55 protein-coding genes and 2 pseudogenes (2 of these 57 cut by a window edge) are annotated in these 55,892 nt (G+C 62.8%); 31 read left to right on the forward strand and 26 right to left on the reverse strand.

What is annotated here, in order from left to right:
* Positions 1–836, forward strand: partial view of an HNH endonuclease gene (locus ACQ4WN_RS09380; protein WP_436551285.1) — the 3' portion only. The gene continues 34 nt to the left of window position 1, outside the view; the window shows 836 of its 870 coding nt (coding positions 35–870); its start codon lies beyond the left edge, outside the window; its stop codon occupies positions 834–836.
* Positions 837–980: 144 nt separating this feature from the next.
* Positions 981–1,886 (forward strand): ankyrin repeat domain-containing protein, encoded by a 906-nt coding sequence (locus ACQ4WN_RS09385; protein ID WP_436551286.1) that lies wholly within the window; start codon positions 981–983, stop codon positions 1,884–1,886.
* An 8-nt stretch (positions 1,887–1,894) separates the two neighbouring features.
* On the opposite strand, the gene ACQ4WN_RS09390 is transcribed toward ACQ4WN_RS09385, so the two are convergent.
* Positions 1,895–2,440, reverse strand: coding sequence for a hypothetical protein (locus tag ACQ4WN_RS09390; protein WP_436551287.1), 546 nt, complete (start codon positions 2,438–2,440; stop codon positions 1,895–1,897).
* A gap of 637 nt (positions 2,441–3,077) precedes the next feature.
* Positions 3,078–3,320, reverse strand: a pseudogene (locus ACQ4WN_RS09395) (IS481 family transposase); the annotation flags it as partial.
* Between the two features lie 235 nt (positions 3,321–3,555).
* Here ACQ4WN_RS09395 and ACQ4WN_RS09400 point away from each other — a divergent pair.
* Both ACQ4WN_RS09400 and ACQ4WN_RS09405 read left to right on the forward strand, forming a co-directional pair.
* Positions 3,556–3,678 (forward strand): hypothetical protein, encoded by a 123-nt coding sequence (locus ACQ4WN_RS09400; protein WP_436551288.1) that lies wholly within the window; start codon positions 3,556–3,558, stop codon positions 3,676–3,678.
* Positions 3,679–3,986: 308 nt separating this feature from the next.
* The gene (locus tag ACQ4WN_RS09405) at positions 3,987–6,218 is read left to right on the forward strand and encodes an NADP-dependent isocitrate dehydrogenase (RefSeq protein WP_436551289.1); all 2,232 of its coding nucleotides are present in this window, start codon (positions 3,987–3,989) and stop codon (positions 6,216–6,218) included.
* A 93-nt stretch (positions 6,219–6,311) separates the two neighbouring features.
* Here the strand turns inward: ACQ4WN_RS09405 and ACQ4WN_RS09410 are convergent, their stop codons facing one another.
* From ACQ4WN_RS09410 to ACQ4WN_RS09435, 6 genes are all read right to left on the reverse strand, one after another.
* A complete protein-coding gene (locus ACQ4WN_RS09410) occupies positions 6,312–6,755 on the reverse strand; it encodes a DUF411 domain-containing protein (protein WP_436551290.1) in 444 nt (147 codons plus the stop codon).
* A gap of 57 nt (positions 6,756–6,812) precedes the next feature.
* A complete protein-coding gene (locus ACQ4WN_RS09415; RefSeq protein ID WP_436551291.1) occupies positions 6,813–7,157 on the reverse strand; it encodes a hypothetical protein in 345 nt (114 codons plus the stop codon).
* 48 nt (positions 7,158–7,205) lie between these two features.
* Positions 7,206–8,549 (reverse strand): sensor domain-containing protein, encoded by a 1,344-nt coding sequence (locus tag ACQ4WN_RS09420; RefSeq protein ID WP_436551292.1) that lies wholly within the window; start codon positions 8,547–8,549, stop codon positions 7,206–7,208.
* A gap of 193 nt (positions 8,550–8,742) precedes the next feature.
* Positions 8,743–9,861, reverse strand: coding sequence for a sulfotransferase family protein (locus ACQ4WN_RS09425; protein ID WP_436551293.1), 1,119 nt, complete (start codon positions 9,859–9,861; stop codon positions 8,743–8,745).
* Between the two features lie 34 nt (positions 9,862–9,895).
* Complete coding sequence (gene cysC / locus ACQ4WN_RS09430; RefSeq protein WP_436551294.1) at positions 9,896–10,525, reverse strand: adenylyl-sulfate kinase; 630 nt, start codon at positions 10,523–10,525, stop codon at positions 9,896–9,898.
* Between the two features lie 21 nt (positions 10,526–10,546).
* Positions 10,547–12,262 (reverse strand): methyl-accepting chemotaxis protein, encoded by a 1,716-nt coding sequence (locus ACQ4WN_RS09435; protein WP_436551295.1) that lies wholly within the window; start codon positions 12,260–12,262, stop codon positions 10,547–10,549.
* Between the two features lie 422 nt (positions 12,263–12,684).
* Here ACQ4WN_RS09435 and ACQ4WN_RS09440 point away from each other — a divergent pair, with 422 nt between their 5' ends.
* Entirely contained in the window at positions 12,685–14,292 is a 1,608-nt protein-coding gene (locus ACQ4WN_RS09440) for a hypothetical protein (protein ID WP_436551296.1), read from the forward strand.
* A 92-nt stretch (positions 14,293–14,384) separates the two neighbouring features.
* Here the strand turns inward: ACQ4WN_RS09440 and ACQ4WN_RS09445 are convergent, their stop codons facing one another.
* On the reverse strand, positions 14,385–15,749 hold the full coding sequence (locus ACQ4WN_RS09445; protein WP_436551297.1) for an amino acid permease: 1,365 nt from the start codon (positions 15,747–15,749) through the stop codon (positions 14,385–14,387).
* A 190-nt stretch (positions 15,750–15,939) separates the two neighbouring features.
* On the opposite strand from ACQ4WN_RS09445, the gene ACQ4WN_RS09450 reads away from it, so the two are divergent.
* Positions 15,940–16,623, forward strand: coding sequence for a YoaK family protein (locus ACQ4WN_RS09450; RefSeq protein ID WP_436551298.1), 684 nt, complete (start codon positions 15,940–15,942; stop codon positions 16,621–16,623).
* Here the strand turns inward: ACQ4WN_RS09450 and ACQ4WN_RS09455 are convergent.
* Positions 16,620–17,162, reverse strand: coding sequence for an acyl-CoA thioesterase (locus ACQ4WN_RS09455; protein WP_436551299.1), 543 nt, complete (start codon positions 17,160–17,162; stop codon positions 16,620–16,622). The genes ACQ4WN_RS09450 and ACQ4WN_RS09455 overlap by 4 nt on opposite strands.
* A 44-nt stretch (positions 17,163–17,206) precedes the next feature.
* Here ACQ4WN_RS09455 and ACQ4WN_RS09460 point away from each other — a divergent pair, with 44 nt between their 5' ends.
* The 3 genes and pseudogenes from ACQ4WN_RS09460 to ACQ4WN_RS09470 form a co-directional block, all read left to right on the forward strand.
* Positions 17,207–17,932 carry a GntR family transcriptional regulator gene (locus tag ACQ4WN_RS09460; RefSeq protein WP_436551300.1) on the forward strand — a complete coding sequence of 242 codons (726 nt, stop codon included), beginning with the start codon at positions 17,207–17,209 and terminating at the stop codon, positions 17,930–17,932.
* Positions 17,925–18,662: an SDR family NAD(P)-dependent oxidoreductase gene (locus ACQ4WN_RS09465; protein ID WP_436512321.1), complete on the forward strand. Its 738-nt coding sequence runs from the start codon at positions 17,925–17,927 to the stop codon at positions 18,660–18,662. Before ACQ4WN_RS09460 ends, ACQ4WN_RS09465 begins: the two co-directional genes overlap by 8 nt.
* An 8-nt stretch (positions 18,663–18,670) precedes the next feature.
* Positions 18,671–18,808 (forward strand): annotated as a pseudogene (locus tag ACQ4WN_RS09470) (aspartate racemase); the annotation flags it as partial.
* A gap of 12 nt (positions 18,809–18,820) precedes the next feature.
* Here ACQ4WN_RS09470 and ACQ4WN_RS09475 read toward each other — a convergent pair.
* On the reverse strand, positions 18,821–19,303 hold the full coding sequence (locus ACQ4WN_RS09475) for a heme-degrading domain-containing protein (protein ID WP_436551301.1): 483 nt from the start codon (positions 19,301–19,303) through the stop codon (positions 18,821–18,823).
* 94 nt (positions 19,304–19,397) lie between these two features.
* Here ACQ4WN_RS09475 and alkB point away from each other — a divergent pair, with 94 nt between their 5' ends.
* Positions 19,398–20,060 carry a DNA oxidative demethylase AlkB gene (alkB, locus tag ACQ4WN_RS09480; RefSeq protein ID WP_436551302.1) on the forward strand — a complete coding sequence of 221 codons (663 nt, stop codon included), beginning with the start codon at positions 19,398–19,400 and terminating at the stop codon, positions 20,058–20,060.
* 79 nt (positions 20,061–20,139) lie between these two features.
* Here the strand turns inward: alkB and ACQ4WN_RS09485 are convergent, their stop codons facing one another.
* Positions 20,140–20,496 carry a VOC family protein gene (locus ACQ4WN_RS09485; protein WP_436551303.1) on the reverse strand — a complete coding sequence of 119 codons (357 nt, stop codon included), beginning with the start codon at positions 20,494–20,496 and terminating at the stop codon, positions 20,140–20,142.
* A gap of 163 nt (positions 20,497–20,659) precedes the next feature.
* Between ACQ4WN_RS09485 and folE2 the strand changes: the two genes are divergently transcribed.
* From folE2 to ACQ4WN_RS09515, 6 genes are all read left to right on the forward strand, one after another.
* Positions 20,660–21,583 (forward strand): GTP cyclohydrolase FolE2, encoded by a 924-nt coding sequence (gene folE2 / locus ACQ4WN_RS09490; RefSeq protein WP_436551304.1) that lies wholly within the window; start codon positions 20,660–20,662, stop codon positions 21,581–21,583.
* A gap of 21 nt (positions 21,584–21,604) precedes the next feature.
* Positions 21,605–21,772, forward strand: a complete 168-nt coding sequence (locus tag ACQ4WN_RS09495; protein ID WP_436551305.1) for a hypothetical protein — start codon at positions 21,605–21,607, stop codon at positions 21,770–21,772.
* An 86-nt stretch (positions 21,773–21,858) separates the two neighbouring features.
* Positions 21,859–22,677, forward strand: a complete 819-nt coding sequence (gene blaOXA / locus ACQ4WN_RS09500; RefSeq protein ID WP_436551306.1) for a class D beta-lactamase — start codon at positions 21,859–21,861, stop codon at positions 22,675–22,677.
* Positions 22,674–23,069 carry a hypothetical protein gene (locus tag ACQ4WN_RS09505; protein WP_436551307.1) on the forward strand — a complete coding sequence of 132 codons (396 nt, stop codon included), beginning with the start codon at positions 22,674–22,676 and terminating at the stop codon, positions 23,067–23,069. The genes blaOXA and ACQ4WN_RS09505 overlap by 4 nt, the downstream gene beginning before the upstream one ends.
* A gap of 74 nt (positions 23,070–23,143) precedes the next feature.
* On the forward strand, positions 23,144–25,609 hold the full coding sequence (locus ACQ4WN_RS09510; RefSeq protein ID WP_436551308.1) for a penicillin-binding protein 1A: 2,466 nt from the start codon (positions 23,144–23,146) through the stop codon (positions 25,607–25,609).
* Between the two features lie 39 nt (positions 25,610–25,648).
* Entirely contained in the window at positions 25,649–27,190 is a 1,542-nt protein-coding gene (locus ACQ4WN_RS09515; RefSeq protein ID WP_436551309.1) for a cryptochrome/photolyase family protein, read from the forward strand.
* A gap of 27 nt (positions 27,191–27,217) precedes the next feature.
* On the opposite strand, the gene ACQ4WN_RS09520 is transcribed toward ACQ4WN_RS09515, so the two are convergent.
* The 5 genes from ACQ4WN_RS09520 to ACQ4WN_RS09540 all read right to left on the reverse strand — a co-directional run bounded on the left by ACQ4WN_RS09520 (position 27,218) and on the right by ACQ4WN_RS09540 (position 30,386).
* Complete coding sequence (locus ACQ4WN_RS09520; RefSeq protein ID WP_436551310.1) at positions 27,218–27,952, reverse strand: hypothetical protein; 735 nt, start codon at positions 27,950–27,952, stop codon at positions 27,218–27,220.
* Positions 27,949–28,515 (reverse strand): hypothetical protein, encoded by a 567-nt coding sequence (locus ACQ4WN_RS09525; protein ID WP_436551311.1) that lies wholly within the window; start codon positions 28,513–28,515, stop codon positions 27,949–27,951. The genes ACQ4WN_RS09520 and ACQ4WN_RS09525 overlap by 4 nt, the downstream gene beginning before the upstream one ends.
* A gap of 81 nt (positions 28,516–28,596) precedes the next feature.
* Positions 28,597–28,884 (reverse strand): putative quinol monooxygenase, encoded by a 288-nt coding sequence (locus ACQ4WN_RS09530; protein ID WP_436551312.1) that lies wholly within the window; start codon positions 28,882–28,884, stop codon positions 28,597–28,599.
* 71 nt (positions 28,885–28,955) lie between these two features.
* On the reverse strand, positions 28,956–29,417 hold the full coding sequence (locus tag ACQ4WN_RS09535; protein ID WP_436551313.1) for a GNAT family N-acetyltransferase: 462 nt from the start codon (positions 29,415–29,417) through the stop codon (positions 28,956–28,958).
* Positions 29,418–29,465: 48 nt separating this feature from the next.
* A complete protein-coding gene (locus ACQ4WN_RS09540; protein WP_436551314.1) occupies positions 29,466–30,386 on the reverse strand; it encodes a LysR family transcriptional regulator in 921 nt (306 codons plus the stop codon).
* Positions 30,387–30,537: 151 nt separating this feature from the next.
* Between ACQ4WN_RS09540 and ACQ4WN_RS09545 the strand changes: the two genes are divergently transcribed.
* The 6 genes from ACQ4WN_RS09545 (at position 30,538) to ACQ4WN_RS09570 (ending at position 36,719) form a co-directional block, all read left to right on the forward strand.
* Positions 30,538–31,752 carry a 3-hydroxybenzoate 6-monooxygenase gene (locus ACQ4WN_RS09545; RefSeq protein WP_436551315.1) on the forward strand — a complete coding sequence of 405 codons (1,215 nt, stop codon included), beginning with the start codon at positions 30,538–30,540 and terminating at the stop codon, positions 31,750–31,752.
* The gene (gtdA, locus tag ACQ4WN_RS09550) at positions 31,749–32,801 is read left to right on the forward strand and encodes a gentisate 1,2-dioxygenase (protein ID WP_436551316.1); all 1,053 of its coding nucleotides are present in this window, start codon (positions 31,749–31,751) and stop codon (positions 32,799–32,801) included. Before ACQ4WN_RS09545 ends, gtdA begins: the two co-directional genes overlap by 4 nt.
* 21 nt (positions 32,802–32,822) lie before the next feature.
* Positions 32,823–33,530, forward strand: a complete 708-nt coding sequence (locus ACQ4WN_RS09555) for a fumarylacetoacetate hydrolase family protein (RefSeq protein ID WP_436551317.1) — start codon at positions 32,823–32,825, stop codon at positions 33,528–33,530.
* Positions 33,531–33,597: 67 nt separating this feature from the next.
* Positions 33,598–34,953: an MFS transporter gene (locus ACQ4WN_RS09560; RefSeq protein WP_436551318.1), complete on the forward strand. Its 1,356-nt coding sequence runs from the start codon at positions 33,598–33,600 to the stop codon at positions 34,951–34,953.
* Positions 34,950–35,594: a maleylacetoacetate isomerase gene (gene maiA, locus ACQ4WN_RS09565; RefSeq protein WP_436551319.1), complete on the forward strand. Its 645-nt coding sequence runs from the start codon at positions 34,950–34,952 to the stop codon at positions 35,592–35,594. The genes ACQ4WN_RS09560 and maiA overlap by 4 nt, the downstream gene beginning before the upstream one ends.
* Positions 35,595–35,618: 24 nt before the next feature.
* Entirely contained in the window at positions 35,619–36,719 is a 1,101-nt protein-coding gene (locus ACQ4WN_RS09570; protein WP_436551320.1) for a porin, read from the forward strand.
* 7 nt (positions 36,720–36,726) lie between these two features.
* Here ACQ4WN_RS09570 and ACQ4WN_RS09575 read toward each other — a convergent pair whose 3' ends face one another.
* Positions 36,727–37,761, reverse strand: coding sequence for a helix-turn-helix transcriptional regulator (locus tag ACQ4WN_RS09575; RefSeq protein WP_436551321.1), 1,035 nt, complete (start codon positions 37,759–37,761; stop codon positions 36,727–36,729).
* A 207-nt stretch (positions 37,762–37,968) separates the two neighbouring features.
* Here ACQ4WN_RS09575 and ACQ4WN_RS09580 point away from each other — a divergent pair, with 207 nt between their 5' ends.
* The 5 genes from ACQ4WN_RS09580 to ACQ4WN_RS09600 all read left to right on the forward strand — a co-directional run bounded on the left by ACQ4WN_RS09580 (position 37,969) and on the right by ACQ4WN_RS09600 (position 44,492).
* Positions 37,969–39,978: a glycoside hydrolase family 3 protein gene (locus tag ACQ4WN_RS09580; RefSeq protein WP_436551322.1), complete on the forward strand. Its 2,010-nt coding sequence runs from the start codon at positions 37,969–37,971 to the stop codon at positions 39,976–39,978.
* Positions 39,979–40,103: 125 nt separating this feature from the next.
* Positions 40,104–41,912: a DUF885 domain-containing protein gene (locus tag ACQ4WN_RS09585; protein WP_436551323.1), complete on the forward strand. Its 1,809-nt coding sequence runs from the start codon at positions 40,104–40,106 to the stop codon at positions 41,910–41,912.
* Between the two features lie 101 nt (positions 41,913–42,013).
* Entirely contained in the window at positions 42,014–42,469 is a 456-nt protein-coding gene (hpaR, locus tag ACQ4WN_RS09590) for a homoprotocatechuate degradation operon regulator HpaR (RefSeq protein ID WP_436551324.1), read from the forward strand.
* A 344-nt stretch (positions 42,470–42,813) separates the two neighbouring features.
* The gene (locus ACQ4WN_RS09595; protein ID WP_436551325.1) at positions 42,814–43,980 is read left to right on the forward strand and encodes a porin; all 1,167 of its coding nucleotides are present in this window, start codon (positions 42,814–42,816) and stop codon (positions 43,978–43,980) included.
* 104 nt (positions 43,981–44,084) lie between these two features.
* Positions 44,085–44,492: a hypothetical protein gene (locus ACQ4WN_RS09600; RefSeq protein WP_436551326.1), complete on the forward strand. Its 408-nt coding sequence runs from the start codon at positions 44,085–44,087 to the stop codon at positions 44,490–44,492.
* Here ACQ4WN_RS09600 and ACQ4WN_RS09605 read toward each other — a convergent pair.
* Positions 44,420–45,187: an SDR family oxidoreductase gene (locus ACQ4WN_RS09605; RefSeq protein ID WP_436551327.1), complete on the reverse strand. Its 768-nt coding sequence runs from the start codon at positions 45,185–45,187 to the stop codon at positions 44,420–44,422. The genes ACQ4WN_RS09600 and ACQ4WN_RS09605 overlap by 73 nt on opposite strands.
* A gap of 123 nt (positions 45,188–45,310) precedes the next feature.
* Between ACQ4WN_RS09605 and ACQ4WN_RS09610 the strand changes: the two genes are divergently transcribed.
* Both ACQ4WN_RS09610 and ACQ4WN_RS09615 read left to right on the forward strand, forming a co-directional pair.
* Positions 45,311–46,234, forward strand: a complete 924-nt coding sequence (locus tag ACQ4WN_RS09610; protein WP_436551328.1) for a LysR family transcriptional regulator — start codon at positions 45,311–45,313, stop codon at positions 46,232–46,234.
* A gap of 16 nt (positions 46,235–46,250) precedes the next feature.
* On the forward strand, positions 46,251–47,003 hold the full coding sequence (locus ACQ4WN_RS09615) for a DUF4303 domain-containing protein (RefSeq protein ID WP_436551329.1): 753 nt from the start codon (positions 46,251–46,253) through the stop codon (positions 47,001–47,003).
* A gap of 10 nt (positions 47,004–47,013) precedes the next feature.
* On the opposite strand, the gene ACQ4WN_RS09620 is transcribed toward ACQ4WN_RS09615, so the two are convergent.
* The 7 genes from ACQ4WN_RS09620 to ACQ4WN_RS09650 all read right to left on the reverse strand — a co-directional run bounded on the left by ACQ4WN_RS09620 (position 47,014) and on the right by ACQ4WN_RS09650 (position 54,323).
* Positions 47,014–48,135 carry a metallophosphoesterase gene (locus ACQ4WN_RS09620; RefSeq protein WP_436551330.1) on the reverse strand — a complete coding sequence of 374 codons (1,122 nt, stop codon included), beginning with the start codon at positions 48,133–48,135 and terminating at the stop codon, positions 47,014–47,016.
* A 76-nt stretch (positions 48,136–48,211) separates the two neighbouring features.
* Positions 48,212–49,726, reverse strand: a complete 1,515-nt coding sequence (locus ACQ4WN_RS09625; protein WP_436551331.1) for an ATP-binding response regulator — start codon at positions 49,724–49,726, stop codon at positions 48,212–48,214.
* A complete protein-coding gene (locus tag ACQ4WN_RS09630; RefSeq protein WP_436551332.1) occupies positions 49,713–51,536 on the reverse strand; it encodes an ATP-binding protein in 1,824 nt (607 codons plus the stop codon). Before ACQ4WN_RS09630 ends, ACQ4WN_RS09625 begins: the two co-directional genes overlap by 14 nt.
* A complete protein-coding gene (locus ACQ4WN_RS09635; protein WP_436551333.1) occupies positions 51,533–52,627 on the reverse strand; it encodes an ATP-binding SpoIIE family protein phosphatase in 1,095 nt (364 codons plus the stop codon). Before ACQ4WN_RS09635 ends, ACQ4WN_RS09630 begins: the two co-directional genes overlap by 4 nt.
* The gene (locus ACQ4WN_RS09640) at positions 52,624–53,049 is read right to left on the reverse strand and encodes an ATP-binding protein (RefSeq protein WP_436551445.1); all 426 of its coding nucleotides are present in this window, start codon (positions 53,047–53,049) and stop codon (positions 52,624–52,626) included. The genes ACQ4WN_RS09635 and ACQ4WN_RS09640 overlap by 4 nt, the downstream gene beginning before the upstream one ends.
* A 10-nt stretch (positions 53,050–53,059) precedes the next feature.
* Positions 53,060–53,422 carry an STAS domain-containing protein gene (locus ACQ4WN_RS09645; RefSeq protein ID WP_436551334.1) on the reverse strand — a complete coding sequence of 121 codons (363 nt, stop codon included), beginning with the start codon at positions 53,420–53,422 and terminating at the stop codon, positions 53,060–53,062.
* Between the two features lie 7 nt (positions 53,423–53,429).
* The gene (locus tag ACQ4WN_RS09650; protein WP_436551335.1) at positions 53,430–54,323 is read right to left on the reverse strand and encodes an STAS domain-containing protein; all 894 of its coding nucleotides are present in this window, start codon (positions 54,321–54,323) and stop codon (positions 53,430–53,432) included.
* 225 nt (positions 54,324–54,548) lie between these two features.
* Between ACQ4WN_RS09650 and ACQ4WN_RS09655 the strand changes: the two genes are divergently transcribed.
* Complete coding sequence (locus ACQ4WN_RS09655) at positions 54,549–54,875, forward strand: hemerythrin domain-containing protein (RefSeq protein WP_436551336.1); 327 nt, start codon at positions 54,549–54,551, stop codon at positions 54,873–54,875.
* A 33-nt stretch (positions 54,876–54,908) separates the two neighbouring features.
* A protein-coding gene (gene hmpA / locus ACQ4WN_RS09660; protein ID WP_436551337.1) for an NO-inducible flavohemoprotein crosses the window boundary here: on the forward strand, positions 54,909–55,892 show its 5' portion. The gene runs 198 nt beyond the window's last position; the window shows 984 of its 1,182 coding nt (coding positions 1–984); its start codon is at positions 54,909–54,911; its stop codon lies beyond the right edge, outside the window.

A 55,892-nucleotide genomic window follows, 5' to 3' on the forward strand; every position in this document is an offset into this window, starting at 1 on the left:
ATTTATGTTCCATTGTTGATGGAATATTAAAGAACAGGTTTGAGCATATCGTGGCTTTGGAGGCATTTCATTGCGATGGGCAATGGGCAGGATGGTTTGCTCCCTACAAAAAATATTCCGTATTCCATCAGTTCATTGAATTTGTTGTCCGGAATGTTCACTCCGAACAGGCGGAAGAGGTGGAGTTGCCCTCTTGCCATAGCATGACAGATTTAGGCAGAAAGATAGTCACGAAATTTGGTGATTCTTATGCTTGCAAGCTTCCAATTGAAAATGCCTTTGATCGTCACGGTATTGATTATCAGAGCTTTTCGGATCATTTGGCCGATTTGGGCAAGTCATACCTTGATGCCGATGACGATGATGTCTATGATTTCATGAATGAGATATGGTTGTCTGAGTCATATGAAAAGCTTATGGATCAAACGGTTGGAGAAATCTTCCATGTGTTGTTTCAAAACCGGCAATTGTTATTAGATTTCAATGATTACATGTCGAGCATTCTGAGTGTCGCCACCGTCGAGGATGCGGAGGATTTGGATCATACATTGCTTTCTCCTCGAGGAACTTTGCTTCGAGTTAGGCCGCCAAAGTGGGCGCAACGCGCCGTTTTCTATCGAGACCGTGGGCGCTGCGTCTTGTGCGACAGTGATTTATCTGGTTTGGCGAATATCGAGAATGTGGAAAACTATGATCACATTGTTTCTCTCGCGCAGTTCGGACTAAATGACGTCAGCAATTTGCAATTGCTCTGCGTGCATTGCAACCAAATTGAAAAAAAGGACGGGGCCGCCATTACTTCTGGGCGCTATCAATCATGGTATTCCACCGACTAATGTTTGGATGGCTTGGTCTGACTCCGCGCCTGGTAGGGCGACAACTATAGCTATTATGGGTTTTCAATCTTGGCTGGACAACGTGACGCCTATGGAACTTGGCCGTTTTCGAGCCAACCGGACGGCCGCCCTATGGACATCTGCGTGGCCATCCTAACGGGCCGGCTTACGGGCGTGTCCGAGCGCCTGACTATCCACGAATTTGGCGGGCGGGCCGCAGTTGCGTCGTCCAAAGCTTTCCACGACGCCGAGCGATCTGAGTTGGATGCCACGGTGCGCGGTGACTCGTATTCGCGCACGACAGGACGAGGTTTTTGCCAGCTATATTATAGGGGGGGGCTGATGGTCAACATTAATGACGATAAATCTTTCAAGTTAGCTTTGATCACCGAAGACTTGCAAGGCGACCAGTCCAAAGACGATTTCGCTGCCGTGTGCGAGCAAGCGCGGGCGGCGATGAGCCCGCACGATATTGGCAGCGATTTCCGTCGTGCCTACTTCAGTTGCATGAGCGATCCTAAGATCCTTATGAGCCAAATCCAGGCCGACATGATGGACAACTACATGGTCGCCGCCTTCGCATGCATTGAGCTGGGCGTCCCGAAGCATTTTCCATTGATCGCATGGGCCGCGCTGAATAAGATGGACTTCGAGGGCCTGCAAGGTGAGATTGCCTGCATGCGCACGCTGATGTGGGGTGGCTTCGACGTTAACAGCCAAACACCGGAAGGCGGCATTTCTGCGCTCCATGCAATGTGCAATTTGAAATGGGGCAGGGGAGCACATCCTAGGGCTGTCCATCACCTCATTGAGAACGGTGCAGACGTAAACATTCAATCTGCCACGGGCGACACGCCAATGATCACTCTATGCGGCCATGCGGCTTGGAACGAAGACATCGACAGAACGTTTTATTTACTGTTCGATGCTGGTGCGGACTTGGAGGTGGAGGCCGAGGATGGCGTTTCAGCATGGCTCTTGCTTCAAGGCCAGCAGAAGGAAAATCCACATCCACTGCGTGAGCAGCTTATTTCTGAATTGTCAGAATAGTTCCGAGCTCAGCCCGTTCGGAAAAACTCGACCTCTGACACGAGGTTGAGATTGCGTCGATCGACCGTGTGTTCGAACTCTTGGAGATAGATGCTGTGCGAGGATGGCCCCGCGATGATTGATGCGCACGGGGCCGTCGTGCTGAGAACGACACCACCTTTTCCGACTTTGTTTAAACCCCCGGCAAACATTTGAGCCGTTTCAAGTTTTGGTGTCCAGCCACTCCCGACAGAGCCATCTTCCCAACGCTCGATGCTTTCGCCTCTATACAGGACTTGGTCCTGTCCAATGTAAGCCGGCAACCAAATTCTCAGCATATCCAGAAGCAAATGGTCATTGGCCACTAGCTCGCGTATTTTGTGAGCGCTCTCCGTCCACCTGACGTGAAAGGTCTTTGAGTCCCCCGGTTTCATAGGAGGCGTGTTTATCATCTGCCCCATGAGCTCTTGCCAGCGCTGCTTAGTCTTCGCTTTGTCCGGATTTTCAATGTGAGGGTTGTAATACATTCCTTCCAAGATGTTGGAAAGGAGAGGGGCGTATCCATTCTTGAGCATATTTTTTGATGTGTCTGGTGCGCGTGAGAAGTCGGTCTGGCCTAGCGATCTTAGGCGCCCAAGGTTTATTTAGGCCGCAACCAGTATCCATGGTGATAGCTCAAAAGGCAACCGAGGTCCAGATGCCTGCCGTGTTAGTCCTTGGCCACGTGGTATCAAGAAGTGTCACCCGGCTTTGCCGTTGAGGCAGCACGGCGTCGCCTATGTAGGCAGGTGAGGAGGCGACGCGGCGTCGCCCTGTAGGCAGGTGAGGAGGGGGCGCAAATTCAATTCGACAAACATTCCACCAAAATGATATTATCTGGCTGCGCTTAGCGCATGTTTCCCCTATGAAGGCGACCAATCTGCGCACCCCATTCACACTGCAGGGGTCGCAAGTTCGAAACTTGCACTTCCCACCAAGAATTCGCTGTAAAATCAAATGCTTATATTAAAGCCGCCTGTCATTGATAGGCGGCTTTTTTTATGGGTGTGATTTCCGGGTGTGATTTATTTTTTCTGAACCAGTGCAGAAAGCTCAACGAGCGCCGCTCGTTGAGCATCGATCTGCAAGTGGGCATATCGCCGCACTCGGCCGCATCGATGTGATGGTTTTTGGTTAGCCGTGCAGGAGATGCCCTTGGCTGCAAAACGCAAAGGGCAGCAGCAAGGTTTTGCGCAGTTCGATCACGATCAGTTCCTGCTCTGGCGTGAGCGTCGTTTTCAGCGTCTTTGGGCAATGCGAACCATCGTCCGGGCTGGCGCGATCCTGCCATTTGCGGATCGTTTGCCGCGTGACGTTGTAGAGTCGGGCCAGTTCGGCTTGTGGTAACGTCGATTTCTTGATTTCCTCGCGGATCAGGTGGCCCGTTCGCGCTTGGCTGTGGAGGGCTTGGGTCATCAGGCTGCCAGTAAAAGATCAGATTGGAACAGTGTACGCAAAGCCTGCCTGGCCTTGAAGAGTGGCCAGCTACGCATGGGTACATGATCCCACGAATCTACACAGCTAAGCTCTTCGCAAACGGGAGGCGCCACCTCCGAATTCATCGAATGATTGCCATGGCCGGCCATCGCCGCTTGGTTGCTTGGTGGGTTCGCGCATGGCTGCGCGGCGCTTTGCCGGGTTTTGGGTTTTCTTGGTCAGCAATGTGCTGTGGGTCTGGTGGGGCTGGCAAGACGAGGCCTGGGCCTTGATCGTGCTGAACGTTTGCCTGGCGCTCACGAATGTGCGCGGCATCGTCAAGAACGAGCGGGCGTGACATCGCCTCCACTTGAATATTGCCAATATTGAATGATTCTCCGTGGCCGCATACATGCCTTGCTATTGTCCTGCGCCCATTCCAAGGAGGAAAATGGCCGTTCGGGCCTGGCAGCTTCAGATATTTGCTGTCTTATATAAGATTCGTCGCCATCGGATACACAAACAGCGGCAGGACAGTCTAAAATACGTGGTGGGCAAGCACGGCGTCACCGCCGGCACACTAGCCGTCCAAAGCAAGGCTAACCGCTCTGTGTTTGGACTGAAGAAAGTTAACCACCAGGCATCACCGCATACAAGGGAATGAACATGGCAACACAAAAATCCAAAATCATCTACACGCTGACTGACGAGGCGCCGCTGCTCGCGACGTATTCCCTGCTGCCGATTATCAAAAAATTCACCGCGCCGGCTGGCGTGGATGTCGTTGCCACTGATATTTCGGTGGCGTCGCGTGTACTGGCTGAATTTCCCGAATTCCTGACGGACGCGCAAAAAGTCCCGAATACCCTGGCTGAACTGGGCAAATTGACCCAGAATCCGGACACCAACATCATCAAACTGCCGAACATCAGCGCTTCCCAAGGTCAATTGATCGCTTGCGTGCGCGAATTGCAAGGCCGTGGCTACAAGCTGCCGGATTACCCGGAAGATGCGAAGACGGACGAAGAAAAGGCCTTGAAGGCCCGTTATGGCAAGTGCATCGGCAGCTCGGTCAACCCGGTCCTGCGTGAAGGCAATTCTGACCGTCGCGCACCGAAGGCTGTCAAAGAGTATGCGCGCAAGCACCCGCATTCGATGGGCGAATGGAGCCAGTCGTCGCAAACCCACGTGTCGCATATGCACCATGGTGACTTTTACCATGGCGAAAAATCGCTGACCCTGGAAAAGGCTCGTGATGTCAAGATGGAACTGGTCACCGCCTCGGGCAAGACCATCGTGCTGAAACCGAAGGTTACGCTGCAAGCGGGCGAAATCATCGACAGCATGTTCATGAGCAAGAAAGCGCTGCTGGAGTTCTACGAGAAGGAAATCGACGACGCCTTCAAGACGGGCGTGATGTTCTCGCTGCACGTCAAGGCGACCATGATGAAGGTCTCGCACCCGATCGTCTTCGGCCACTGCGTGCGTATTTTCTACAAGGACGCGTTCGCCAAGCACGCTGAACTGTTCGACAAGCTGGGTGTGAATGTCAACAATGGCATGAGCAACCTGTACGACAAGATCGAAACGCTGCCAGCGTCGCAAAAAGACGAAGTGCTGAAAGATTTGCACGCCTGTCACGCGCATCGTCCGGAACTGGCCATGGTCGATTCGGCCAAGGGCATCACCAACTTCCATTCGCCGAACGACATCATCGTCGACGCGTCCATGCCCGCCATGATCCGTATCGGCGGCAAGATGTGGGGTGCCGATGGCCGTCCGAAGGATGTCAAGGCAGTCATGCCGGAATCGACTTTCGCGCGTATCTACCAGGAAATGATCGGTTTCTGCAAATGGCATGGCAACTTCGATCCGAAGACCATGGGCACCGTGCCGAACGTGGGCCTGATGGCGCAGCAAGCGGAAGAGTACGGTTCGCACGACAAGACCTTTGAAGTGCCAGAAGGCGGCACCGCCAACATCACCGACCTGGAAACGGGCGAAGTGCTGCTGACGCAAACGGTGGAAGAGGGCGATATCTGGCGCATGTGCCAGGTCAAGGACGCGCCGATCCGCGACTGGGTCAAGCTGGCTGTCACCCGTGCGCGCAACTCGGGCATGCCTGCCGTGTTCTGGCTCGATTCCTACCGTCCGCACGAGAACGAAGTCATCAAGAAGGTACAGGTTTACCTGAAAGATCACGACACCAAGGGCCTGGACATCCAGATCATGTCGCAGACGCGCGCCATGCGCTACACCCTGGAACGCGCCTTCCGCGGTCTGGACACCATCTCGGTGACCGGCAACATCCTGCGCGATTACCTGACCGACCTGTTCCCGATCCTGGAACTGGGCACCAGCGCCAAGATGCTGTCGATCGTGCCGTTGATGGCCGGTGGCGGCATGTACGAAACGGGCGCCGGCGGTTCGGCACCGAAACACGTCAAGCAACTGGTGGAAGAAAACCATTTGCGCTGGGATTCGCTGGGTGAATTCCTGGCCCTGGCCGTGTCGCTGGAAGACATGGGTATCAAGACGGGTAATGCAAAGGCCAAAATCCTCGCGAAAACCCTGGATGAAGCCACCGGCAAGTTGCTGGACAACAGCAAGTCGCCATCGCCACGTACCGGCGAACTCGACAACCGCGGCAGCCATTTCTATCTGGCGATGTACTGGGCGCAAGCGCTGGTAGCGCAGAAGGACGATGCGGAACTGGCAGCGCACTTCGCGCCATTGGCAAAAGCCCTGGCCGAGAATGAAGAGAAGATCGTCGCCGAGCTGAAAGCAGTGCAAGGCAAGGAAATGGATATCGGCGGCTACTATCTGCCCGATCCGGCCAAGACGGAAGCGGTCATGCGTCCTAGCGCCAGCCTGAATGCTGTGCTCGACAGCATCTGATGCAGTCCTGACAGGCAGTAAGTTCTTTGCTGCCTGATAAAAAACAACGCCGCCGGGAGTGATCCTGGCGGCGTTTTTCATTTCCCCTCAGTTTTATTTATAGTGCTTGTAGACCTCGGTGCTGCCATTGTTCTTGACCAGCAAGACGTCATACGCATCCTTGCGCGGTCCTTCCATGCCTGGCGAACCCATCGGCATTGCCGGCACGGCCAAGCCTTTCGCCTTGGGTTTCTCGCGCAACAACTGCTTGATCTCGCTGGCAGGCACGTGGCCTTCGATGGCGTAGCCGTTGACGAGGCCCGTGTGGCAGGAACCGAGCGCATCGGGAATGCCGGCCAGCTTGCGGTATTGCGCCGGCAGCTCGACATTTTTTGCGCGTACCGTAAAACCGTTCGCTTCCAGATGCTTGATCCATTCGGAACAGCAGCCGCAGGAGGCGCTCTTGTAGACTTCAATGACGGGCAGGGCCGCCATGGCGAACGTGGGCAAGCCCAGCATGGCGGCGAAGGCGCCACGCAATAGGAAATGTTTGATCATGTGTTGCTTTCAGATGGAATAGGGCTATCGTGGCCACACGGGTGGCCTGCTTGGAATTTAAGTGGAAAGCGGTCTCGGCGGCCGGCGCGGGCTGTCGGGAATGAATCCCGTCAGCAAGGTGGCCGTTGCGATGGTGACTTGCTGCGCGCCGGTGCAGGCTGCGGCAGGAACGGTGAGGCAGGGCGGCATCAGTGCGCCCAGGCAAAAACTGGAACAGGCACCGCACGCCGGGTGCCTGGCAGGAGTCTTGTTTTCTTCTTGCGTGCCGGTGCTGTGCGGCACGGCGGATGACTGCGCAGCGTGATGCTGGCAGTTCGCTGCCATCATGGCGGCAGCCACCGCCTGCAGCGGCACCGCCGTGATGAACAGCAGGATCAGCCATGTTTTGAAGAGTCTTGGCATCGAAGGAAAATATAGCATGGGGGCAATGTCGCCAGAAGCAGGCATCCGCTAGCGCGCGGCGGCGGCGGCGCGCGTCTTCGATGCGTACATGGCCCGGTCCGCATGGCGCAGCAGCTGCTGCATGGTATCGCCGTCGTCCGGATAGTGGGCGACGCCGATGCTGACGGCGATGTGCAATTGCTGGCCGTTGCCCAGGTCCAGCGGCGCGGCCAGGGCCGCATGGATTTTTTGCTCGATCAGGCTGACGTCCGCCGGTGTGACATTGCTTTCCAGAAGCACGACGAACTCATCGCCACCCATCCTGGCCAGGGTGTCTGTTTCGCGCATGCAATCTCGCAGGCGGTTCGCCACCGTCTGCAGCAGCAGGTCGCCACAGGCATGGCCGTGGTCGTCGTTGACCCGCTTGAAGTTGTTCAGATCCAGGAACAGCAGCGACAGCCGGCCCTCCTGGCGGTGCGCGCGCGCGAACGCCGTGTGCAGGCGGTCGTGGAACAGGCGGCGGTTCGGCAGGCGGGTCAGCTCATCGTGCATGGCCATGAATTGCATTTGCGTCTGCAATTGCCGGCGCTCGATGGCCGTGGCCAGTTGTTTGGCGACAAATTGCAGCAAATCCTGGTCTTGCTCCGTGCCGATGTCGGCGTCCTGGGCGCCTTGCACAGCCAGCACGCCGATGCTGCCCATGGAAGAATACAGCGGCACGGCCAGCCAGCAGGAGGACAGGGCGACGGCCGCCGTTTGCAGCGCCACCGGCAGGCCGGCCAGTTGTCCCGGCTGCAGCAGCACGGGGCGGCCGCTGCGCAAGACTTCGTCGCACAGCAGGCTGGCCAGGGACGACGTTGGCTGGGGCGTGTTGTCGTCGGCCTGGCAGGTCATGGGGGGCTGGGCGCCGTGTTCGTCATGCAGCAGCAAGGTCAGGCTGCGCGTCGGCAAGTGTTCGCCGATGATGTGCTGGATACGGTGCAGCAAGGCGGGCAAGTCTTGCGTCGCTTGCATCGCTTCGGAAATGGCGTACAGCGCGGCCTGCTTTGCCTGCGCCTGTTTCAGCTGGGTGATGTCGCGCGCCACCGCCACGCGCAGCTGGTCGGCGGCGCACCAGCGGGCTGACCACATGATGTGCGCCAGCCGGCCGTCCTTGCGCAGGTAGCGGTTTTCAAAGTGCGTCTGGGCATGGCCATCCATGATGGCACTCGCTGCCGCCAGGGTGCGGGCGCGGTCGGCGGGGGCGACCAGGTCGAGCATGAGCTTGCCGATCATTTCCTGCTGCGTGTAACCGAAGATGCGTTCGCAGGCCGCACTGACGAACACGAAGCGGCCCTCCACATCGACCATGCACACGGCGTCGAGCAGCAAATCGGTGAAACTGGCGACCGGCGCGCTAATCATATGTTTCATATGCCCACCATTCTAGTGGACATTGCCGATGGATATTGTATTTGTTGTTTTTGGAAAACAAAGAGCGTTGATCATGGCTTGCCGGCCCGGCTGCGGCGGCATGCTCATGCTGAATACTTCGGTGGAGGCATCCGCTCAAAAAGTTGCTTTCCAGATGCAGGAGCGCAGGCTGGAGCAGGTGATGGCCAGGTTCTTAATCACTGACGACAAACGCGTCCGGATTGAGTTGATCCAGCGTAACGATGGTGCCGCTGCCCGGCGCGCCGCTGCTCTGGCCAAGTCGCGCGTGCAACTGGGCCAGATAGTCGGCGCGGCAGCGGCGCAGCACGTAATCGCGGAAGTTATCGTGTTCCAGCGCGCGCCAGGCGCGTTCGCGTCCTTGCGCCGAGCGCATGCCGGCCGGCTCGATCAGCGCGGGCGTGATGCTGGCGTCGCCGCGGCTCAGGCGCGTGTAGCCGTAGCGATCCATATAGGGGCCGGCGAGTGTTTCGATGAGGTTAATGTCATCGTCCGACAGTTGCTGCCTGAATTTGTCGATGTTGGCCGCGATCGGCGCATAACAGTTGGCCGACCAGAGCGACGACAACTGCGCGATTTGCCGCGCTTCCGCCGACGCGGCCACGTCCAGCATTTGCGGCAGGAAGGTGATACCGAGAAAGTCACATACCGTTTCCAGCGTCTCTTGTTGCCGCGACAGGAAATCTTCATAGCGTATCGTCAGCACGCGCTGCCGATAGCGTTGCGCGACATGGTCGGCTGCCGCATGGGCGGCCAGCCAGGTTCTGGCATTAAGCAGCGTGTCGAAATCGTGGATGATGGCGCGGTTCATCGACGCCACTTGCGCGCGCGGATCGCGCACCACGTTCAGGAACAGCATGTCCGGATACAGCTTCACGATGTCGTCGGCGTAATGCACGCTGTCGAGCGACTTGTCCATCACCACCTGCGCGTGGCGCCGTTCGCCCGCGCGCAACAGCAACTCCCATGCCACGCGGTGGATGCTGCGCGGCTGGCTGCGCAGCGACTCGAATACTTCCACCGGATCGAAGACGACTCCCGGCCACTTGACCATGCTGGCCGCCGCCAGCCCCACTACATCGACCACCAGGCGAAAGTAGGCGCGGTCGTCGCGCAAATCGCCGTACAGGGGCAGCAGCGGCATCATATCGACCAGGTGCAGCGGATACGGTGAATAGAACTGGGGCGACAGGTTCAGGCGCAGGCGCAGGGCATGGCTACCGCAGCGGCGCAGGGGGATCATCATGACGGGGCGCGGGCGCGCGCCGTGGCCGGGATGGTGGCTGCTGCTCATCGCATCATTCCTCGAAAAAGGTGGGCGCACGGCATCAGATGAAGCACGGGCACAGCTGCTGGAACAGTCGTTCGCAGGCCTGTTCCAGCGACAGCGCGCCCGTGTCCAGCGTCAGCGCCGGTGTCAGCGGTGCTTCGTAGGGCGCCGAGACGCCCGTAAATGCAGGGATCAGTCCGGCCCGCGCTTTTTTGTACAGTCCCTTGGGGTCGCGTTCCTCGCATAGCGCGCTCGGCGTGCTGATGTAGGTTTCGATAAAATTGTCGCTGCCGATGATCTGGCGCGCCATCTCGCGGTCGCTGCGCAGCGGCGAGATGAAGGCGCAGATGACCATCATGCCGGCATCGTTCATCAGCCTGGCCACGACGGCGCTGCGGCGGATGTTTTCCTGGCGATCTCGGGGAGAAAAGCCCAGGTCGCCATTCAGGTGGTAGCGCATATTGTCGCCGTCGAGCACGCAGCTCAGGTGGCCTTCTGCCAGCAGCTGCCTTTCCAGCGCGTACGCCAGCGTCGACTTGCCAGCGCCGCTCAGGCCGGTCAGCCACAGCGTCGCAGCCCGCTGGCCGACCAGCGGCCCCCGCTGTTCTTTGCCGATATGGCCGGCATGCGGGAAGATGTGCGTCGCCACCACGTCGCCCGCAGCGGCGATCTGTTCCAGTTTACCCATGTGCCACTCCCCGTTGCCGGCTCAAAACTGTTCCCACTCGATTTCGCTGGGCTTGGCGACGGCCGGCCGGGCCGGCTTTGCCGTGGCGGGTGCGCGCCGCACTGCCAGCGGCGGTGGCGGTGGCGGACGGCGTACTACGCGCAGTGCCGCATCGCGGCCGCCAGCGATGTTGCCCACGCGGAAGACGCTGACCACGTCGTTCAGGTTGTTGACCTGTTCCTGCATCGCTTGCGCGGCGGCGGCGGCTTCTTCGACCAGTGCCGCATTTTGCTGCGTCACATTGTCCATTTGCGTCACGGCCATATTAATTTGCTCGATGCCGGACGATTGTTCCTGGCTGGCGGACATCATTTCAGACATGATGCCGGTGACGCGCCTGACGCTGGCGACCACCTCGTGCATGGTCGACCCGGCCTGTTCCACCAGCCGGTTGCCGGCCTGGACCTTGTCGACCGAGTCGCCGATCAAGTCCTTGATTTCCCTGGCCGCCGCGGCCGAGCGCTGCGCCAGATTGCGCACCTCGGTGGCCACCACGGCAAAGCCGCGCCCCTGTTCTCCGGCACGGGCCGCCTCGACCGCCGCGTTCAGGGCCAGGATATTCGTCTGGAAGGCGATGCCGTCGATGACGGCGATGATGTCGACGATCTTGCGCGCCGAGACATCGATGGCCGCCATGGTATCGACCACCTGCGCCACCACGGCGCCGCCCTTGGTGGCAACATCGGAGGCCGATTCGGCCAGCCCGTTGGCCTGGCGCGCATGGTCGGTGTTGATGCGCACGGTGCTGGTCAGTTCTTCCATGGACGAAGCGGTTTGCTCCAGCGTACTGGCCTGCTGTTCCGTGCGCGCCGACAAGTCCAGGTTGCCCATGGCGATTTGTCCCGCCGCCGTGGCGATGGTCTCGGTGCTGGCGTGAACTTGCTGGACGATTTGCGCCAGGCTGTCGCGCATCGATTGCATGGCGTACAGCAGGCTGTGCGTGTCGCCGGCGCGGGTGTGAATGGCGACGGCCAGGTTGCCGCTGGCGATCTGCCCGGCGATTGCCGCTGCTTCGCCGGGCTCGCAACCGAGTTGGCGCATCACCCCGCGCGTGATCAGCACGGCGGCCAGCAGGCTGGTGAGCAGGGCCAGCGAGCCGATGCTCAGCATCACCAGGCGCGCCTGGCTGTAGGCAGCTTCGGCCATGCTGGAGGCCTCGTTATTCTGCTTTTCCTCGACGGCGATCAAGGTGCGCAGCAATTCCCACCAGCGCTTTTGCACGGGGCGGAATTCATAACGCAGCAGCTTGTAGGCTTCGTCCTGTTTCTGGTTCAGCGCCAGTGCGGCGGCCCGCTGAATGAAGGGCGCCGCCAGCTCGCTTTGTCTGCGGATTTGTTCGAGCAGGCTCTTTTCTTCGTTCGATGTGCCTTCCAGCTTGGCGAACATCGCCCCCAGCTTTTGCTGGGCGGAGGCGTATTTTTTTTCTTGGTCCGCGATGCGCGCGACCTCGATCTGGATCTCCTTCTCTTCTTTCAGCAAAATCAGATTGCGCAGCGCCAGCGCCCGCTCCGTTACTGTCAAGTCCATAGTCTGGACCAGCCTGGTTTCGACGTTGTTGACCTTGGTTGCTTCATCCATGCGGTCCTGGATTTGCCGCATGCTGGTCAGTCCCAGAGCGATGACCAGCAACAGGAACAGGGCGGCCAGGCCAAAGCCCAGGCCGAGCCGCTTGGCGATGCTTACGTTTAAAAATTTCATGCTGCCTCCTTAAGGCCATGCTTGCTGTTTCGCATACGCTAATGCGGATTTATCGTGAAGCACTCAGCGATCATAGTGATTGCGGGCAGGCGGAATGTCACACAAAGTCACTTTCATCATTTGAGCAACAGTATAAATTTACTTGCGGCAACAGTTCCAATTTGAGTTAAATGACGTGCCCTGCTGGCGCCGACGCTGGGGCGGAGCGTGATTTGTATCAAGAGTGAAAAATTTTCATGCCGCACTGCGCTCATGATTTCACATTTCACGTCGATATAGCTGTGTCAGCCTGGCACCTGAAGCGCCGTGTATCCCACGTCTGGCTGAAAGTAGGCTAGCTTGACGGTTGATTGTTATCAAAAACTGAAAGTTATGAATATCTCACCGCTGCACCACACCTCGTTTAGCAAGGCATAACGACCATGACCTCCGTCTCCCCGATCCCGAGCTGGAATCCAGGCCCGTCCCGCGCCTCTGCCGCCACGGCAGGCAGGGCGGACACGCCCTCATCCCCGGTGCCGAGCCCTTCCGCCATCGTCGCCTTCGGCGGCCCGCCGGCCGTCTCATCTCTCGTGCCTTCGCCGATGGTGTGGGAAAGCGCGTCGCGCGACAAGGTGAGCGAGGCGATGACGAAAAGCTTCTCTTCGTATGCGTTTGGCGGTCGCTTCAGCGGCCTTGGCGCGGCCATGCTGGGTCAGGCCAAGCTGGGCAACTACAATTTCTCGCAGGCGATGCGCCAGCCGCCGCCGAGCACCACGCCGAATGTCTATGCGGCGTCCGGCATCGCGCCGGGCAGCCTGCACGGTAATGGCGAAGACCGGGTTGCCCTCGGCATCACGACGAAAAGCGGCGTGGAAGTCAAGCTGGCACTCGACAGCCAGGGCGACGGATTGGCCGTGAACATGACGACGAGCGGCGACCTCAGCGACGCTGAAGCCAGGGCGCTGGGGGACCTGGCACAAGGTTTTCAGGAAGCCATCGACGGCATGGGGCAGAGCACGCCGAAAATCAAGCTGGAAGGCTTGATGCAGTTTGACCAGCAAGTGCTGGCCTCGGTGAAACTGCATGCGGAAGTGAAGGTGCGCGGCGAGCCGGAAAGTGTGCAAACCCTGGATTTCCAGGCCGACGGCGCGCAGCGCAAGGTCAGCTTCAGTGGCGAGGCCGGCAGCCTGGACCTGAAGGTCGATGCCAGCCAACTCAACACCCTGGGCAGCAAGGAACGGCAAGCCAAGGCGCTGGGCAGCTACATGAAGCAGTTCGACCAGGCAGCGTCGCGCGGCCATGGCGATGCGGGCCTGGTGTCCATGCTCAAGGACAGTTTTACGGCCTTGCACAGCAATACCGCCACGCCGCAGGTGGCCACGGACAGCCCCGAGACGGGCAGGTGGCGCCTGGCGGCCGAGGACAAGTCCATCCTGACGGGACTGGCCGATTTCAGCGCCTCCGTGTCGCAAGCCGTGAAATTCAGCAATCCCATGCGCAGCGCGGAAAAGGATGGCTTCAATTATGAAGTGTCGCAAAAGACGGTGCAGGCCGGCGCCAGCCAGGATGCGCGTTCGATCCGGCAGCAGCAGCAATCGAAGCTGAGCGCCAGCTACCATGAGACGCTCGTCCCCGGGGTGCCGCTGCGCCTGACGGCCAGCACAGAATCGCAGAACTATACTTACCACCAGATCGAGGATACGGCCAGCAGCGACGCGCAAGTGGCTTACAAGGATGGCAAGATGGTGAAGGCGAGCTTGCAGCAGGAGGGCCGCCAGTCCGAGCACGTCATGAAGTATTTCCTGGGCAAGCTGGAATCGGACAAGACCACGCCGGGCAATTATTCCGTGCTGCGCGACCTGCTGCCCGTATTGGGGCCGTACAAGACGGGCGAGAAGGACACGTCGCCCGAGGCGCGCTTGGAGCAGCGCAAGCAGGCGCTGCTGACGTTGAGCGACGACGTGCTGCTGCAATCGTATGCGGGCCAGACCGTCAGCATGTGGCAAGCCGATATGCAGCAGGAAAAGGGCGAGGCTGCCGCCGCCTAAAAACGCCAGCGCCCAATGCGAAAAGCCCGTCTGCGAAGACGGGCTTTTTGTTTGTTGATGACCTGCTTATTGCTTGATACAGCGCAAGGCAGCTATGCCTTGGCCTTGTTTTGCTTGATCCAGTAACCGATGCCCAGCGCAGCGAGCCACACGGGTATCAGGTAGACGGAGATGCGCAGGCCCGGCGTCAGATACATGATCACCAGGATGCCGGCCAGGAAGACCAGGCACAGGTAGTTGGTGAACGGGTAGCCCAGGCTCTGGAACAGCGTCGTTTTGCCTTCGATTTTTTTCTGCGCGCGGAAGCGCAGGTGGATCCAGCTGATCATGGCCCAGTTGATGATCAGCGCCGACACCACCAGGCCCATCAGCACTTCGAACGCTTCGCCCGGCATGAAGTAATTGACTACGACGCAGGCGCCCGTGGCCAGCGCCGACACGCCCAGCGCCACCAGCGGCACGCCGCGGCGGTTCAGGTGCAGCAGGGCGCGCGGCGCATTGCCTTGCTTGGCCAGGCCGAACAGCATGCGCGTGTTGCAGTACACGCCGCTGTTGTAGACGGACAGGGCGGCCGTCAGCACCACCACGTTCAGGGCAGTGGCCACCAGGTTGCTGTCGAGTGCATGGAAGATCAGTACGAAGGGGCTGCCGCCGGTGACGACGTTTTGCCACGGGTACAGCGACAGCAAAATACCGAGTGCGCCAATGTAAAAGATCAGGATGCGGTAGATGGCCTGGTTGGTGGCGCGCGGAATCGTCGTGCTCGGGTCGTCCGCCTCGGCCGCCGTGATGCCCACCAGTTCCAGGCCGCCGAACGAGAACATGATGACGGCCATGGCCATCACCAGGCCTTGCCAGCCATTCGGGAAAAAGCCGCCATGCTGCCACAGGTTGGCCACCGACGCCTGCGGGCCCGCGTCGCCGGAAGCGAGCAGGTAGGCGCCGAAGACGATCATGCCGATGATGGCGACCACCTTGATGAGGGCGAACCAGAATTCCATTTCGCCGAAGGCTTTGACATTCAACAGACTGATGGCGTTGATGGCGCAAAAGAAGACCAGCGCCGAGACCCAGGTAGGAACGCCCGGCCACCAGTACTGCACGTAGATGCCGACGGCCGTCAGCTCGGCCATGCTGACCAGCACATACAGCACCCAGTAATTCCAGCCCGACAGGAAGCCGGGCAAGTGGCCGCAGTATTTGTCGGCAAAATAGCTGAAGGAGCCTGCGACGGGTTCATCGACCACCATCTCGCCCAGCTGGCGCATGATCAGGAAGGCGATGACGCCGGCGATGCCATAGCCCAGCAGCACTGAAGGGCCGGCCATCTTGATGGTTTGTGCGATGCCCAGAAACAGGCCGGTGCCGATGGCGCCGCCCAGGGCGATGAGCTGGATGTGACGGCTTTTCAGGCCGCGCTTGAGCTCTTGTGGTTCGGTATTCCCGACTGCCGTCATATGTTTTATCCTGTTTTTACGGGGCTGAGGTCGCTGATTCTAAAGCATGGGCGCGCAAAGCAGGAGCGAAATGCATGTTGCACTGCGGGGGCGCAAGAAAAGCCTTGCATCTTCGCCCAACGGCGCGCTAATCCACTGCCGCCCGCGACGGCGGCACGGTATCATGATGGCAAATTTTTGAGGAGCGTGTATGAATCTGGCGCAGCGCAGCCGTTTGCAAGGCATCAGCCTGGGCTTTTTGGCCGGCTATGTCGATACCCTGGGCTTTGTCGCCCTGTTTGGCCTGTTCACGGCCCATGTGACGGGCAACTTCGTGCTGATCGGCGCGGCGCTGGCCAACGCCACGCATGCCTCGATCGCCCTCAAGCTGCTGGCGTTTCCTGCGTTTGTCGTGGGCGTGGCGGCGGCGCGGCTTTTGAGCGTGGCGGCAGAGCGCCGCGGCGGACCGGCGCTGCGCCTGACGCTGCTGCTGGAGCTGGCGCTGCTGCTCGGTTGCATGGTGTCTGGCGTGCTGGCCGAACCGCTGGCGGCGGAGCCGGGCGCGTTGGCCACGACGGCCGGCCTGTTCGGCGCGGCGGCCATGGGTGCGCATAGCGCCATCAGCCGGCTGCTGCTGGCGCACCTGGCGCCCACGTCCATGATGACGGGCAATGTGACGCAGTTGGTGATCGATACGGTCGACGTGCTGCGCGGCGCGGCCGATGGCGCCACGCGCGAGCGCTGCGTCAAATTCTTCTGGCCCCTGCTGGGTTTTGCCGTGGGCGCCATCCTGGCCGCCTTTGCTTACCTGGCCGTGGGCTTTGCCGCGCTGGCCGTGCCGCTGGCCATCTTGCTGGTGCTCATTGCGCTAGAGCCGGCACGCTTGCCAGCTTAATCCTGCGCGCTCTGGCGCACCGCGACGATGGCCGGTTCGTACACGGCCAGAAACTCCGGCGGCAGGCGGCGCGCGCGGCCGCTGCTCAGTTCGATGCAGATCAATTCCCAGCGTCCGCGCACGACGGTGGCGCCGTCGTTGTCGCGGATCAGCTGGAAGCGCCGTTCCATGCTGGAGCGGCCGTCGCTGGCGCATAGCCAGGTGGCCAGCGTCAGTGCTTCGCCAGCCCTGGTAGGCAGCAGGTAGTCGTATTCGCCGCGGCGTATCGCCATGGCCCTGTCCAGGCGCCGGTAATCGTCCAGATCGAGCCCCAGGGTGGCCGAATGGTGCCAGGCGATATGCTCGCACCAGCGCACATACACGGCGTTGTTCGTATGCTGCAAGCCGTCGATGTCGGCCGCTTCTGGCGTGACGGGCAGGGTGTGGGCGTGCGGATAATCCCAGTTCAAGTGCGATCCTTTCGATACGGTGGCGGCTGATTGTACGTTCTTGCCGTGTTTTTTGTCTGCGGCGCACACGGGAAAAACACTGTTTTTCATGTTGATGTATGATGCATCATAATTTCAACATTTCAAAAACACGCATGAACCATCAATTCGACAGCCTCGTGCACGTCAACCTGGGCAAATCCGTGTACGCCATGCTGCGCGAAGCGCTGGCGGCCGGGCGCTACCAGCCGAACGACCGGCTGCGTATCCGCGAGCTGGCGCTGCAGCTGGGCACCAGCGTCACGCCCGTGCGCGACGCCATGCTGCAACTGGTGCAGGAAGAGGCGCTGGTGCTGCGCTCGCCGCGCGACTTCCGCGTGCCCGTGCTGGGCGTGGCGCGCTACCTGGAAATCCGCGCGCTGCGCCTGGAACTGGAAGGGCTGGGCGCGGCTGAAGCGGCGCTGCGCATCGACGACGCCACCCTGGCCGACCTGGAGCGCCTGCTGCAAGCGAATGAAGACGCCATCGCGCGGCACGACCTGGCGGCGGCCCTGCAATGCAACCAGGCGTTTCACCTGGGGCTGGCGCAGGCTGCCGGCATGCCGACATTAAAACGCTTCGTCGACCACCTGTGGATGCAGACGGCGCCCCTGATCGCCGCCGGCTACGCCAGCTTTTCGCCCGACATGCGGGTTGGCCACCACCACGCCATCATCAGCGCGCTGCGCCAGCGCGACAGCGCCGCCGCGCGGCGCGCCATCGAACAGGATATTCTCGACGGCGGGACGCAGATGCTGGCCTATGTCATGCGCCAGGAGCGCATCCACGCTGCAGGTATTGCAGAACAAAACGCAGAACAGGACAAGGAACAACATGACTGAACAAAAAACCGCCATCGTCACGGGCGCCAGCCGTGGCATCGGCCACGCCGTGGCCGAACGCTTCCGCAGCCTGGGCTGGAGGGTCATCACCGTTTCGCGCAGCCCGATTCCCGGTGGCTGCCCGCGCAGCCAGGAGCACAACACGCATGTGTGCATGGATTTGTCGGACCTGAGCCAGATCGGGCAGATGGTCGAGACCCTGCGCCCCATGCTGGGCGACTCGAAGCTGCACGCGCTGGTGAATAACGCAGGCGTGTCGCCAAAAGGGCCGGGAGGTTCGCGCGTCAATTCCCTGACCACCGACATGCAGACCTGGCAGGAAATGTACAACACGAATTTCTTTGCGCCGCTGGCCCTGACGCGGGGCTTTGCGCAGGAATTGTCGAACGCGCACGGCTCCGTCGTGAACCTGTGTTCGATTGCCGGCTACCGCGTGCACCCGTTCGCCGGCTCCGCCTACGCCAGCTCGAAGGCGGCCTTGGCGTCGCTGACGCGCGAAATGGCCAACGACATGGCGCCGCTGAACGTGCGCGTGAACGCGATTGCACCGGGCGAGATCGACACGGCGATCCTGTCGCCCGGTACCTCGCACATCGTTGACACGCAAATTCCCCTGCGCCGCCTGGGCACGACGGCCGAAGTGGCCGATCTGGTGGAGTTTTTATGCAGCGAGCGCGCCTCGTATATCACGGGCGCGGAAATTCCCATCGACGGCGGCCAGCGCATTTAAGGAAAATCATCAGCAAACATATCGGCATCGTCGGTTGTTCTGCCGAAGGCGCGGCCCTGTGCTACCGCACCATCTGCGAAGAGGGTGCGCATGCGCTGGGAGCATATGAACACCCGGAAGTGACGCTGCACACGCCGTCGCTGGCGCGCGCCGCCTGACTATTTATCCAGCTGCGTGTCCAGCTGCGCCTGCAGCGCGGCCACCACCAGCGCATGGTCGTCTGCCTGCGCCAGGCCGGAAACGGTGACCGTGCCGACCAGTCCCACGCCGCGTAGTAGCAGGGGGAACGCGCCGCCATGGCCCGCGTACTCGATGTCATCGAGGTATTTCACGTCTTCGAAGGTGCTGCCGCGGCTCTTATACGAGATGCCCATGTAGTAGGAGCTGCGGCAAAAGCGCTGCACCGTATTGTTCTTGCGGCGTATCCAGTCTGCCTGGTCCGCCGTGGCGCCCGTCATGGCGTGATGGAACAGCACCTGCCCATTGCGCGTGATGTTGACGGTGACGGCCTTGCCCCGCTTGCGCACTTCTTCGACGATCCACAGGCCTACGGCCAGCGCCGCGTCGTTGTCGAAGCGTTCGAATTGCAGGGATTCTTCCTGTTGCGCGAGGGTGTGCAGCAAATCGGCGTAATGATCCATCGTGGAGGCGGGCGGTAGTGGCTGGAAGCGCTACTGTAGCGCACCATGGGGCAGTCGCGCGCGCTTTTTCCACGCCGGGCCTACAATAGACGGCATGAACCTGTCCCTGTTTGCCGATGATGATTATGCCCGGCCCGGCCCGGCGCCGCTGGTTCCCGGCTCTTCCGCGTCGTTCCTGCTGCGCGGTTTTGCGCTGCCGTATCTGCACGAGATGCTGCCGGCATTGGACGCCATCGTGCTGGCGGCGCCCTTGCGCCACATGGCCACGCCGGGCGGCTTGCGCATGTCCGTGGCCATGAGCAATTGCGGCCCCCTGGGTTGGGTCACGGATGGGCGCGGCTACCGCTATGCGCGACTCGATCCTGCCAGCGGCCTTCCATGGCCGCCCATGCCGCCCGCGTTCCTGCGTCTGGCGCAGCAGGCGGCGCTGGCGGCCGGCTATCCGGGCTTCACGCCCGACGCCTGCCTGCTCAACCGTTATGCGCCCGGCGCGCGCATGGCGTTGCACCAGGACCGCGATGAGTGCGATTTTAATGCGCCCATCGTTTCCGTCTCGCTGGGCCTGCCCGCCATTTTCCTGTTCGGCGGCGCCGAGCGCGGTGACAAGGCGGCGCGCATCGCCCTGCTGCATGGCGACGTGGTGGTGTGGGGCGGCGCCGACCGCCTGCGCTTCCATGGCGTGGCACCCCTGAAGGAGGGGGAGCACGCGGTGCTGGGCACCCAGCGTATCAATTTGACATTTCGCAAGGCTGCCTGAGCCGGCGCCAGGACGTTCCCGGCTTGAGCATATCTTGCAGCTCGCTACCGAGACCCAGTACGACCAGCAGATGCATGGCCTAGCTTGCCATCGCGTGTCCCAGCGCCTGGACGAAAGCGAGATGGTTGCCGTCCGGGTCGGTGAGCATGATGGTGCGCACTTGCGCCGTCCTCGTCAGCGCACCGTGCGCCACGTTCAGCTGCTGCAAATGCGTGGCCAGCAGATCGATATCGTCGACGGCCAGCGTCACGGATCCGCCACCGGCGCGCTCGGGCTGTTGGTACAGCTGCAGCCCGCCGCCCCGGTCGAATTTCCATTCAGCGACTTCCGGCATGGGGCGGGTGTCGGCTTCCTTGTCCAGCAGGCTGGCATACCAGGCGCTCGATGCGCTCAGGTCGCGTACTGCCAGGCTGGCGATGGCGTTCAGGATGGGCATGAGGATACTCCTTGATCGAGGGCAGGTATCAGGATAGCGCCGGGACGCGCGCCGCTTCCGTGCGGGCGCGCACCTTGTCCTCTTTATATATGCAACTTGCTTGCAAATACGGGGAAACTTCTTCACTATATGCAATTGATTTGCATATTGAGGATGATCCCGAATGAAACGCGATGAGCAAAATATGTCCTTGCCCGATGTCGCCGCCAGTGGCAATACCGGCGAGCGCTTGCCACTGGAGTGGGTAGGCATGCAGGGTATTGCCTTGCCTTTGTGGCTGGAAGAGGGCGGTCACGCGCAGCAGGTACATGCCTGGGCCGACGTGCAAGTCGATTTGCCCGATCCGCACATCAAGGGCATCCACATGTCGCGCTTGTATCTGCTGCTCGATGCGTTTGCCGCCGCGCAGCCGCTCGATCCAGGCGCGCTGGCCGCTGTGTTGCGGCGCATGGTGGACAGTCACGCCGATTGCGGCAGCACGCAGGCGCGCATGGCGCTGGCGTTTCCCGTGCTGCGGCGCCAGCCGGCACTGTTGACGGCGGGACTGTCGGGCTGGAAATCGTATCCCGTGCGCCTGCAGGCCAGTTGCTCCCCGCAGGGCTTTGTCCTTTCACTGACGGTGGAGATCGGCTATTCGTCGACCTGTCCATGTTCGGCGGCGCTGTCGCGGCAGTTGCTGGCCGAGGCCTTTGCGGCGCAGTTCGGCAGCGGAAGCGTCGACGCCACTGCCGCGCGCGCCTGGCTGCGGGAACAGGCCAGCCTGGCCACGCCGCATAGCCAGCGCAGCACGGCGACGGTCACCGTGGCATTGACAGAACAGGCGGAATTGGACCTGTTTCCCCTGATTGACCTGGTGGAAGCCGCGCTGGCGACGCCGCTGCAGACGGCCGTGAAACGGGCCGATGAGCAGGCGTTCGCGCGCTTAAATGGTGCTAACCTGATGTATGTGGAGGACGCGGCCCGGCGCGTGCAGGCGGCGCTGGTGCCACATTATGCGCAGGCGCGTGTTACCGTTCGGCATATGGAAAGCCTGCACCCGCACGATGCCGTGGCGCAGGCGGGCCAGCTTGCCCGCATTTTTAAGTAATCGACCCTGGAGGAAGACAGCATGCCGGAGAAAATTGCGCAGGAGCCTGGCGAAGGCAGCCTGGAAGAGGAACTGGAGCGCGAACGGCGCGAACATGCGCTGATCGACGAGGAAAAGCTGGGCATGGACGAGCTTGAAGAGGAGCACCTGAAGCGGGAGCGCCAACCGGGCGCGCCGGCAGGGCATTAGCGCGCATGCACTGCATCAGCGCTGGCATCGCGCCGCGCTGCCCGGTACAATTTCGCTTTGTCCTGCTCCCCCAACCCCGGAGGCCCATGAAATATCGCGCATTTTTCCCGTTCATCCTCGGCCTGACAGGCGCCGTCCTGACCGCCTCGCCAGCCCAGGCCGCCACCATCTGCACCGCCATGGCCGATGCCAGGACGGGCGCCGTCTTGTTGCAAGAGGGTAATTGCATCGACCGCGTCACCCCCGCATCCACCTTCAAGATCGCGCTCAGCCTGATGGGCTATGACGCCGGTTTCCTCAAGGATGAGCACAAGCCGACCCTGCCATATCGCCAGGGCTATGTGGACTGGGGCGGCGACGCCTGGCGCCAGGATACGGACCCGTCGCGCTGGATGCAATATTCCGTCGTCTGGTATTCGCAGCAGATCACGCAGGCACTGGGGGCCGAGCGCTTCCAGAAATACGCCAGAGCTTTGCGCTATGGCAATGCGGATGTCTCGGGCGACCCGGGCAAGGAGAATAGCCTGGAGCGCTCGTGGATCAGTTCTTCGCTGAAGATATCTCCGCTGGAACAGCTGGGCTTTTTGCGCAAACTGGTCAATTACCAGCTGCCCGTGAGCAAGCAGGCGATGCAGGAAACGCAGCGCCTGACGCGCCTGGCGGACGTGGATGGCTGGCAAGTGCATGGCAAGACGGGCGCGGCCTTCCCGCGCAAGGCCGACGGCAGCTTTGACGAAGCGCACGGCTATGGCTGGTTCGTGGGCTGGGCCAGCAAGGGCGAGCGCAGCATCGTCTTTGCGCGCCTGGTACAGGACGAGCAAAAAGGCCTGCCGTCGGCGGGACTGCGCACGCGCGACGCCATGCTGAAAGAATTGCCGGCCCTGCTGGAGCAGGCGCAGAAGTGACGGCCAGCATCGTCGCCGCCACCTTCATCGCGACCGAGGGCGACTATCTGGAAGCCATCATCGAAGTGGACGGCCAGCGCCTGCACGTGATGGACGAGTTCGGTGGCGCGCAGATGGCCGCCGGCACGCAAGTTCAGCTCGAACTGTCGCCCATGCCCAGCGAGCGTGACGACTGGGACACCATCTTTCGCGCCAATCCTGGCCGGGAGCAGGGGTTGCGCCGGCTTGACGGCTGGCGCTACCTGGCGCTGGGCGTCGTCGTCAGCGTCGACCCCGTCATCTGCGACTGTGGCCTGCTGCAGCTGGAAAATCCGTTCACAACGCATGACGCGCGCTGCGTGGGCGCGTATGTCGGCGTGACATTGGCGCGCCTGGATGCTTGCCTGGCGTAAAATCCGGCCCGCTTTGGTGCCCGCCCTATATACTTGCTGAAACGGATCATCCGGCATCAGACAAGGTTACAAGCATGGCATCAGGCATGGAGCAGTTTCAGGAAAAAGCACGGCAGGCGTTGATACAGGCGCGCGCGCAGGTCGTTCGCGTGGCGGGCGTGGCGTGGGCAAAGGCCGTAGCGCTGTACCGGCGCGGTCATGCGCATTTGATGACTTTGCCGCCTGTGCGGCGCGCGCTGGTGCTGGGTTTATGGTCTTTCCTGGCGGTACTGGCCTTGGTGACGCTGTACATGCTGTTGCTGATCCCCTTGACGCCCAGCATCCACGACTTGCGCCAGGCGCGCGCGGCCGCACCGAGCACCATGGTCAGCGCCGATGGCAAGGAACTGGTGCGTTTCGACCAGGGCTTGCAGGAACGGGTCACGTTAAAACAGATTTCACCGAACGTGATCAGCGCGCTGATCTCGACGGAAGATCACCGTTTCTACGCACACCACGGCATCGACTTCACGCGCACGGCCGGCGCCATCCTGCACACGGCCGGAGGCAATCCTCAGGGTGGTTCCACCATCACGCAGCAGCTGGCGCGCAATATGTTTCCAGAGGAAATTGGCCGCTCGCGCAACCTGAACCGCAAGCTGAAGGAGCTGATCACGGCCCTGAAGATCGAGGCTACCTACAGCAAGACGGAAATCCTGGAAGCCTACCTGAACACCGTGCCTTTCCTGTACAACACCTACGGCATCGAAATGGCGGCCCGCACGTATTTCGACAAGCCCGCGTCGCGCCTCGATATCCTGGAAAGCGCCACCCTGGTCGGCATGCTCAAGGGCACGAATTACTACAACCCCGTCGGCAACCCGGAACGCTCGCTGCAGCGGCGCAACGTGGTGCTGGGCCAGATGCGCAAGCATGACGTCATCGACGAGGCGCGTTACAAGCAGTTAATCAAGCGTCCGCTGCGCCTGCATTTCGAGCGCCAGAGCGAGCGCGCGCAGTCGGACAGCCATTTCACCGCCTATGTGCGCAAGTGGCTGATCGACTGGGCCGACGAGAACGATTACAACCTGGAACTGGACGCCCTGGTAGTGCACACCACGCTCGATCACGATTTGCAGCAGGCGGCCGAGCGCGCCGTCGAGCGCCAGGCCAACGCCTTGCAGGCCATCGCCGATGTGGAATGGAGCCGCGCCGGCGTGCCTTCGTCCACTTCGACGGGCATGTACGCAGGCATGCAGGCCGGCAGCGTGCCGTTCGATTATTTCTGGAAATCGCATCCGGCCCTGCTGGACGCTTTCGTGCGCGAGTCGGGTGACTACCGCAAGCTGACGGCCGCCGGTAGCACGCCGGATGGCGCGCTGGCGCAGCTGAAGGGCGACCGCGCCTTCATGGCGGCCCTGCGCAAGTCGAAGACGCGCCTGGAAGCAGGCTTTGCGGCCATGGACCCGGCCACGGGCGCCGTGCGCGCCTGGGTGGGCAGCCGCGACTTTGCGCGCGAACAATTCGACCATGTATCGCAGGCGGCGCGCCAGCCCGGCTCCACCTTCAAGCCCATCGTATATGGCGCGGCGCTGGAAAAGGGGCTAAGCCCTGAGCACGTCTACCGCGATGAAGTGATGGATATCAAGGCGGCCGACGGCACCAAATGGCGCCCGACGGACATGAGCGGCACCACGGGGCGCGACATGACCATGCGCGACGGTCTCGTGTACTCGAAAAACACGATCACGGCGCAAGTGATGCAGGACGTGGGCTTGCCGCCGATCATCAAGCTGGCGCGCGCGCTGGGCATCCGCGACAGCAAGCTGGAAAAAGTGCCGTCGCTGGCGCTGGGCACCAGTCCCGTTACCTTGCTGGAAATGGTCAACGCTTACGCCAGCATCGCGGCCCAGGGCGAAGCGCGCCTGCCGTTCGTCGTCACGCACATCACGGACCGCGAAGGCAAGGTCATCGCCCGTTTCGGCGAAGACAAGCCCCAGCGCGCCATGCAGGCGGCATCGGCAGCGACCCTGACAGACATGATGCGCGGCGTGATCGACCGCGGCACGGGCACGGCCATCCGCAGCCGCTTCGGCATCCGCTCCGACGTAGCCGGCAAGAGCGGCACCACGCAAAACAATGCGGATGGCTGGTTTATTTTGATGCACCCGGAACTGGTGGGCGGCGCCTGGGTGGGTTTCAACGATGCACGCGTCACCATGCGCAGCAATTACTGGGGCCAGGGCGGCCACAATGCCGTGCTGGTGGTGGGCGACTTCTTCAAGACGGCGCTCGACACGGGCAAGCTGTCGCGCGACGCCATCTTCCCCGGCGGCAAGCCGCCACCGCCGCTGCGCCATGTGGAGCCGGTCGAGGCGCCACAGGACGAACCGGTGGAAGAGCCGGGCAACTTGCTGCAGGAAGGCGCGCCGCCTGCGCCGCTGGCCATGCCAGCCGAAGGCGAGGGCGGGCAGGAGTCGCATGGCAAGGCGGTGCAGGAGCCGGTTCCCGCGCCTGCACCGGCGCCGCAACCGGCAGCGGTGCCGGCGCCGCAAGGATAAGCGCCGCCACCACGAATTCAACCATTACTAAGAATAATCATGACCTCACGCAAGCCCACACTGCGCCTGATACTCGGCGACCAGCTCAATGCGCAGCATCGCTGGTTTACCGAAGTCGATGACGCCACTATCTATGTCATGATGGAGGTAAGGCAGGAAACGGATTATGTGCTGCATCATGCGCAGAAAATCCTGGCGATCTTCGCCGCCATGCGTGATCTGGCGCGCCAGCTGCGCCAGCTTGGCCACAGCGTGCATTACATCGCCATCGACGACGTGGAAAGCACGCGGACGATACCGGAGAATATCGAAGCGCTGATTCGCCACTTTGACGCCGGCGCCTTCGAGTATCAGGCACCGGACGAATGGCGCCTTGACCAGCAGCTGTATCAGGCGGGAAGACGCTCGGCCATCCCCTGGCTGATGGTCGACAGCGACCATTTTTATACGGCCCGCCACGAGGCCGCCGATATTTTCGCCGGACGCAAGCAATGGCTGATGGAGTTTTTCTACCGCCAGATGCGCAGCACGCACCAGGTGTTGATGGAAGACGCGAAAAAACCCGTCGGCGGCCAATGGAACTTCGATCACGATAACCGCAAGCCCTGGCGCGGTACGCCCGCCGAGCCGCAGGATCCGCGCACCGTGCATGACCATTCCCTATTGTGGCAAAGCATCGTCGCCGCAGGCGTAAAAAGCTTCGGCGCACCGCATGCAGAGCGGCTGGCGTGGGCGCTGAACCGGGATGAGGCACTGCAGCAGCTCGATGCCTTCATCGAGCGGGCCTTGCCGCATTTTGGCGATTTCCAGGATGCGATGAGCGTCAAAGCCTGGCGCTTGTTTCACTCCCTGCTATCGTTCGCGCTGAATGTGAAAATGCTGAACCCGCGCGAAGTCGTCGCGAAGGCGCAGGCGGCTTATCACGCCGGCCACGCCCCTTTGGCGGCGGTCGAGGGATTCATCCGCCAGATACTGGGATGGCGCGAATATGTGCGTGGTGTTTACTGGGCGCATATGCCCGGCTATGCCGAGAAGAACTTTTTTGGCCACACGCGTCCGCTGCCTTCATGGTTCTGGGATGGCAAGACGAAGATGCATTGCCTGTCGCAGGCGATTACCCAGTCGCTGGAACAGGCGCATGCGCATCACATCCAGCGCCTGATGGTGATCGGCAATTTCGCGCTGTTGGCCGGCCTCGATCCGGCCAGGGTGCATGGCTGGTACCTGGGCATTTATATCGATGCCTTCGAGTGGGTGGAGCTGCCCAACACCGTTGGCATGAGCCAGTTCGCCGATGGCGGCTTGCTGGCCACCAAGCCGTATGTCTCCAGCGCAGCGTATATCGACCGCATGGGCGATTATTGCAAAGGTTGCCATTACGATAAAAAGGCGCGCGTCGGCGAGCGCGCCTGCCCCTTCAATGCCCTGTACTGGGATTTTTTCCATCGCAATGCAGACACCCTGGAACGCAATCCCCGCATAGGCATGGCGTATCGCCAGCTGGAGAAAATGGACGCGGCGACGATCACGGCTTTCCGGCAGCAGGCGGCCACGATGCTGGCCAGGCTCGATTCCCTGTAACACAGGGCAATCTGGCCCGAGATACCGTTAGACGGTATTGCGCCGCAAGCCCGCTTCCCGCACGAATACTTGCAGCGCTGGCATGGTTTGCCGGTGCAGCGCTTTCAATTGCGCTTGCAGTTTGGGCGTGATGGCCAGACTGCCGTCCGCTTGCTGGCGCACGGGCAGGCCCAGCGCCTGTGCCATTTCCACCGGGTAATTCGTGAAGTCGCCGTACGGGCGCTTGCCGTCGACGGACGGGGTGGGCCAGTAGCCTTCGGCCAGGTAATCTTCCGCGCCCATGCCCAGCATTTCCAGCGTCATCCACGACTGCTGCCGCAGCAGCGTCAGATGCCGGGCAGTCAAGGTGAAGGGCGCCTTGCCGTTGGCATAGCTGCCCGGTTTCAGGTCGGCCATCTGCACGAAGTGGGGCAGCAGCAGCGCCGCTTCCATCAGGCGCTGCGCGGCCAGTGCCGCATCTTTGCTGGCGATCGCTTGCATGGCCAGCGCCAGGGTATCGTCTTTGCCCAGCGGGTACGCCGGATTGAGCATGGGTGCGCCGCTTTCCACGGGCGACCAGCCGATGTTGAAACGCCGTATCAGCGCAAGGTGGTGCACATTGAGCACCTTGGGCAGCGGCGCGTCGAGGGTGGCAAGGATGCGCTGGTGCACGGCGTGGGGCAGGCCGCCGTCGGCCGCGCGCGCGAGCACGGGCGAGCACAGCAGGGCACCGGCGAGGCGCAGCAGCTGGCGCCGCATGGGTTGGATCAGGTGTGACATCATGGTGCCGTCAAGTCCTGGCGCTGGAATTCGATGCGGTTTTCCCGGTAGTCCCACTTGGTGTAGGGCCCGAACACGCGCCGGTTTTCCTTGCTGTCGGCATTCGACTGCTCGCGCTTCATGCGCCGCACGAGGGCGGTGTCGACGAGTGGCGCGGTTGTCGTGCCGAACACTTCGTGGCGCACGCTTTGCTTGGCGTCGGCGCCGCGCGAAATGATGGTGAGCTTGCGCGAGGCGGGATCGAAGTACAGGCGCATGGCGAAGGTGTTCATATCCTGCAGATACAGGCCATCGTCGCGCCACTGGGCATGGAAATAATCGCCGCAGACGGCCTTCGGCTCGCGTTTCCATTCGCAGGCGAGCAGGATCAACAGGTGATGGTCATCGAGCTGTTTGATTGAAACACGGGCCTTGGAATAGCCCCAGTTGCTGGGCGGCACGGTTGTCGACGAGAGCAAGTTGTATTCGCCCACGAGATTGGGCATGGGCGCTTGTGCCGAGGCGCCGGTGCAAATGGTGAAGGCGGCCGCCGCAAGGGCGCCGTGTATCCAGGAAAAGGGGGTCATGATGGTGCCATAAAAAAAAGTTGCCATATTATAAGTGACAACTTTCTTTGGAGAACGCGCGATTGAACGCTGCCGTGCGCGTTACTTCAGCTTGCTCAACTCAGCCACGTCGATCTTGACGACCTTGTCGCCCACGGCGGCCACCAGCGCCTTGAAGTGGGACGTCGCATAGTGCGCCGTCAGCGCGTCCTGGTCGGTCCATTCTTCCAGCATGATGAAGCGCGTGGGGATCTTGTTGTCGAGGTGCAATTCGTAGCGCAGGCAGGCGCTTTCTGCCCGGCTGGGTAGTACGACGGCTTCCAGGGCGGCGCGCACGGCGTCGATATGGTCAGCTTGGGCATCGATGGTGGCGACGACGATCAGGGTCATGGTGGTCCTTGTAAAGTGGTGGGGCCGATGCAGCTTAGCGTAGTTTGCCCATTCTTGCCCGCCATGCCCGGTCAGGCTGCGCCGAGCTGTATCACGGCCAGCATGTCATTGCCATCGGCATCCAAGCATTTTTCCACGAAACCCATGCTGGCATAGAACTGTTTCGCGTTGGCATTGCCGGGCTTGTAGCAGATTTCGATGCTGCGCGCGTCCGGGCGGGCGCGGATTTCCGCCAGCGCCAGGGCGAGGGCAACCCTGCCATACCCTTGTCCCTGGCGCCGGTGATCGATCATGAAGCGCCAGATCTGGTAGTGGCCGGGCGGATCTTCGTCGTCGGGCGAGACGAACATCAGGAAACCGATCACCTCTTCATCGCCATACACGGCGCGCGTATGCATCGTGGCGCGATAGAAACTCGCTTGCGCGATGGAATAGTCGTTGCTGGCCAGATAGTCGCGTTGCTGTGGCAGCAAAGGCAGTTCGCTGATGATGTCAAAATTGTCGGCGGTGACGGGGCGCAGGCTGATGAGCATGTTCAATCAATGGAGTGTAAGGGCAAGGCTTGCCAGTATGGAGAAAAATTACTTAATAGGCAATGTTGTGGCGTCGCCAGCCCCAAACAACTGCGCCATCGTCTGGCGCAGCCAGCGGTTCGACGCATCTTCATGGTAGCGCTCGTGCCAGTGCTGCTTGACTGAAAAGCTGGGCAGTTGCACGGGCAGGGGCAGGATGCGGAACGCTTCGTGGTCCTGCATTTGCAGCGCGTAGCGGTACGGTACCGTGACGATGTACTGGGTTTCGGCGACGATGCGCGATACACCGAGAAAGCTTGGCAGTTTCAGCACGATGCGCCGCTGCACGCCAGCCGCCGCCAGCACCTTTTCCACGATGGAATGTCCCGTGCCCGAGCTTTTCACTTCGATATGCCCCTCCTGCATGAATTGTTCGACTGTGATGCTGTCGCGGATGCGCGGGTGGCTGCTGGACACCAGGCAGACAAAGTGCTGCTCGAACAGTTTCTGCTGATAAAACCCCGATTCCAGGTGCGGCATGAAGCCCACGGCCAGGTCCACTTCGCCCCCTTCCAGGCGCTCGGGCGTGTCGGTGGCGATCTTCGACACGTCCAGGGTGATGCCGGGGCCGATCTGCTGCAGATGGTTAAGCAGTGTGGGCAGCAGCACGATTTCACTGATGTCCGTCATGCAGATGGCAAATTCGCGCGTGCTGGCGGCCGGGTCGAACACGGGCTGGTCGGCCAGCGCGTGCTGCCAGGCGGCAATCGCGGCGCGCACGTCCTGCACGGCGTTCTGCGCGCGCGGCGTCGGCTCCATGCCTTTCGAGGTGCGCGCGAACAGGCGGTCGCCGAAATGCGTGCGTAATTTCCCCAGGCCGATGCTGACCGTCGACTGTGGCAAGCCCAGGTTTTCCGCCGCGCGCGTCACATTGCGGCTTTTATAGATCTCGTCAAAGATGAACAGCAGTTCGATATCGAAGCGCGACATGGGAAGCCTTCCTACCATTATTTAAAAACGTGATTGTTGCTATTGTATTCCATTGCTTTACCAAATATTGACCTGTCGGCACACTGCTTGTCATACCAAGAGCACGTCAAACGTGCATCGCACAAGCACACAGATCAATTGGAGGAAAGAAATGGAAGCACCCCACAAACCGTCGGTCTTGATCGGCGGCGGCGGCATCGGCGGCATGGCCGCCGCCCTGTCCCTGTCGCGCCTCGGGCTGGCCGTCACCGTGCTGGAACAGGCATCGACCCTGGGCGAGATCGGCGCCGGCATCCAGCTGGCGCCCAACGCCTTCGCCGCGCTGGACGCGCTGGGCGTGGGCCAACGCACGCGTGCCAAGGCCGTCTTCACGGAACGCCTGGTGATGATGGATGCCGTCGATGCCGCCGAAGTGGGCACCTTCGTCGTCGATGCGGCCTTTCGTGCACGCTTCAGCAATCCCTACGCCGTGATTCACCGGGCCGATATCCATGGCGCCATCCTCGACGCGGTGCGTACCTCGCCGCTGATCACGTTTGTGACGTCGTCGCAGGTGACGGACGTGGTGGAAGACGACACGGGCGTCACCGTGGTCGATGCGGCGGGGCGCAGTTTCCGCGCCGATGTGCTGATCGGCTGCGATGGCGTCAAGTCCGTGATCCGCGAGCGCATCGTGGGCGATGCCGTGCGCGTTTCCGGCCACGTGGTCTACCGCGCCGTGGTGCCTGCCGCCGACATGCCGGCCAACTTGCGCTGGAACGCGCCCGTCGTCTGGGCCGGGCCGAACTGCCATCTCGTGCATTACCCGCTGCGCAATGGAGAGCAATACAACCTGGTGGTGACTTTCCACAGCCGCGACCAGGAGGCGTGGAGCGTCACGGACGGCAGCAAGGAAGAAGTGCTGTCCTACTTCGACGGTGTCCACGCGCAGCCGCGCCAGCTGCTGCACAAGCCCACATCGTGGAAACGCTGGAGCACGGCCGACCGCGACCCCGTCGCCAACTGGAGCACGAAGCGCATGACCTTGCTGGGCGACTCGGCCCACCCGATGCTGCAATACCTGGCGCAGGGCGCCTGCATGGCGCTGGAAGATGCCGTGACCCTGGGCGAGGCCGTGCGCGCCTGCGATTTCGACATGGCCGCCGCCTTCCAGCTGTATCAGACCTCGCGCATCGCCCGCACCGCGCGCGTCGTGCTGTCGGCGCGCGAAATGGGCCGTCTGTATCACGCCAAAGGCGTCGAACGCCTGGTACGTAACGACCTGTGGCGCGGCCGCACGCCCGCGCAATTCTATGAGGCGCTGGCCTGGCTGTATGGCTGGACGGCGCAAACCTGCCTGGCCACCACCGAGAAGGACGCAGCATGACTTCCCATCAAACGCCCGAACGCGAGGCCTTGTATGCAGCCCTGAGCGGCATGCATCTGTCGCCGCTGTGGCAATCCCTGCACACCCTCGTGCCGCCCCATCCGACGGCGCCATATGCCCCCGCCCTGTGGCGCTATGCCGATATCGCACCGCAGCTGGCGCGTGCCGGCGAAGTGATTACGGCCCACGAAGCCGTGCGCAGAGTCCTGGTGCTGGAAAACCCGGCCTTGCCGGGCCGCTCGTCGATTACGCAATCGCTGTACGCGGGCTTGCAGCTGATTTTACCCGGAGAAGTGGCGCCGTCGCACCGTCACAGCCAGTCGGCGCTGCGCTTTGTCGTGAGCGGGCAGGGCGCCTACACAACCGTGGCGGGCGAACGCACCACCATGCACCCGGGGGATTTCATCATTACTCCCTCGTGGACCTGGCATGACCATGGCAACCTGGGTGTCGATGGCGTCTGCGAGCCTGTCGTCTGGCTCGATGGCCTCGACATTCCCATGCTGCGCTATTTCGATTCCGGTTTCGCGGAAAACGATACGCAAGACAGCCAGGCGGTCACTCGCCCGGAAGGCCAGAGCTTCGCCCGCTACGGCTACAACATGGCGCCCGTCAAGTCGCTGCACCAGGGCGCCACCTCGCCCATCTTCAACTATCCGTATGCCCGTTCGCGCGAAGCGCTGGACCTGCTGTCGCGCACGGACGCCATCGATGACTGGCATGGCTACAAGCTGCGTTATACGAACCCGCTGACGGGCGGCTCGCCCATGCCCACCATGGCCACCTTCATGCAGCTGCTGCCCAAAGGGTTTGCAGGCAAGCGCGCGCGCAGCACCGACGGCACGGTCTACAGCGTGGTCGAAGGCTGCGGCAAGGTGACGATCGGCGAGCAGGTATTCGACTTCGCCCCGCGCGACACCTTCGTCGTGCCTTCATGGGCCGCCGTTTCCTTCGATTGCTCGCAGGAAGACGTGGTGCTGTTCAGTTTTTCCGACCGCCCCGTGCAGCAAGCGATGGGCGTGCTGCGCGAGCAGTTTTTGACCGATTGATTTTTCAGACAGGACTTTGACATGACCAACTTCATCTTCCCCCCCCAAGCCATCGCCGGCCTGCCCATCCTTGGCACCGACAGCCAGTTTCCCGTGCGCCGCATCTATTGCGTCGGCCGCAACTACGCCGCCCATGCACGCGAAATGGGTTTTGACCCGGACCGCGAACCGCCATTCTTCTTTTGCAAACCGAACGACGACCAATCCGTCGTGCCCGTGCCGCCCGGCGTGACGGCCACGGTGCCGTATCCGGCGCAGACGTCGAACTACCACCACGAGATTGAGCTGGTGGTCGCCATCGGCAAGGGCGGCAGCAATATCGCACTGGCCGATGCGGCGTCGCACATCTTCGGCTACGGCGTGGGCCTGGACATGACGCGGCGCGACCTGCAGATGCGCATGCGCGAGCAGGGACGTCCGTGGGAAATCGGCAAGGCATTCGACTATTCGGCGCCCATTGGCGCGCTCACGCCGATCGCGGCGTCCGGCGAGATCACCACGGGCGCCATCGTGCTGGAAGTCGACGGCAAGGTCGTGCAGACGAGCGATTTGACGCACCTGATCTGGTCCGTCAATGAAGTCATTGCCAATCTGTCGACCCTGTTCGCGCTGCAGCCGGGCGACATCATCATGACGGGCACGCCCGAAGGCGTGGGTGCCGTCACCAGCGGGCAAACCATGGAGGCGCGCATCGCTGGTTTGACGCCGATCACCGTCGCCGTGCAATAAACATCCCCGGGCCAGTGCGGCACAGATCGCGCAGCCCGGTAATGCCACCAACAAGAATGGAGACAGCATGAATAGCAATGCCAGCACCGACGTCCAGCACTTCCTCGACAGTCACCCGTTTTCCCGCTACCAGAAGCTGATCCTCTGGCTATGCTTTTTGATCGTCGCCATCGACGGCTTCGACACGGCCTCGATCGGTTTCATCGCGCCCGCCATCCGCGCCGAATGGGGCTTGACCCCCGCCGCGCTGGCGCCCCTGTTCGGCGCCGGCCTGTTTGGCCTGATGGCCGGCTCGTTCCTGTTCGGCCCCCTGGCGGACCGCTATGGCCGCCGTCCCGTGCTGATCGTCTCCGTGGCGTTTTTTGGCGCGGCCAGCCTGCTGTCTGCCTGGTCGACGGATCTGACCATGCTGCTGGCGCTGCGCTTTTTCACGGGGCTGGGCCTGGGTGGCGCCATGCCGACGTCGGTCACCATGACGTCCGAATACTGCCCGCAGCAGCGCCGTTCCGGCCTGGTGACCATGATGTTTTGCGGCTTTACCATCGGCTCCGCGCTGGGCGGCCTGGCTTCGGCGCAGCTGCTGCACCTGATCGGCTGGCGCGGCGTGCTGATGCTGGGCGGCGCCTTGCCCCTGCTGCTAGTGCCAGTGTTGCTGCTGGCGCTGCCCGAATCCCTGCGCTGGCTGGTATTGAAAGGGCGCGATGGGAGCGAAACGATCATGCGCCGCATCGCACCCACCCTGGCCAGCCTGCCGCGCCTCGTGGTCAGCGACAAAAAACTTGCCGGTTCACCCATGGCGGAACTGTTTCGTCCCGGCGTGATTGGCGGCACCTTGCTGCTGTGGTCCACATTCTTCATGAGCCTGCTCATCATCTATCTGCTCTCGAGCTGGATGCCAACTTTGCTTAACGGCAATGGCCTGTCCCTGTCGAACGCCTCGCTGGTGACGATGATGTTCCAGGTGGGCGGCACGGTGGGCGCCATCTTGCTGGGCCGCTGGATGGACCGCTACAGCCCCCATAAAGTGCTAAGCATCGCCTACCTGGCGGCCGCCGGCTGCATCGTCGTCGTGGCCCTGTCGGGCAGCAGCCTGGCCTTGCTGGTGCTGGCCGTCTTCGGCGTGGGCTTTGGCGTGAGCGGATCGCAAGTGGGCGCCAATGCGCTGGCCGCCGCGTTCTACCCTACGTCGAGCCGCGCCACGGGTGTCAGCTGGGCCGCCGCCGTGGGCCGCAGCGGCTCTGTGCTCGGTTCCATGGCCGGTGGCCTGATGCTGACCCTGAAACTCGATAATGAAACCATCTTCTTTTTGCTGGCTATTCCCGCCGTGCTGGCTTCCCTGGCCTTGCTGGCCATGGGGCGTTTGATGCGCGTCAGGAGTCGCTGTGTCGCCGTTCCAGCCACCCTGACTGAAAGTACCGTATGAAACTGCATGGCTATTACCGCAGCTCCGCGTCCTACCGCGTGCGCATCGCGCTGAACCTGAAACACCTGCACGCCGACACGGCCTATGTGCACCTGAGCCGCAATGGCGGCGAGCAGTTCACGCCGGCATTTTCCAGCCTGAATCCGCAGCAGTTGCTGCCCGTGCTGGAGGACGGCGGCGCGGTGCTGACGCAATCGCTGGCCATTATCGAGTACCTGGACGAGACACAGGCGGGGCAAAAACTCCTGCCGGCCGACGCGCCGGGCCGCGCCCGCGTGCGCCAGCTGGCCATGGTCTGCGCCTGCGACATCCACCCGCTGAACAACCTGCGCGTGCTCAATTACCTGACGGGGCCTTTGGCCCTGTCGCAGGAACAGAAGAATGCGTGGTACCAGCACTGGACCAATCTGGGCCTGGGCGCGCTGGAAGCCGCACTGGCGAGCAGCGTGCACACGGGCCTGTTCTGCCATGGCGACACGCCGACCCTTGCCGATTGCTGCCTGGTGCCGCAGGTCTACAACGCGCGGCGCTTCCAGTGCGACCTGGCGCCGTATCCGACGATCCTGCGCATCGTCGCGCATTGCGAGGCGCTGCCGGCTTTTCAGCAGGCGCACCCCGATGTGCAGCCAGACGCCGAATAAAAACCACAAAAAACGGAGACAAGCATGAGAAAAATCAACGCCATCAGCATGGCGCTGCTGGGCGCGTGCGCCCACGGCGTGTGCACCAGCGCCCACGCGCAAAGCAGCGTTACCCTGTACGGAGTGCTCGACAGCTCCGTGGCCTACACGACGAATGCCAACGCGGCCGGCGACAGCGTCACCAAGATGCCCACCTTGACGGGTTCATTGCCATCGCGCTTCGGCCTTAAGGGCGTGGAAGACCTGGGCGGCGGCTGGCAAGCGATCTTTGCGCTGGAATCGGGCTTCGGCGTCGATACGGGCATCGCGGGGCAGGGCGGGAGATTGTTCGGCCGCCAGTCGTACGTGGGCTTGAAGGGGCGCTATGGCAGCGTGATGCTGGGGCGGCAAATGAATATGTCGTTCTGGGCCACGCAAAAGTCCGACATCATGGGCCCGGCCCTGTTTTCCATCAGCAGCCTCGATCTGTACCTGCCAAATGCACGCAGCGACAATGCCATCGGCTACCTGGGTACGTTTTCTGATGTGACGGTGGGCGCCACCTACAGCCTGGGGCGCGATGTCTCGGCTGCGGGCGGGCCGGCGGCCACGGGCTGCGCGGGCGAAGTGGCGGGAAATGCAAAGGCTTGCCGCCAAATCACGGCCTTGCTGGGCTATGACACGGGCCGCTACGGCGCCACGGTGTCGTACGACATCATGTACGGCAACGCGGGCGCGGCCAACGGCCTCACGTCGAGCCGCAACTTCGACCGCCGCGTGATCGCCAGCGCCTATGCCATGGTCGACCGGCTGAAAATCGGCGGCGGCATCATCGACCGCACCATCCACGCCGCCACGGGACAAGTCGACTCGCAACTGCTGTATGTGGGTGCCGCCTGGCCGGTCGCCCCCGCGCTGGTCCTCGATGGACAGCTCGCCAGACTGGCCGTCAAGCACAGCCCGAACGATGCCACCCTGGCCACCGTGCGCCTGACCTATCATTTATCCAAACGCATGGCCATCTACAGCGCCATCGGCCGCATGGACAACGATGGCGCTGCCGCCGTGGCGTTGGACGCAGGAGGCACCGTGGGCGCGGGGCGCACGCAGAATGGCGTGATGGCGGGGATGCGCCACTTCTTCTGACGTAGTCCTATGAGCTGCCTTGCATGTCGTGGCGGTAGCGCGCCGGCGGCAGCTCGAACTGGGTCTTGAAAAAGCGGGTGAATGCGCTTTGCGAGGAAAAGCCCAGGCGCTCGCTGATTTCCACCACGCTCAGGTTCGTTTCGCGCAGCAGGCGGCGCGATTCTCGGCTCTTGGCGCGCAATTCCAGCGCGCGGAACGAGGTCTGCTCCTGCTGCAACTGGCGCTGCAAGGTCCAGCGGTTCATCGCCAGGCCGTCGCACAGGGCCGGCAGCAGCGAGGCGCCGTCGGCGTCGGCCTGCTGGCCCAGCAAATCGATGATGGCTTGCTCCACGCGGGCCGAAAACAGCTGCGCCCCCTGCAGTTTCTGCAATTGCCCCTGCGCATGGCGCAGCGCGTGCGGCGCCAGCATGGCGTTGAACTGGGCGAAAGGCCGGTCCAGCGCCGGTGCGTCGAATGTCAATGTATTGCGCGCCTGGCCAAAGGTGGCGCTGGCGCCGAAACACTCGGAAATGGCTGTCGCAAACCACGGTGCCTTGCCCCGGAAGCTGGCATGGAAGGTGGTGGCTGCGCCCCCGTCGTAAGCGCGCGCTACCAGCGACAACATGCGGAAATTGGCCAGCGCCTGCATGGCCCCCCCCATGGGGCAAAACTCGGACAGGTATTCGATCTCGATGCGCGTGCCACTCTCGCTCATCAGCATGAAATCAAATTCGCCGATCAGACCCCGCAAGTGCAGCAGCTCGTGCAGCGCGCTGCGCAGGGTGGGGCGGTTGAAGCAGACGTGGGCGATGCCAGGGTAATGCGCGAACCAGTGCGTCACGTCGAGATCGAGCAGGCCGCGGTGCTGCGGCAAGTGCTGGGCGTAAGCCGTCATGCGGCGGTGCCGCTCGGCGTTGATGCGCCCGCCAGGTTCCGTGAGTTGCGCCAGCGTGATGCCCGTCTGCTGAAAGAAGTCGGCCGGGTCGTGCCCATCGGCCTGCATGGCGCGCGCACATTGCTGCGCGATGCGGTTCGAAACCGTGCGCGTGTCGGGTTTGTGCAAGGGTGTCTCCTGCTTGTTGTAGTAATTTTTCACAAATATTAGCACTTTGTAGGAGATTGTTGCTTGTCGTGCTGCCCAAGAAAAAATTGTTCTCGCAGGTATAAAACGGGTGCTGCCCGGTCAAAAAACTCACGCATTCTCACGCTATATTGTTTTCGGCCGGCCTTGCTGCCGCGCCTTATACCTACAAAAACAGTCTTGGAGATAATGATGAATTGCACTTTGAAACCGATGGCCCGCGTGGTCGCCGGCTGCGTCGCCACGCTTGCCCTGGCCGCTTGCGGCAGCGATACCGGAAGCGAGGGCTACACGCAGCCCGTGTTCGGCGCCACTACCTACACCCAGCTCAAGGTCGACGGTTATACCTTCAAGGATATGAACCGCAACGGCAAGATCGACCCGTACGAAGACTGGCGCCTGTCGGCCGAGGCGCGCGCCGACGACCTGCTTTCGCGCCTGAGCCTCGATGAAAAAGCGGGCCTGATGATGCACGGCACGGCGCCCACCGTGTCCGACCCTTCCGGCATCGGCCTAGGCGGCGCGTATGACCTGGTGGCCTTGCAAGACCTGATCGTCAAGCAGTACGTCAACACGTTTATTACGCGCATGGCGGGCGATACGGCCAATATGGCGGCCCAGTACAACAAGGTGCAAGCCCTGAGCGAAGCTTCGCGCCACGGCATCCCCGTCTCCATCAGCACGGACCCGCGCCACCATTTCCAGTACACGGTGGGCGCCAGCGCGGCTACCTCCGGCTTCTCGCAGTGGCCGGAAACACTGGGCCTGGCCGCCATCGGCGACGATGCCCTGGTGCGCCGCTTCGGCGACATCGCGCGCCAGGAATACCTGGCCGTCGGCATCACGCAAGCCCTGTCGCCGCAGGCGGACCTGGCCACCGAGCCGCGCTGGTCGCGCATCAACGGCACCTTTGGTGAAGACGCCGACCTGGCCAAGCGCATGGTGCAGCACTATATCGAGGGCTTCCAGGACGGCAATACGGGCTTGCATGACGGCAGCGTGGTGGCCGTCGTCAAGCACTGGGTCGGCTACGGCGCCACGAAAGAGGGCTTTGACGGCCACAATTACTATGGCCGCTACATGACCTACCCGGGCAACAACTTCGCTTACCACGTGAAGCCGTTCGAAGGGGCGTTCACTGCCAAGGCGGCTTCCGTCATGCCTACGTACGCCCTGCCAGACGGCAATATCACCATAGCCGGCATCACCCTGGAACAAGTGGCGGCCGGTTTCAGCAAGACCATGCTGACGGGTCTGCTGCGCGGCAAATACGGCTTCGAAGGCGTGATCCTGTCCGACTGGGGCATCACCTCCGACTGCGACGCCAACTGCCGCAACGGCACGGCGCCGGGCGTCGCGCCTTCCTTCATCGGCTTCGGCACGCCGTGGGGCATGGAAGACGCCACCAAGGCCGAACGTTACGTGAAGGCTGTCACGGCGGGGATGGACCAGTTTGGCGGCGTGACGGAAGCGCCGTACCTGACGCAAGCCGTGCAGCGGGGCCAGCTGACGGAAGCGCGCATCAACGCCTCGGCGCGGCGTATCCTGATCCAGAAATTCAAGCAGGGCCTTTTCGAGCATCCATTTGTCGATGCGGCCAAGGCAGCCGCCACGGTGGGCAAGGCGGAATTCGTCGAGGCGGGCCTGGACGCCCAGCGCCGTTCGCTGGTCCTGCTGGAAAACAAGGACAAGGTCTTGCCGCTGGCGGCTAGCGTCAAGAAGGTTTACCTGTACGGCATCGACGCGGCCGTGGCCAAGCAGTATGGCTACACGGTGGTGGCCACGCCGCAGGAAGCGGACGTGGCCCTGCTGCGGGTGGCGGCGCCCTATGAAACCCTGCACCCGAATTACATCTTCGGCAGCATGCAGCACGAAGGCCGCCTGAACTATGCCGATGGCGACGCCGACTACGAGGCGATCAAGAACGCGGCGAAATTCGCGCCGAAGACGGTGGTGACGGTGTACCTGGACCGACCGGCCATTCTCGGCAACGTGCAGGACAAGGCCAGTGCCATTGTCGCCAACTTTGGCGTGAGCGACGGCGCGCTGTTCGATGTCCTGACGGGCAAGGCCAAGCCGCAAGGCAAGCTGCCGTTCGAGCTGCCCTCGTCGATGGCCGAAGTGCAGATGCAGAAATCGGACGTGCCGTATGACACGGCCCATCCGCTGTACAAGTTTGGCGCCGGGCTGGCGTACTGACAGGAGCGGGACGGGTCGCCTGGCGCGGCCTGTTCCCGTCCGATTGACAGTACCCTGGCGCTCGCCGATACTGGCCGTTTTGTTCGCCGTATTGTTCGCCGACTCTGCCAGGAAGGAAACCCACGATGCCCGTAATTCCGACATTGCACCAGAGCGTGCTTGCCGCAGCACTCTCCATCGCGTTTGCCATGCCCGCCATGGCCGCCGCCCCTGCAGCGGCCGGCGCCGAATCGGCCTGGGTCGAGGCAAGCAACCGTAACGCGGCCATCGTGCTGTTGGCGCAGGCGCAGTTCTCGCCCGAAAACGCTTCCGACACGGGCCTGGCGCAGTACGACGGCCTGGCCGCCGACCTGGGGCTTGAGATCACCGAACGTTATGTGGCAGCCATGCGGCAGGCGCGCGCGCAATTGCAGCAAAAGCTGGCGGCGGAAAAAGATGAACGCATCCGTCAGGATCTGCAAATCCTGACGCAGGCTGTGGACCAGGAAATCACCGGCGCCCAGCTGGACGCCAAATACACACTGCCGTGGGTCGATGTGCCGCAAATGGTCTTTGGCAGCATGCAAAGCTTGCTGCAGGAGCAGCGTCCGGCCGCGCGCCGCGCCAAGGCGCTCGAACGCCTGCAGCGCTACGTGGGCCAGTTCCCGGGCACTACGCCGATCACGCAGCAGGCCAAGGCGCGTTTCACGGAAAAGATCGGCAAGCCTGGCCTGGCCGGCCCCGTGCGCCTGCAGGTGGAGCAGTCGCTGGAAAACGTGCCGACGTATATCGCCGGCATCCGCAAGCTGTTCGCCGACATGCAGATCGCGGACGCCGAACCTGCGCTGGCGGCCATGGAGCAGCAGTTGAACGAATATGCAGCGTGGGAAAAGCAAGTGGTGCTGCCCCAGTCACGCACGGATTTCCGCATGGCGCCCGAGTTGTACGCCTTCCGCCTGAAACAGGTGGGCATCGACATCGAGCCGCGCGCGCTGGTCGAACGGGCACAAGTGGCCTACCTGGAAACGCGCGCCGCCATGCAGGCGCTGGCGCCCGTGGTGGCGGCCAGGCTGGCTTTGAAGGGCATCGACGGCAGCGATTACCGCCAGGTGCTGCGCGCGCTGAAAAGCGATTCCATCCCCAACGAGCGGCTGGAAGCACATTACAAGGGCGTCAATACGCAACTGGAAGAGCGCATCGCCCAGCAGCGCGTAGTCGATATTCCTGCGCGCGCCATGACCATGCGCCTGGCATCCGATGCCGAATCGGCGGCCCAGCCAGCGCCGCACATGCGACCGCCTCCACTGATCGGCAATACGGGAGAACATGGCCAGTTCGTCCTCCCCGTCAGCAATCCGGCCGCCAGCGGCAAGGGCGAAGCGTATGACGATTTCAATTTCGCGGGCGCGGCATGGACCCTGAGCGCGCATGAGGGCCGTCCGGGCCACGAGCTGCAGTTCAGCGCCATGGTGGAGCGGGGCGTATCGCAGGCGCGCAGCCTGTACGCGTTCAACAGCGTCAACGTGGAAGGCTGGGCCCTGTACGCGGAAGCGGAGATGATTCCCTACGAGCCGGCCGAAGGCCAGTTCATCGCGTTGCAGTTCCGCATGCTGCGCGCGGCGCGTGCCTTGCTCGACCCGATGCTGAACCTGGGGCAGATCACGCGCGAAGAAGCGGGCCGCATCCTGACGGACGAAGTGATGCTGTCGAAAGCGATGGCGCGCCAGGAGCTGGACCGCTATACCTTCAACATGCCGGGGCAGGCTGGCAGCTATTTCTATGGCTACACGCGCATCCTGCAGTTGCGCGCGGAAACGGAGCTGGCGCTGGGCGAGAAATTCGACCGCCTGGCCTTCAACAACTTCCTGCTGGGCCAGGGTTTGCTGCCGCCTGGCCTGCTGGCCAAGGCTGTGCGCGAACATTTCATTCCCGAGCAGAGAAAAGCCAGAGGCTGACGCCATGGCATCAAGGACGGCAGGGAAAGGCAATTTTGCCGCAATTCTCCTCGGGCGAGTCGTATAATGACGTTCATTTGCCGGCCACCCAGGAGTTCCGCTTGCAGCTACCGATCCGTTATCCGAACATGCCGCATTTGCTGCTGAAGGCCCGCGACAGCCTGCTCCAGCATTTCCGCCCCATCCTCAATCACTTCGGCGTGACGGAGCAGCAGTGGCGCATCATGCGCGCGCTGAACGAAAGCCCCACCCTGGAACCGCGCGAACTGTGCGATATCTGCCAGATTTCCAGTCCCAGCATGAGCGGCATCCTGGCGCGCATGGAAGAAATCGGCTTGATCGGACGCAGCAGGTTCGAAGGCGACCAGCGCCGCCGCAAGGTGCACCTGTCGGAAGCGGGCGCCAGTTTGCTGCTGCAGATGGGCAAGCTGATCGATCTGCAATATGAACACCTGGAAGCGGCGTACGGCAAGCAAGTGTTCGAAGACATGCGCCGCGCACTGGAAGCCTTCATTGCACTGGAAACCCTGCCGGTGGCGCCCGCCATCCTGCGCTGAACCGCCCCGTTTTGTCCGTTTGCCACTCGGTCTGACTCTCATCGGACGCGAGTTTTTTCGGCACGCGCCACCGCTGCTTTTTCCATATCTGTTTCGCATTTTTCCGCATCCTGCCGGGCTTGCGTCCGCGCGCCTGCCAGTTTTGCTATAAGACTACGCCCTACAGTCAATCGCTTATATGTGAGTAAATAAGCGTATAATTTGCCTCGCTTGATCCAGATCAAGAAGAACAGCGGACGTCCCCCTCGTTGGATGGGGCGGCAACGCGACGCCACTGTCTGTATTGCGCCATCGCGGCGGCAATGCTTGTCGGACGTACAATAAAACAGGAAAGTCAGGAAAAAATGAACACACCATGCATGCGCGCTGCGGCGCTGGCCGTCTCCACGCTCATCGGCGCAAACGTTTGCGCTCAAAGCAATGTCACCATTTACGGCGTGGTCGATGCGGCTACCGCCTACGCGAGTAACCAGGGCGGCAATTCGACTACCTACATGCGCAGCGGCAGCTTGTCCGCCAGCAAGATCGGTTTCCAGGGCGTGGAAGACCTGGGCGGCGACCTGAAGGCGCTGTTCTTGCTGGAAAACGGCTTTGAAAGCGATACGGGTGCGCAAAGTTCCGCCAGTGCGCTGTTCAACCGCCAGGCGTATGTAGGCTTGCAATCCAAGGCCTACGGTAGCGTGACGGCTGGCCGCCAGTACACGCCGTATTACCTGCTGGTGGGTTCGCTGGCATCGAGCAATGTCTTGACGGGGGCCACCGGTGCCCATCCGGGCGATATCGATGGCCTCGATACGACCGTGCGCATCAGCAATTCCGTCACCTATAGCATGCCCGCCTGGCGCGGCCTGCAGGCGAGCGCGCAATACGGCTTTGGCGAAGCGGCCGACGGCAATGCCGTGGGCAGCAGCTTCAGCGCCGCCGTCAAGTACAGCACCTCGCCGGCGCAATTCGCTCTCGGCTATCTGAAACTGAAAAATGGCGCAAATGGCGCCGGCTGGAGCGACAACGCCTCGGCCAGCTTCGGCATTTCCGCCATCAACCAGGGCTATGCCTCGGCCGAAAGCATCGCGTTCATCGCCGCCAGCGCGCGCTACACCATGGGCAAGTGGATGGTGGGCGCCAATGCCAGCAATGTGCAATACCAGGCGGGCAGCCGCTCTGCCTTCCACGACACGGCCATCTTCAACACGGCCGGCCTGATCTCGAGCTACCAGCTGACGCCGCAGTGGTTCCTGGCCGCCGGCTACAGCGACACATTCGCCAGCCACGCCAACGGTGTGTCGGACCGCGCGCGCTACCGCCAGTTGTCGTTCGAACAGACGTATGCGCTGTCGAAGCGCACGGCGATCTACCTGATCGAAGCGCGCCAGCTGGCGCGCGGCCAGACCCTGGGCCAGGGCGGCGCCATCGTCGATGCCGTCGCCTCGGTCGGCGATTCGCAAAACGCCACGCCGTCGTCGAACGGCGGCCAGACGGTGGTGATGGTCGGTCTCAAGCATTCTTTCTGAACGGTTGCTGAACTCACGGGAGCTTCAATCGGACGCTACACAATAAGGAGGGCCGCGGCCCTCTGAATCCCGGCCGCCTGGTGCTGGCCACCGGGCCCCTGTCCATGCATCATGCCCTGATGCTGCCCGACTGGGGCACGGTCACCTTTTTCCTGAATCGCGCATTCGAGCCCGATGCGGCGCAGCTGGCGCAACTGGCCGCGCGCGGCGTGACAGTGATGCGCACGCCCGTGGCGCAGATCGACGGGGTAGCCGATGTGGTCATGGCGGACGGCAGCCGCTACGTGATGGCCGGCGAATCGGGCTGCGCGCTGGAACAGGGTGCCATGGGGCCGTTCGTGCGCACCGACGAGCAAAAGGACGGCAGCGTGGCGTTCGCAGTGGCCGATGGCGCCATGGCGGGCGTGGCAGCGCACCGCTCGCTGATGTTCGGGCTGGATCAGGCAGCAAAGCCACCGTCGATCTTCAGCCCCGCACCCGTGACGAACGCCGCTTCTGCGCTGGCCAGGTAAGCCACCATGCCGGCGATTTCATCGGCCGTGCCGTGGCGGGGCAGGGCCATCAGACCGTGCATCAGGTCGGCAAAATCGCCCGTCGGCGGGTTCATGTCGGTGGCGACGGGACCTGGTTCCACATTGTTGATGGTGATGCCGCGCGGGCCCAGGTCGCGCGACAGGCCTTGCGTCAGGCCGATCAGCGCCGATTTGCTCATGGCATAGGCGGCCGCGCCGCCGAACGGCATGCGGTGTGCATTCGTGCTGCCGATATTGATGATGCGCCCGCCCGTCTGCATGTGCGCCACGGCTGCCTTGATGGCCACGAACACGGCGCGCACGTTGACGTTCAAGGTCTTGTCGAAGTCTGCCAGCGAAAAATCATCGATGGCGCCGGGCAGGAACACGCCCGCGTTATTAACGAGGATATCGATCTTGCCAAACTGCGCCGCTACCTTGTCGATGGCGGCCGTCAGGGCGCTGGCGTCGGCCGCATCGGCCTGCACGCCCTGGGCCTTGCCGCCGCTGGCCTCCACCGTGGCGGCCAGCGCCTGCGCTTCGGCGGTGGAACTTTGATAGGTAAATACGACGTTGGCGCCTTGCTGTGCCAGGCGGCGCACGATGGCGGCGCCGATGCCGCGCGAGCCGCCCGTGACGAAGGCGATCTTGTTTTGCAGTGGTAAAGCAGCGTTGTTGGCGGCTTGGGTTTGCATGATGGGCTTTCTGTGTGAGGAATCGAGAAGCTCAGTATCTGTCTTCGATTGCCTGCGCGCTAGCCATGAATCGCTACAATCACTTTCAACCATAGATATCAAATGAGCGGGTAAAATAGGCGCATGGACGCCCTCAATCACTTGCAATCCTTCGTGTTGTCTGCCGAACTGGGCAGCTTTTCTGCGGCCGCGCGCCGCCTGGGGCTGACGCCGGCGGCCGTCAGCAAGAACGTGGCGCGGCTGGAAGCGAGCCTCGGGTTGCGGTTGTTCCAGCGCAGCACGCGCCGCCTGACCCTGACGGAAGGGGGCGAACGTTTCCTGCTGAAGATCGGCGGCGCCCTGGCCACTTTGCGCGAGGCGATCGCCGACGTGGCAGAAGAGGGCGGCCAGCCGGCAGGTATCCTCAAGATCAGCATGGCGCCGTCATTCGGGCGCAGTTACGTGGTGCCCCTGCTGGGCGAATTCATTGCGCGCTATCCGGGCGTCATCCCCGACTGCCATTTCGACAACCGCCAGGTGGACTTGATCGGCGAAGGTTTTGACGTGGCCATCGGCGGCGGTATCGAACTGACGCCCGGCGTGGTGGCGCGCGAACTGGGCCACGTCCACGTCGTCGCCACGGCGTCCCCCGCCTTTATGCAGGGCAAGGCCATGCCCGTGCATCCGTCGGACCTGGCGCACTTCGATGGCGTGGCGCGCCGCTCGGCCGGCAGCGGCAGATTGCGCAGCTGGATACTGCGCGACGGGCAGGGCGGCGAAGGCGTGGCTGAATGCCGGCCGCGCGCCATCTTCGACGACCCGGACGCGATGGCGCAGGCGGCCGTCATGGGCGTCGGCGTGGCGCTGCTGCCCATGGCGCATGCGCTGGAGCACTTGCGCAGCGGCGCCCTGGTCCGGCTGCTGCCCGGCTGGCACGCCGATTCCGGCCCCCTGTCCGTGTATTATCCCAGCAAGAAGCTGCTGCCCGCGAAGACGCGCGTGTTCGTCGATTTTTTGCTGGAGCAGTTCCGTCAGCGCGATTTCGCCGCGCAGATGCGGCCCGATTAAGCAATGAAAAATTCCCATGCCTAGCAATTACAGCCTGTTTTACACCTTTGACGGCGATCAGCCGGCCCGCTTCCGGGAAGTCCGCGTATTCGGCACGACCGTGTGGACGGCCAGCGGCGCGGCCATGACCTGGGGCGAAGAAACGCGCAAGGACTACGCCAGCGAGGCGGAAGCGCAGGCCGCGTATGTGGCCCATTGCCGTACCGCCCTGGCCGACGGTTATACGCTGGCGCGCGAAAGCACCATCGACCCGGCCGTATTCGATTTCGCGCTGCTGCAAACGCTGCTGGCCGACGCCGCGCGCCTGGCTGTCGATGCCGTGCGCCGCGCCCATCCCGACCAGCACATCAACGCTTTCGCGCTGGTGAGCGACGACAGCGCCATGACCATCGGCCCGGTGGCCAACAGCCGCGAAGCGCTGGCCGCCTCGGAATATGGCGAAGAGATGCTGTGGAATCCGGCCGAATGGGCGTTCGACGAAGGTGGCGCGTACTTCGACAGTGCCTACCGTTTGCTGCTGCAGGCGCACCGCGACTTGCCGTTCGACGTCGATTTCGTCACCTTCCGCGCCGGCGTGTTCGAGGCTTGCATCGCCGCGCTGGCGCAGTTCGACGCCGAAGGGGTATTCGGCACGGGTGCGCAGCGCGACGAGGGCGTGCTGCTGTTCGAGGTCAGCGACAGCGAACCGCTGGAAGGCGCTATGGCGCGCTTGAATCCGCCGGCGGTGGTGGCGCGGTTCGAGGCATGGATGGCCAGCTGGGCGGAGTGATGAGTGATGCTTACGCAGCCACCAGCCTGAGTCGCGTAATCTCCGCCGGCGCGCCGATGCGCTTTGGCGGGCCCCAGTAACCGGTGCCGCGGCTGACGTAAATCCACAGCCGGCCGCGCCGGTGCAGCCCTGCCACATACGGCTGCTGCAGCGGCACGAACAGATTCCATGGCCAGAACTGGCCCCCGTGCGTGTGGCCCGAGAGTTGCAGGTCGTAGCCGGCCGCTTCAGCCTCGGGCGCGCTGCGCGGCTGGTGCGCCAGCAGGATGCGGGGTATATCGGCTGGTGCCCCGGCGATGGCCGCTTGCGGGTCGCTTTTCTGGGCAGGGTCGAAGGCGGCGGCGTTGAAATCGGTGACGCCGGCCAGCGCCAGGCGCGCGCCGTCGTGCTCAAGCACCGTGTGCTCGTTCATCAGCACGCGCAAGCCCAGGCGGCGAAATTCCGCCACCCAGGGCCTGGCGCCCGAATAGTATTCGTGGTTGCCCGTCACCAGGAAGACGCCATGGCGCGCGCGCAGCTCGCCCAGCGGCGCCGTATGGCTGCCCAGTTGCGCCACTGTGCCATCGACCACGTCACCCGTGATGGCGATGATATCGGCCTGCAGGCCGTTGGCGCGCGCGACGATGGCTTCCACGTAGGCGCGCTTGATGGTGGCACCCACGTGGATGTCGCTCAATTGCACGATGGTCAGCCCCTGCAGGGCGACAGGCAGGCCGGCAATCGGCACCGTCACCTCGCGCACGCGCGCCACCTTGCGGGCGTTGATGAAGCCGACGATGGTGGCCAGCAGTGCCAGGAGCAGAACGGCCACGGCGGACGCCTGCGCGTGCAGGCGGGCAGCGGGAAACAGCATCAGCAGTGCGCGCAGCACGGTGAGCACGAACAGCGAAGAAAAAAAGCCCATGCACAGCGAACCGGCCCAGCTCAAACGGTCGGCCAGGCGCGCATCGTTGGTGACGGCGCGGGCGAAGATGGTCATCGGCATCAGCATGGTCGACGCCAGCAAGACCAGGCCGCCCAGCAGCCAGCCGGCTAAGCCGAGAGGCAGCGCAGGCAGCAGCAGCCAGCCCAGCAGGGCGTGCAGGGCGCCCAATATCATGGTGATGCGCAGCAGCGGCGCGCGGGTTGTCATGTCATGCTTCCAGTGGTGGGGCGGCTGCCGATTATAGCCGACGCCTTTATCCACAAATAGCCAGCCGCAGCCCCGCTCATGGTGCGATATGCAGTCCCAGCATGGCCAACTTGCCGAAATCGACGGGCTTGGCGAAGTGCTCGTTGAACCCGGCCTGCAGGGCCGCCTGGCGGTCGTGCTCCTGGCCGTAGCCGGTCAGCGCGACGAGCAGGAATTGCTGCGGGATCGGTAACTGGCGCAGTTTGACGGCCACCTCGTAGCCGCTCATGTCGGGCAGGCCGATGTCGAGGAAGACGATGTCGGGCTTGAATTCAAGCGTGCGCTCGGTCGCTTGCGCGCCCGTGTAAGCGGTGCGCACCGTGTGGCCGTACATTTCCAGCAGTTCGGCCAGGGTGTCGGCCGCATCGCAGTTGTCGTCGACGACGAGGATGCGGTGGCTGCCGCCACTGGCCGCCTGCGGCGCTGGCGTGGCCGGCAACGGCACGTTGGCGTCGAGCGGCAGGATCACTTCGAAGGTGCTGCCCAGCCCCACGCCGGGGCTGCTCACGCTGACCTGGCCACCGTGCAAAGTCACCAGCTTGCGCACCAGCGACAGTCCGATGCCCAGGCCGTCCTGTACCCGGTCGGGCGAGTGGCCGCTCTGCTCGAACAGGCCGAAGATGCTGTCGATGCTGGCGGCGGCGATGCCGATGCCGTTGTCGCTCAGGCGTATGCGCACGTTGTCGCCCTCGCGCCCGGCGGAAATGGCGATGCGTCCGCCCGGCGCCGTGAACTTGGCCGCGTTGAGCAGCAGGTTGGCGACGATCTGCGACAGGCGCACCGCGTCGCCGCAGACCCACAGTTCTTCCTGGGGCAGGCTAACGTCCAGTGCATGGCCGCGCGCTTCGACGCTGTGCGAACTGGTTTCCAGCGCGCTGCGGATGACGCTGACCAGGCTCACGCTTTCCCATTGCAGCGAGATTTTTCCCTGCGAAATGCGCGACACGTCGAGCAGGTCGTCCACCAGCCGCACCAGGTGGTCCGTATGGCGGCCGATGGTGCGGCGCGCATTGTCCTGCATGGCCGGCACGACGGGATCGAGCTTGCACAGCAGGGCCAGCGCCGTGCGGATGGGGCCCAGCGGGTTGCGCAGTTCGTGCGCCAGGGTGGCCAGGAATTCATCCTTGCGACGGTCCACCTCGCGCAAGGCGCGCTCGACGCGGCCCAGGCGCAGCAGCGCTCTGACGTTGGCGATCAGTTCATCGGCCTCGATGGGCTCGACCAGGTAATTGTCGGCGCCGCCGTCGAGGGCGCGGATCTTGTCGGCCGTGCCGATGCAGGAGGCCGACGTCTGCAGCACCAGGATGGTGTTCGTCTCGGCGCCGCCCTTCAACTGGCGGCACACTTCCAGGCCGTTGATGTCGGGCAGCTTGACGTCGAGCAGGATCAGGTTGGGGTGGTCCTGGCGGGCGCGCAAAAGCGCGTCGCCGCCGTTCGAGGCTTCGATGACCTTGAAACCGGCGCGTTTGAGGATGCGCGACTTGGCGTAGCGGGCGCCGTCGCTGTCATCGACGTTGAGGATCAGAGCATCGCTGTTGTTATCCGGTAGCATGCGCATTGTCCCAGGTGGTTGTGCCTTGCGGCGGAACCGGCTCTTGCCGGTGGTGTGGATTGCCGATCAGCGCGCGCAGGGTCGCCAGCAATTGCTGGCGCGACAGCGGCTTGACGTAGTAGGCGTCGGCGCCCAGGGCCAGGCCCTTGCGCACGTCGTCGATCTCGGTAGCGACGATGACGGGCACCTGGCGCCGCAGCGGGTCGTTTTTCAGCTCGGCCAGCCAGTGCCAGGCCGTTTCGCCGTGCAGCAGGATGTCGAGGATGACGGCGGCAGGGCGCTGCTGTTCCCAGCGTTCCTGCGCCTCGCGCACGCTGCGCGCGGGAACGACGCGAAATTCGCTGCCGGCCAGGAATTTTTCATACAGCAGGCGGATGGGCGGATTGTCTTCCACCACCAGCACGCCGATGCGCTGGTCGTTGCCATTGTCGTTGGCCGGCGCGCTAGGCGGCAGGCTGCCTTCGGGTGCATGGTAGCTGGCGGGCAGGATGACGGAAAACAGCGACCCCTGACCCGGCGTGCTTTCCACGGACACCGTGCCATTGAGCAGGGTGGCCAGGTTGCGGCACAGGGGCAGGCCCAGGCCCGTGCCCTTGACCTTGCGCTGCATGTGGTTTTCCACCTGACTGAATTCCTCGAAGATCAGCTGCACGTCTTCGGTGGCGATGCCCAGGCCCGTGTCGGAGACGGAAAAGCGGATGGCGTCCTGCTCCGGCAAGGGCGTGGCACTGACGACGATGGCACCCGCTTCCGTGAACTTGAGGGCGTTGGCGATGAAGTTGCGCAGGATTTGCGACAGCTTGCCTTCATCCGTATGGATCTGCAGCGCCGGATCGGGGTCGATGAAAGTCAAGGTGAGCGACTCGGACACCAGCAGCGGGCGCAGCATCCCGCGCAGGGCGCTGAACAGGTCGGCCACCTGGAAGCTGTTGGCTTGCACATCGACCTTGCCCGCCTCGATCTTGGCCAGATCCAGCAAATCGTTCACCAGGTCACTCAGGCTGACGGCGCTTTGCAGGATGAACAGCACCTGCTTTTCCTGCTCCTCCGACAGTTCGCCATCGATGCGGTCGAGCAGCAGCTTGGACAGGGCGCGGATGGAGCTGAGCGGCGTGCGGAATTCATGGCTCATGTTCGACAGGAAGCGCGACTTCATCTGGTCGGCGCGGCGCAGGTGGTCGGCTTTTTCATCGAGCTCCGCGAACAGCGCCACCACGCCCCGGTTGGTGTCTTCCAGTTCGCGCGTCAGCTGCAGCAGGTCGTCCTGGCGCGTTTTCAGTTCGGCCAGGGTGCTCAGGAGTTCGCGGTTCTGCTGCTGCACTTCGGACAGCGTGATATCCGGTGGCAGCGCCTGCAAGCTGCCGGACAGGGCGCCGATGCTCTGCCCGTCGAGCAGGGGCGCGGTGCGCGGGAACAGCTTTTGCAAGGTGATGTGCGTACCGTCGCCGGGTGCGCTGTGAATGTGGCAGCGGTCCATCAGACGCTGCGCGCCCAGGATGCCCAGTCCCATGCCGGTGGGCGAGCGGTAGCTGCCGGCCAGTATCTGTTCGAGCTGCGCGATGCCGGGCCCCTGGTCTTCGATGCGGATGCTGAGCACCTGCGGCGCCGTCTGGCCATCGATGGCGAAATGCACCTTGCCGCTGCCGGCGTAGTTGTAGACATTGCGCGCCAGTTCAGACACGGCCGTGGCGATGCGCACCTGGTCCTGCACGCCGAAACCGCACAGGGCGGCGATTTGCCGCGCGCGCTGGCGTGCGCCCACCACATCGAATTCGCTGCCGATATGCGCTGTCAATATGCGTTGTGTCATGCCGCACCTGTCCCTTCTGCTGTTTCTGTGGTGGCAGCCTGGGATTGCTCATGTTCGCGCAGTACCACCACCGTGACGTCGTCGCGCCCGCGCGCAAAATCGCGGTACAGCACGGCGGCGACCAGGCTGGGGTGGCAGTGCGCCAGGCCCGGATACTGTTCCAGGTCCCAGCGCGTGTGCAGGCCGTCGCTATGCATGATCAGGGTCGTTCCCGGCTGCCACGGATAGCAGAATTCCTGCACCTTGCGCAGATTGCTGCCGACGATGCCGTTATGCGACAGCAGATGCCGGCGCTGCTGCGCATCGAAGGCGCAGGCGGCGATGTTGCCCACGCCGGCATAGCGCAATTGGCGGCGCGCGCTGTCGATATGTGCCAGCGCCAGGGCCGCGCCGCGCGTGGCGCGCAGAGCGCCGTGGGCCAGTTCGATGAAGGGGGCCGGCAGGGGCGGCAGGCCGGGTGTGTCGTGTTCCAGCAGGGCACTGGCGCATTCCGAGGCGCGCGCCGCCAGCGGGCCGTGGCCCAGGCCATCGGCCACCATCAGGCTCAGTTCATGGCCTTCGCACACCACGTTCCAGGCGTCGCCGCACACCTGCTCTGACGCCAGCGGCAGACAGACGGCGCCGATCTGCCAGTTCGGGCTGGCCGGAATGGCGCTGCTGGCGTGCTGCCCCCATACCACCATCATCAGCACCGTGCCCTTGCCAGGCGCTGTGTACAGGTCGAATTCCTGGCTCAAGCGGCGTATCGCACCCAGTCCCACGCCGTAGGTGCCGGTGGTGGAATGGCCGTCCTGCATGTGCTGTCGCACATTGGCCATGCCGGGACCATGGTCGATGGCCAGTACTTCGATGCCGCTGGTGCCGCCGCGCAGCACCTTGCGCAGCAGGATTTCTCCGCGCTGCGCGTGCTTGACGATGTTGGTGGCCGCTTCGCTGATGATGATGGCCAGCTGGCCCGTGCGCACGTCGTCAAAGCCGATGCGGCGCGCCAGTTCGGTGCCGGCGCGGCGGGCCGCAGCGATCTCGCTCGGTTCGCCGATGGGGAAACTTCTTTGCCTGGCAATGTCAGGGGCTTGCTCGATGTGGTTCAAAACAGCTTCCATTTCGCGATGGTGACAGTGGTGCCCGCGCCGGGGGCCGTGTCGATGTGAAATGCGTCGGCCAGGCGCTTGGCGCCACCCAGCCCCAGTCCCAGCCCGCCGCCGCTGGTGTAGCCATCGGTCAGCGCCAGGGAAATATTGTCGATGCCGGGACCCGCGTCGACAAAGCGCAGTTCCAGGCCCTGGCGTGCGCCATCGCTGACGCGCGCAATGCGTGCTTCGCCGCCGCCGCCGTAGCGCAGGGTGTTGCGCGCCAGCTCACTCGCCGCCGTGATGATCTTGGTCTGCTCGATCAGGCCAAAACCCATGGCGACCATGCTGTCGCGTACCTGCTTGCGCAGCCGCACGACGTCTTCATCGCTGTGCAGGGGCAGGATCTGCTGCGCTCGCTGCTGTGCCTGCGCGCCTAGCACGGCGCCCCCGTCATGCGCATGCGCCGTCCCGTTCCAGCAGCCTGATGCCCCGTTCAACGTTGAGCGCCGTACTCACGCCTTCCAGGGCCAGGCCCAGTTCCACCAGGGTGATGGCGACGGCCGGTTGCATGCCCACCACCACCGTGCGCGCGTCGAGGATTTTTGCCATCGCCGCCGTGTTGCTGATCATGCGCCCGATGAAGGAGTCGACGATGTCGAGCGCGGAAATGTCGATCAGCACGCCGGTCGCGCGGTCCGTCACGATGCGCGTGGTCAGGTCGTCCTGCAAGGTCATCGCCAGGCGGTCATGCATGTCCACCTGGATCGTCACCAGCAGTAGCCTGCCCATGCGTAAAATGGGGATTCTTTCCATAGGCGCCTCAGTGTTGTTGCTGCTGGTAAGTGATGCTGGAACCCGTGCGTTTCAGGGCCACGACGAAGGCGTCGGCCAGGGTGGCCTTGGTCATCACGTCTTCCAGATTGACGCCCAGGTGCACGATGGTTTGCGCGATCTGCGGGCGGATGCCGCTGATGATGCAGTCGGCGCCCATCAGGCGCGCGGCGGCGATGGTTTTCAATAGGTGCTGCGCCACCAGGGTGTCGACGGTGGGCACGCCCGTGATGTCGATGATGGCGATCAGCGCGCCCGTGTCGACGATCTTTTGCAGCAGGCTTTCCATCACCACCTGCGTGCGCGCGCTGTCGAGGGTTCCGATCAGGGGCAGGGCCAGCACGTTTTGCCACAGTTGCACCACGGGCGTGGAGAGTTCCAGCAATTCCTGCTGCTGGCGCAGAATCACCTGTTCGCGCGCTTTCTGGTAGATAGCGATGGTCAGCAGGCCCAGTTCGTCGAACAGTTTGCTGGTGCTGATGATGGCGTCGCCCAGCTGCTGCGGCTGCGCCGTGATTTCCTTGCGCAGGTAGGTGAATAGCGGCTCCTTCAGGGCAAACATGAAGCTGGCCGTGTCGATGGGCGAATAGCCCTGGCGCACGCGCGACTGCGATATTTCAGCGATCAGCTGGCGCGTATCGTCCCAGGCGTCGCCTTCGATGTCGAACGAGTCGCCGCTGTCCAGGGCACTGGCCAGCAGCGGCAGCAATTGCGCTGCCTGCTGGCGCAGCTCGTTTTCCGCGATCTTGTCGCGCCGCACCAGGCGGGCAATCAGGCCGGCCATCCAGCCGTCCAGCAGTTCCGCGTGGTGCTCGCTGATGATGCCGGCCAGTTGCTGCGCCTGGCCCGTGCCTGTATTGACCGTGTCCGTCTTGATTCTCATGCTCATCCTTGGCTGGAGTGGAGGGTGCGGCACGGCCGCAAACGGGCACGCGCTGTGATGAATAAATTATAGGCAGGCAGGGGCGTAGCTTGTGTTCTGTGCCGCACATAGTGGCGTAATGCGTCCATATTCCAGCTGGAAACATTCAACAATTAAAGATGTAGATAGTTTGCATGTTTAAGTCGGATCCGCTACACTGGCATCACTCAACAAGAGAAGCACGCCATGAATATCGACAAATTCAAACAGCAGCACCTGGCCATCCTGGCTTCCATCGATGACTTGCGCCAGCTGGCGCGCGGCGGTGTTGCCGCACAGGCGCAGGCCTGCGGCGTGGCCAAGGTGGCGCAGCTGGGGCGCCAGTACGAAAACGACATGCACGGCATTGCCGGCGCCTGTCTGGACTTTGCCGGCCGCTGGAATACGCCAGTGCGCCTGGCAGCGGAACCGGATGCCTTCCGCAGCGAAGCCAATACCGTGCTGCACGCGCTGACCCAGCGCATGCGGCGCGAGGACCACGAACTGTATCCCGCGGTAGAGACGCTGGCATAACACCGATTCATGACATATACACAGGAGTTTTACATGCTGACCCAAGAGCAACGCGCCATCATTACGGCCACTGTCCCCATCCTCGAACAGGGCGGTGAAGCGCTGACGCGCCACTTCTACAAGAATCTGTTCCGCGACCATCCCGAAGTGCTGCCGTACTTTAACCAGGCGCACCAGCACAGCGGCGACCAGCAGCGCGCGCTGGCCAATGGCGTGCTGATGTATGCCAAACATATCGATAAACTCGATGCGCTGGGCGACCTGGTGGCCACCATCGTCAACAAGCACGTGGCCTTGCAAATACGCGCCGAACACTATCCGCTGGTGGGGGCCAGCCTGCTGCAAGCGATCCGCGAAGTGCTGGGTGCCGAGGTGGGAAGCGACGCTGTCATCGATGCCTGGGGCGCGGCCTACGGCCAGCTGGCCGACATCCTGGCCGGCGAGGAAGGGCGCATCTACAAGGCGCAGGCGGCTGCACCCGGCGGCTGGAGCGGCGCGCGTGACTTTATCGTGCACAGCAGGACGGTGGAAAGCGGCGAGATTACGTCCTTCCTGCTGGCGCCCGCCGATGGCCAGCCCGTGCTCGACTTTGCACCCGGTCAATATATCGGCGTGCTGGCCAGCGTCGATGGCGTGCCCATGCGCCGCCAGTACTCCTTGTCCGCCGCCAGCAACGGCCAGACCTACCGCATCAGCATCAAGCGCGAAGAGGGCGGCAAGGTGTCCAATTTCTTCCATGACCACGTGCACGCGGGTGACACGGTGCAGCTGACGCCGCCCTCGGGCGATTTCGTGCTGACGGACAGCGACAAGCCGCTGGTGCTGATCAGCGGCGGCGTGGGCATCACACCGACCCTGGCCATGCTGACGGCGGCCCTGCGCGGCAAGCGTCCCGTGCATTTCATCCACGCGGCGCGTAACCAGGGCGTGCATGCGTTTCGCCAGCAGATCGACGCACTTGCCGCGCAGCACCCGCAGCTGCAGCGTTATTACTGCTATGCGGAACATGGCGGCGAG

Origin of the sequence: Janthinobacterium pasteuri (assembly GCF_051380775.1) — a bacterium.
GTDB lineage: Bacteria > Pseudomonadota > Gammaproteobacteria > Burkholderiales > Burkholderiaceae_D > Janthinobacterium.

Coding starts and splice junctions, on each gene's coding strand:
- ACQ4WN_RS09390 (WP_436551287.1), bottom strand. CDS start 2,440: ATGCTCAAGAATGGATACGCCCCTCTCCTTTCCAACATCTTGGAAGGA.
- ACQ4WN_RS09405 (WP_436551289.1), top strand. CDS start 3,987: ATGGCAACACAAAAATCCAAAATCATCTACACGCTGACTGACGAGGCG.
- ACQ4WN_RS09410 (WP_436551290.1), bottom strand. CDS start 6,755: ATGATCAAACATTTCCTATTGCGTGGCGCCTTCGCCGCCATGCTGGGC.
- ACQ4WN_RS09415 (WP_436551291.1), bottom strand. CDS start 7,157: ATGCCAAGACTCTTCAAAACATGGCTGATCCTGCTGTTCATCACGGCG.
- ACQ4WN_RS09420 (WP_436551292.1), bottom strand. CDS start 8,549: ATGAAACATATGATTAGCGCGCCGGTCGCCAGTTTCACCGATTTGCTG.
- ACQ4WN_RS09425 (WP_436551293.1), bottom strand. CDS start 9,861: ATGAGCAGCAGCCACCATCCCGGCCACGGCGCGCGCCCGCGCCCCGTC.
- cysC (WP_436551294.1), bottom strand. CDS start 10,525: ATGGGTAAACTGGAACAGATCGCCGCTGCGGGCGACGTGGTGGCGACG.
- ACQ4WN_RS09435 (WP_436551295.1), bottom strand. CDS start 12,262: ATGAAATTTTTAAACGTAAGCATCGCCAAGCGGCTCGGCCTGGGCTTT.
- ACQ4WN_RS09440 (WP_436551296.1), top strand. CDS start 12,685: ATGACCTCCGTCTCCCCGATCCCGAGCTGGAATCCAGGCCCGTCCCGC.
- ACQ4WN_RS09445 (WP_436551297.1), bottom strand. CDS start 15,749: ATGACGGCAGTCGGGAATACCGAACCACAAGAGCTCAAGCGCGGCCTG.
- ACQ4WN_RS09450 (WP_436551298.1), top strand. CDS start 15,940: ATGAATCTGGCGCAGCGCAGCCGTTTGCAAGGCATCAGCCTGGGCTTT.
- ACQ4WN_RS09455 (WP_436551299.1), bottom strand. CDS start 17,162: ATGAAAAACAGTGTTTTTCCCGTGTGCGCCGCAGACAAAAAACACGGC.
- ACQ4WN_RS09460 (WP_436551300.1), top strand. CDS start 17,207: ATGAACCATCAATTCGACAGCCTCGTGCACGTCAACCTGGGCAAATCC.
- ACQ4WN_RS09465 (WP_436512321.1), top strand. CDS start 17,925: ATGACTGAACAAAAAACCGCCATCGTCACGGGCGCCAGCCGTGGCATC.
- ACQ4WN_RS09475 (WP_436551301.1), bottom strand. CDS start 19,303: ATGGATCATTACGCCGATTTGCTGCACACCCTCGCGCAACAGGAAGAA.
- alkB (WP_436551302.1), top strand. CDS start 19,398: ATGAACCTGTCCCTGTTTGCCGATGATGATTATGCCCGGCCCGGCCCG.
- ACQ4WN_RS09485 (WP_436551303.1), bottom strand. CDS start 20,496: ATGCCCATCCTGAACGCCATCGCCAGCCTGGCAGTACGCGACCTGAGC.
- folE2 (WP_436551304.1), top strand. CDS start 20,660: ATGAAACGCGATGAGCAAAATATGTCCTTGCCCGATGTCGCCGCCAGT.
- ACQ4WN_RS09495 (WP_436551305.1), top strand. CDS start 21,605: ATGCCGGAGAAAATTGCGCAGGAGCCTGGCGAAGGCAGCCTGGAAGAG.
- blaOXA (WP_436551306.1), top strand. CDS start 21,859: ATGAAATATCGCGCATTTTTCCCGTTCATCCTCGGCCTGACAGGCGCC.
- ACQ4WN_RS09510 (WP_436551308.1), top strand. CDS start 23,144: ATGGCATCAGGCATGGAGCAGTTTCAGGAAAAAGCACGGCAGGCGTTG.
- ACQ4WN_RS09515 (WP_436551309.1), top strand. CDS start 25,649: ATGACCTCACGCAAGCCCACACTGCGCCTGATACTCGGCGACCAGCTC.
- ACQ4WN_RS09520 (WP_436551310.1), bottom strand. CDS start 27,952: ATGATGTCACACCTGATCCAACCCATGCGGCGCCAGCTGCTGCGCCTC.
- ACQ4WN_RS09525 (WP_436551311.1), bottom strand. CDS start 28,515: ATGACCCCCTTTTCCTGGATACACGGCGCCCTTGCGGCGGCCGCCTTC.
- ACQ4WN_RS09530 (WP_436551312.1), bottom strand. CDS start 28,884: ATGACCCTGATCGTCGTCGCCACCATCGATGCCCAAGCTGACCATATC.
- ACQ4WN_RS09535 (WP_436551313.1), bottom strand. CDS start 29,417: ATGCTCATCAGCCTGCGCCCCGTCACCGCCGACAATTTTGACATCATC.
- ACQ4WN_RS09540 (WP_436551314.1), bottom strand. CDS start 30,386: ATGTCGCGCTTCGATATCGAACTGCTGTTCATCTTTGACGAGATCTAT.
- ACQ4WN_RS09545 (WP_436551315.1), top strand. CDS start 30,538: ATGGAAGCACCCCACAAACCGTCGGTCTTGATCGGCGGCGGCGGCATC.
- gtdA (WP_436551316.1), top strand. CDS start 31,749: ATGACTTCCCATCAAACGCCCGAACGCGAGGCCTTGTATGCAGCCCTG.
- ACQ4WN_RS09555 (WP_436551317.1), top strand. CDS start 32,823: ATGACCAACTTCATCTTCCCCCCCCAAGCCATCGCCGGCCTGCCCATC.
- ACQ4WN_RS09560 (WP_436551318.1), top strand. CDS start 33,598: ATGAATAGCAATGCCAGCACCGACGTCCAGCACTTCCTCGACAGTCAC.
- maiA (WP_436551319.1), top strand. CDS start 34,950: ATGAAACTGCATGGCTATTACCGCAGCTCCGCGTCCTACCGCGTGCGC.
- ACQ4WN_RS09570 (WP_436551320.1), top strand. CDS start 35,619: ATGAGAAAAATCAACGCCATCAGCATGGCGCTGCTGGGCGCGTGCGCC.
- ACQ4WN_RS09580 (WP_436551322.1), top strand. CDS start 37,969: ATGATGAATTGCACTTTGAAACCGATGGCCCGCGTGGTCGCCGGCTGC.
- ACQ4WN_RS09585 (WP_436551323.1), top strand. CDS start 40,104: ATGCCCGTAATTCCGACATTGCACCAGAGCGTGCTTGCCGCAGCACTC.
- ACQ4WN_RS09595 (WP_436551325.1), top strand. CDS start 42,814: ATGAACACACCATGCATGCGCGCTGCGGCGCTGGCCGTCTCCACGCTC.
- ACQ4WN_RS09600 (WP_436551326.1), top strand. CDS start 44,085: ATGCATCATGCCCTGATGCTGCCCGACTGGGGCACGGTCACCTTTTTC.
- ACQ4WN_RS09605 (WP_436551327.1), bottom strand. CDS start 45,187: ATGCAAACCCAAGCCGCCAACAACGCTGCTTTACCACTGCAAAACAAG.
- ACQ4WN_RS09610 (WP_436551328.1), top strand. CDS start 45,311: ATGGACGCCCTCAATCACTTGCAATCCTTCGTGTTGTCTGCCGAACTG.
- ACQ4WN_RS09615 (WP_436551329.1), top strand. CDS start 46,251: ATGCCTAGCAATTACAGCCTGTTTTACACCTTTGACGGCGATCAGCCG.
- ACQ4WN_RS09620 (WP_436551330.1), bottom strand. CDS start 48,135: ATGACAACCCGCGCGCCGCTGCTGCGCATCACCATGATATTGGGCGCC.
- ACQ4WN_RS09625 (WP_436551331.1), bottom strand. CDS start 49,726: ATGCTACCGGATAACAACAGCGATGCTCTGATCCTCAACGTCGATGAC.
- ACQ4WN_RS09630 (WP_436551332.1), bottom strand. CDS start 51,536: ATGACACAACGCATATTGACAGCGCATATCGGCAGCGAATTCGATGTG.
- ACQ4WN_RS09645 (WP_436551334.1), bottom strand. CDS start 53,422: ATGGAAAGAATCCCCATTTTACGCATGGGCAGGCTACTGCTGGTGACG.
- ACQ4WN_RS09650 (WP_436551335.1), bottom strand. CDS start 54,323: ATGAGAATCAAGACGGACACGGTCAATACAGGCACGGGCCAGGCGCAG.
- ACQ4WN_RS09655 (WP_436551336.1), top strand. CDS start 54,549: ATGAATATCGACAAATTCAAACAGCAGCACCTGGCCATCCTGGCTTCC.